At 62.5% G+C, this 56,219-nt stretch carries 53 protein-coding genes and 3 pseudogenes (1 of these 56 running past the window's edge); 30 read left to right on the forward strand and 26 right to left on the reverse strand.

All coding sequences use genetic code 11. The features are described from left to right. Positions 1-245: 245 nt before the first annotated feature. Positions 246-1,229, reverse strand: coding sequence for a LysR substrate-binding domain-containing protein (locus JMY28_RS34000; RefSeq protein ID WP_201700276.1), 984 nt, complete (start codon positions 1,227-1,229; stop codon positions 246-248). Between the two features lie 189 nt (positions 1,230-1,418). On the opposite strand from JMY28_RS34000, the gene JMY28_RS34005 reads away from it, so the two are divergent. After that, positions 1,419-2,750 (forward strand): MFS transporter, encoded by a 1,332-nt coding sequence (locus JMY28_RS34005; RefSeq protein WP_201700277.1) that lies wholly within the window; start codon positions 1,419-1,421, stop codon positions 2,748-2,750. A 33-nt stretch (positions 2,751-2,783) separates the two neighbouring features. Further along, entirely contained in the window at positions 2,784-4,349 is a 1,566-nt protein-coding gene (locus tag JMY28_RS34010; protein ID WP_201700278.1) for a sulfatase-like hydrolase/transferase, read from the forward strand. 195 nt (positions 4,350-4,544) lie between these two features. On the opposite strand, the gene JMY28_RS34015 is transcribed toward JMY28_RS34010, so the two are convergent. Then, a complete protein-coding gene (locus JMY28_RS34015; protein ID WP_201700279.1) occupies positions 4,545-4,700 on the reverse strand; it encodes a hypothetical protein in 156 nt (51 codons plus the stop codon). A 583-nt stretch (positions 4,701-5,283) separates the two neighbouring features. Between JMY28_RS34015 and JMY28_RS34020 the strand changes: the two are divergent. Then, positions 5,284-5,562: pseudogene (locus tag JMY28_RS34020) on the forward strand (HU family DNA-binding protein). Positions 5,563-5,830: 268 nt separating this feature from the next. Beyond that, positions 5,831-6,982, forward strand: a complete 1,152-nt coding sequence (locus JMY28_RS34025; protein ID WP_201700370.1) for a PDDEXK nuclease domain-containing protein — start codon at positions 5,831-5,833, stop codon at positions 6,980-6,982. Between the two features lie 293 nt (positions 6,983-7,275). Here the strand turns inward: JMY28_RS34025 and JMY28_RS34030 are convergent, their stop codons facing one another. Together JMY28_RS34030 and JMY28_RS39175 are read right to left on the reverse strand one after the other, a co-directional pair. Next, positions 7,276-7,866, reverse strand: coding sequence for a class I SAM-dependent methyltransferase (locus tag JMY28_RS34030; RefSeq protein ID WP_201700280.1), 591 nt, complete (start codon positions 7,864-7,866; stop codon positions 7,276-7,278). 15 nt (positions 7,867-7,881) lie between these two features. Beyond that, complete coding sequence (locus tag JMY28_RS39175) at positions 7,882-8,271, reverse strand: OsmC family protein (protein ID WP_201700281.1); 390 nt, start codon at positions 8,269-8,271, stop codon at positions 7,882-7,884. A 522-nt stretch (positions 8,272-8,793) separates the two neighbouring features. Here JMY28_RS39175 and JMY28_RS34040 point away from each other — a divergent pair. Together JMY28_RS34040 and JMY28_RS34045 are read left to right on the forward strand one after the other, a co-directional pair. Beyond that, positions 8,794-9,486, forward strand: a complete 693-nt coding sequence (locus tag JMY28_RS34040) for an alpha/beta hydrolase family protein (protein ID WP_201700282.1) — start codon at positions 8,794-8,796, stop codon at positions 9,484-9,486. A gap of 753 nt (positions 9,487-10,239) precedes the next feature. Further along, entirely contained in the window at positions 10,240-10,827 is a 588-nt protein-coding gene (locus JMY28_RS34045; RefSeq protein ID WP_201700283.1) for a winged helix DNA-binding protein, read from the forward strand. A 38-nt stretch (positions 10,828-10,865) separates the two neighbouring features. On the opposite strand, the gene JMY28_RS34050 is transcribed toward JMY28_RS34045, so the two are convergent. Genes JMY28_RS34050 through JMY28_RS34065 form a run of 4 tightly spaced genes read right to left on the reverse strand, consistent with a single transcriptional unit; the run spans position 10,866 to position 16,040 of the window. Next, positions 10,866-12,263, reverse strand: a complete 1,398-nt coding sequence (locus JMY28_RS34050; RefSeq protein ID WP_201700284.1) for an amidase — start codon at positions 12,261-12,263, stop codon at positions 10,866-10,868. 27 nt (positions 12,264-12,290) lie between these two features. Further along, complete coding sequence (locus JMY28_RS34055; RefSeq protein WP_201700285.1) at positions 12,291-13,616, reverse strand: M20 family metallopeptidase; 1,326 nt, start codon at positions 13,614-13,616, stop codon at positions 12,291-12,293. A gap of 27 nt (positions 13,617-13,643) precedes the next feature. Beyond that, positions 13,644-14,666, reverse strand: a complete 1,023-nt coding sequence (locus JMY28_RS34060) for an FAD-binding oxidoreductase (RefSeq protein ID WP_201700286.1) — start codon at positions 14,664-14,666, stop codon at positions 13,644-13,646. 24 nt (positions 14,667-14,690) lie between these two features. Next, positions 14,691-16,040, reverse strand: coding sequence for a Rieske 2Fe-2S domain-containing protein (locus JMY28_RS34065; protein ID WP_201700287.1), 1,350 nt, complete (start codon positions 16,038-16,040; stop codon positions 14,691-14,693). 379 nt (positions 16,041-16,419) lie between these two features. On the opposite strand from JMY28_RS34065, the gene JMY28_RS34070 reads away from it, so the two are divergent. The 6 genes from JMY28_RS34070 (at position 16,420) to JMY28_RS34095 (ending at position 22,216) form a co-directional block, all read left to right on the forward strand. Then, complete coding sequence (locus JMY28_RS34070) at positions 16,420-17,535, forward strand: alcohol dehydrogenase catalytic domain-containing protein (RefSeq protein WP_201700288.1); 1,116 nt, start codon at positions 16,420-16,422, stop codon at positions 17,533-17,535. Between the two features lie 29 nt (positions 17,536-17,564). After that, positions 17,565-18,101 (forward strand): cupin domain-containing protein, encoded by a 537-nt coding sequence (locus tag JMY28_RS34075; RefSeq protein WP_201700289.1) that lies wholly within the window; start codon positions 17,565-17,567, stop codon positions 18,099-18,101. Then, the gene (locus JMY28_RS34080; protein WP_236597173.1) at positions 18,092-18,649 is read left to right on the forward strand and encodes a bacteriohemerythrin; all 558 of its coding nucleotides are present in this window, start codon (positions 18,092-18,094) and stop codon (positions 18,647-18,649) included. Before JMY28_RS34075 ends, JMY28_RS34080 begins: the two co-directional genes overlap by 10 nt. Before the next feature lie 64 nt (positions 18,650-18,713). After that, entirely contained in the window at positions 18,714-19,799 is a 1,086-nt protein-coding gene (locus JMY28_RS34085) for a porin (protein ID WP_201700290.1), read from the forward strand. Positions 19,800-19,985: 186 nt separating this feature from the next. After that, positions 19,986-21,344: a purine-cytosine permease family protein gene (locus JMY28_RS34090; protein ID WP_201700291.1), complete on the forward strand. Its 1,359-nt coding sequence runs from the start codon at positions 19,986-19,988 to the stop codon at positions 21,342-21,344. A gap of 134 nt (positions 21,345-21,478) precedes the next feature. Further along, positions 21,479-22,216, forward strand: coding sequence for an SDR family NAD(P)-dependent oxidoreductase (locus JMY28_RS34095; protein ID WP_236597174.1), 738 nt, complete (start codon positions 21,479-21,481; stop codon positions 22,214-22,216). A 354-nt stretch (positions 22,217-22,570) separates the two neighbouring features. Here the strand turns inward: JMY28_RS34095 and metC are convergent, their stop codons facing one another. The 7 genes from metC to JMY28_RS34130 all read right to left on the reverse strand — a co-directional run bounded on the left by metC (position 22,571) and on the right by JMY28_RS34130 (position 29,389). Beyond that, entirely contained in the window at positions 22,571-23,764 is a 1,194-nt protein-coding gene (metC, locus tag JMY28_RS34100; RefSeq protein WP_201700293.1) for a cystathionine beta-lyase, read from the reverse strand. 84 nt (positions 23,765-23,848) lie between these two features. Beyond that, the gene (locus JMY28_RS34105; RefSeq protein ID WP_201700294.1) at positions 23,849-25,450 is read right to left on the reverse strand and encodes a rhodanese-like domain-containing protein; all 1,602 of its coding nucleotides are present in this window, start codon (positions 25,448-25,450) and stop codon (positions 23,849-23,851) included. A gap of 148 nt (positions 25,451-25,598) precedes the next feature. Further along, the gene (locus JMY28_RS34110; RefSeq protein WP_201700295.1) at positions 25,599-26,195 is read right to left on the reverse strand and encodes a cysteine dioxygenase family protein; all 597 of its coding nucleotides are present in this window, start codon (positions 26,193-26,195) and stop codon (positions 25,599-25,601) included. A 72-nt stretch (positions 26,196-26,267) separates the two neighbouring features. After that, on the reverse strand, positions 26,268-27,029 hold the full coding sequence (locus JMY28_RS34115; RefSeq protein ID WP_201700372.1) for an amino acid ABC transporter ATP-binding protein: 762 nt from the start codon (positions 27,027-27,029) through the stop codon (positions 26,268-26,270). A gap of 27 nt (positions 27,030-27,056) precedes the next feature. Then, positions 27,057-27,749, reverse strand: a complete 693-nt coding sequence (locus JMY28_RS34120; protein ID WP_201700296.1) for an amino acid ABC transporter permease — start codon at positions 27,747-27,749, stop codon at positions 27,057-27,059. Between the two features lie 4 nt (positions 27,750-27,753). Continuing rightward, the gene (locus tag JMY28_RS34125) at positions 27,754-28,446 is read right to left on the reverse strand and encodes an amino acid ABC transporter permease (protein WP_201700297.1); all 693 of its coding nucleotides are present in this window, start codon (positions 28,444-28,446) and stop codon (positions 27,754-27,756) included. A gap of 118 nt (positions 28,447-28,564) precedes the next feature. Next, positions 28,565-29,389 (reverse strand): transporter substrate-binding domain-containing protein, encoded by an 825-nt coding sequence (locus JMY28_RS34130; protein ID WP_201700298.1) that lies wholly within the window; start codon positions 29,387-29,389, stop codon positions 28,565-28,567. A gap of 217 nt (positions 29,390-29,606) precedes the next feature. Between JMY28_RS34130 and JMY28_RS34135 the strand changes: the two genes are divergently transcribed. Next, positions 29,607-30,476, forward strand: coding sequence for a LysR substrate-binding domain-containing protein (locus JMY28_RS34135; protein ID WP_201700373.1), 870 nt, complete (start codon positions 29,607-29,609; stop codon positions 30,474-30,476). Between the two features lie 151 nt (positions 30,477-30,627). Here the strand turns inward: JMY28_RS34135 and JMY28_RS39585 are convergent. Then, positions 30,628-30,759 (reverse strand): annotated as a pseudogene (locus JMY28_RS39585) (type IV toxin-antitoxin system AbiEi family antitoxin domain-containing protein); the annotation flags it as partial. A gap of 671 nt (positions 30,760-31,430) precedes the next feature. After that, positions 31,431-32,807, reverse strand: coding sequence for an MFS transporter (locus tag JMY28_RS34150; RefSeq protein ID WP_201700299.1), 1,377 nt, complete (start codon positions 32,805-32,807; stop codon positions 31,431-31,433). Positions 32,808-33,062: 255 nt separating this feature from the next. Here JMY28_RS34150 and JMY28_RS34155 point away from each other — a divergent pair, with 255 nt between their 5' ends. Further along, complete coding sequence (locus JMY28_RS34155; RefSeq protein WP_201700300.1) at positions 33,063-34,268, forward strand: FAD-dependent oxidoreductase; 1,206 nt, start codon at positions 33,063-33,065, stop codon at positions 34,266-34,268. 89 nt (positions 34,269-34,357) lie between these two features. Here JMY28_RS34155 and JMY28_RS34160 read toward each other — a convergent pair whose 3' ends face one another. Continuing rightward, positions 34,358-35,074, reverse strand: coding sequence for a TetR/AcrR family transcriptional regulator (locus tag JMY28_RS34160; protein ID WP_201700301.1), 717 nt, complete (start codon positions 35,072-35,074; stop codon positions 34,358-34,360). 245 nt (positions 35,075-35,319) lie between these two features. Between JMY28_RS34160 and JMY28_RS34165 the strand changes: the two genes are divergently transcribed. Further along, positions 35,320-36,177 carry a fumarylacetoacetate hydrolase family protein gene (locus JMY28_RS34165; protein ID WP_201700302.1) on the forward strand — a complete coding sequence of 286 codons (858 nt, stop codon included), beginning with the start codon at positions 35,320-35,322 and terminating at the stop codon, positions 36,175-36,177. A 67-nt stretch (positions 36,178-36,244) separates the two neighbouring features. Further along, positions 36,245-37,306 (forward strand): gentisate 1,2-dioxygenase, encoded by a 1,062-nt coding sequence (gene gtdA / locus JMY28_RS34170; RefSeq protein ID WP_236597175.1) that lies wholly within the window; start codon positions 36,245-36,247, stop codon positions 37,304-37,306. Positions 37,307-37,356: 50 nt separating this feature from the next. Here gtdA and JMY28_RS34175 read toward each other — a convergent pair whose 3' ends face one another. From JMY28_RS34175 to JMY28_RS34195, 5 genes are all read right to left on the reverse strand, one after another. Beyond that, positions 37,357-37,917 carry a MarR family winged helix-turn-helix transcriptional regulator gene (locus tag JMY28_RS34175; protein ID WP_201700303.1) on the reverse strand — a complete coding sequence of 187 codons (561 nt, stop codon included), beginning with the start codon at positions 37,915-37,917 and terminating at the stop codon, positions 37,357-37,359. Between the two features lie 88 nt (positions 37,918-38,005). After that, complete coding sequence (locus JMY28_RS34180; protein WP_201700304.1) at positions 38,006-38,899, reverse strand: LysR family transcriptional regulator; 894 nt, start codon at positions 38,897-38,899, stop codon at positions 38,006-38,008. Between the two features lie 75 nt (positions 38,900-38,974). Continuing rightward, positions 38,975-39,592, reverse strand: a complete 618-nt coding sequence (locus JMY28_RS34185; RefSeq protein ID WP_201700305.1) for an NADPH-dependent FMN reductase — start codon at positions 39,590-39,592, stop codon at positions 38,975-38,977. Between the two features lie 94 nt (positions 39,593-39,686). Beyond that, positions 39,687-40,865, reverse strand: a complete 1,179-nt coding sequence (locus tag JMY28_RS34190; protein WP_201700306.1) for an LLM class flavin-dependent oxidoreductase — start codon at positions 40,863-40,865, stop codon at positions 39,687-39,689. After that, positions 40,862-41,644, reverse strand: coding sequence for an alpha/beta fold hydrolase (locus JMY28_RS34195; RefSeq protein ID WP_236597176.1), 783 nt, complete (start codon positions 41,642-41,644; stop codon positions 40,862-40,864). Before JMY28_RS34195 ends, JMY28_RS34190 begins: the two co-directional genes overlap by 4 nt. Positions 41,645-42,015: 371 nt before the next feature. Between JMY28_RS34195 and JMY28_RS34200 the strand changes: the two genes are divergently transcribed. From JMY28_RS34200 to JMY28_RS34225, 6 genes and pseudogenes are all read left to right on the forward strand, one after another. Beyond that, positions 42,016-43,092, forward strand: coding sequence for a porin (locus JMY28_RS34200; RefSeq protein WP_201700307.1), 1,077 nt, complete (start codon positions 42,016-42,018; stop codon positions 43,090-43,092). A 130-nt stretch (positions 43,093-43,222) separates the two neighbouring features. Further along, positions 43,223-44,557 (forward strand): MFS transporter, encoded by a 1,335-nt coding sequence (locus JMY28_RS34205; protein WP_201700308.1) that lies wholly within the window; start codon positions 43,223-43,225, stop codon positions 44,555-44,557. Then, positions 44,554-45,354, forward strand: a complete 801-nt coding sequence (locus JMY28_RS34210; protein WP_201700309.1) for an SDR family NAD(P)-dependent oxidoreductase — start codon at positions 44,554-44,556, stop codon at positions 45,352-45,354. The genes JMY28_RS34205 and JMY28_RS34210 overlap by 4 nt, the downstream gene beginning before the upstream one ends. Before the next feature lie 28 nt (positions 45,355-45,382). Next, positions 45,383-46,222, forward strand: a complete 840-nt coding sequence (locus JMY28_RS34215; RefSeq protein ID WP_201700310.1) for an SDR family NAD(P)-dependent oxidoreductase — start codon at positions 45,383-45,385, stop codon at positions 46,220-46,222. Between the two features lie 73 nt (positions 46,223-46,295). Next, positions 46,296-46,802 carry a 6,7-dimethyl-8-ribityllumazine synthase gene (locus tag JMY28_RS34220; protein ID WP_201700311.1) on the forward strand — a complete coding sequence of 169 codons (507 nt, stop codon included), beginning with the start codon at positions 46,296-46,298 and terminating at the stop codon, positions 46,800-46,802. Positions 46,803-46,899: 97 nt separating this feature from the next. After that, a pseudogene (locus JMY28_RS34225) lies at positions 46,900-47,152 on the forward strand (IS6 family transposase); the annotation flags it as partial. A 94-nt stretch (positions 47,153-47,246) separates the two neighbouring features. On the opposite strand, the gene JMY28_RS34230 reads toward JMY28_RS34225, so the two are convergent. Genes JMY28_RS34230 through leuC form a run of 3 tightly spaced genes read right to left on the reverse strand, consistent with a single transcriptional unit; the run spans position 47,247 to position 50,708 of the window. Further along, complete coding sequence (locus JMY28_RS34230) at positions 47,247-48,590, reverse strand: MFS transporter (RefSeq protein ID WP_201700312.1); 1,344 nt, start codon at positions 48,588-48,590, stop codon at positions 47,247-47,249. A 44-nt stretch (positions 48,591-48,634) separates the two neighbouring features. Then, the gene (gene leuD / locus JMY28_RS34235) at positions 48,635-49,285 is read right to left on the reverse strand and encodes a 3-isopropylmalate dehydratase small subunit (protein WP_201700313.1); all 651 of its coding nucleotides are present in this window, start codon (positions 49,283-49,285) and stop codon (positions 48,635-48,637) included. 10 nt (positions 49,286-49,295) lie between these two features. Then, positions 49,296-50,708 (reverse strand): 3-isopropylmalate dehydratase large subunit, encoded by a 1,413-nt coding sequence (gene leuC / locus JMY28_RS34240; protein WP_201700314.1) that lies wholly within the window; start codon positions 50,706-50,708, stop codon positions 49,296-49,298. A 238-nt stretch (positions 50,709-50,946) separates the two neighbouring features. Here leuC and JMY28_RS34245 point away from each other — a divergent pair, with 238 nt between their 5' ends. The 8 genes from JMY28_RS34245 to JMY28_RS34280 form a co-directional block, all read left to right on the forward strand. Further along, complete coding sequence (locus JMY28_RS34245) at positions 50,947-51,858, forward strand: LysR family transcriptional regulator (protein ID WP_201700315.1); 912 nt, start codon at positions 50,947-50,949, stop codon at positions 51,856-51,858. A gap of 376 nt (positions 51,859-52,234) precedes the next feature. Further along, positions 52,235-52,711: a DUF1643 domain-containing protein gene (locus JMY28_RS34250; RefSeq protein WP_268960697.1), complete on the forward strand. Its 477-nt coding sequence runs from the start codon at positions 52,235-52,237 to the stop codon at positions 52,709-52,711. Positions 52,712-53,270: 559 nt separating this feature from the next. After that, complete coding sequence (locus JMY28_RS34255) at positions 53,271-53,960, forward strand: tyrosine-type recombinase/integrase (RefSeq protein WP_201700316.1); 690 nt, start codon at positions 53,271-53,273, stop codon at positions 53,958-53,960. Between the two features lie 152 nt (positions 53,961-54,112). Then, a complete protein-coding gene (locus JMY28_RS34260) occupies positions 54,113-54,466 on the forward strand; it encodes a type IV toxin-antitoxin system AbiEi family antitoxin domain-containing protein (protein WP_201700317.1) in 354 nt (117 codons plus the stop codon). A 52-nt stretch (positions 54,467-54,518) separates the two neighbouring features. Beyond that, the gene (locus JMY28_RS34265; protein WP_201700318.1) at positions 54,519-54,743 is read left to right on the forward strand and encodes a hypothetical protein; all 225 of its coding nucleotides are present in this window, start codon (positions 54,519-54,521) and stop codon (positions 54,741-54,743) included. Positions 54,744-54,818: 75 nt separating this feature from the next. Then, on the forward strand, positions 54,819-55,148 hold the full coding sequence (locus tag JMY28_RS34270; protein WP_201700319.1) for a hypothetical protein: 330 nt from the start codon (positions 54,819-54,821) through the stop codon (positions 55,146-55,148). A 61-nt stretch (positions 55,149-55,209) separates the two neighbouring features. Further along, positions 55,210-55,530, forward strand: a complete 321-nt coding sequence (locus JMY28_RS34275) for a cyclic-phosphate processing receiver domain-containing protein (RefSeq protein WP_201700377.1) — start codon at positions 55,210-55,212, stop codon at positions 55,528-55,530. Between the two features lie 31 nt (positions 55,531-55,561). Then, positions 55,562-56,219 carry the 5' portion of a hypothetical protein gene (locus JMY28_RS34280; RefSeq protein ID WP_201700320.1) on the forward strand. 104 nt of this gene lie beyond the right edge of the window, so 658 of the gene's 762 nt are visible here — the first part of the coding sequence; it begins with the start codon at positions 55,562-55,564; its stop codon lies beyond the right edge, outside the window.

Below are 56,219 nucleotides of genomic sequence, written 5' to 3' on the forward strand. Positions count from 1 at the left end.
GATGGGCTCGTTGAAGGACCATAACCGCCACATCGTGGAGCAAGCACGCCTGTGGCTGGTAGCGACCACTGACGACCAACTCGTCGCTGTGCAAAGCCGCTTCGCTGCGGCTGGGAGCACCACGCCGAACAATGCGAAGCCCTGACCGAAGTCGGCTGGGAAACTCGCAGTCGGCCGGGCGGGCGAACATCGCGGTACGCCTCGCCCCAAGCGCAATCAGGCCGCGTACGGGACGCGCGATTGCCTTAAATCCGCACTGTCTTTGCCGCTTCACTAAGGCAGGCGCGAAACAGTGCACTGGCCGGCGTGGCGTCGGCATCCGCGCGCCATGTGGTGCTGACCGGGCCGAGTGCGGCACCCAGGCTCAATGGCAGGATCTTCAGCGCGCCGCCCTCCTCGTGATGCCGCGCCAGCGAGCGCGGCAGCAGGCCCAGCACCGGATACGACTGCAGCATGCCCACGTTGGCGTCGATCACCACCGACTCGATAGTGTTGATCGGCGTATCCACACCGTGCGTCTCCAGCACCGACAGCAGATGCCGGTGCATCGGCGCGCCGGCGCTCGGCACGATCCACGCCAACCCGGCCAGGTCGGCCCACTTGATACGCTTACGCGACGCCAGCGGGTGCGTACGCGCCACGACGATGACCGTCGGGTCGTCGAACAACGGCTCGCTCGTGAATTCCGGCGCGGCCAGTCCCCGCGCGAGGCGCCCCACGATCATATCGAGCTGGCCCGCGCGCAGCGCCGGCACGAGTTGATCGAGCGTGCCTTCTTGCAGACACACCGTAGCCGTCGGCGAGCGCTGCTTGAACAGCGCGACGGCCGCCGGTATCAGGATCGGCGCGGCCACCGACAGCACGCCAACCTCGACGCGGCCGTCGATGCCGCTGGTCATCGCGTGCAGTTCCTCACTGGCGCGCTGTGCGTACAGCAATAGTTCGCGCGCATGGCGAATCAGGCACTCGCCGTAGGCTGTGGGCCGGATGCGCCGGCCATCGCGCTCGAACAGCGGCACGCCGATACCCTTTTCCATCTCGTTGAGCATCTTCGAGACGGCCGGCTGCGTCACGTGCAGCGCGTCAGCTACCTTGCCGACTGTCTGGCGATCGGCAAGCGCCACGAGCAACTGCAGGTGCCGCAGCTTCAACTGGCGGGAAAAATAGCTTTCGATTGCACTGCGTTCGAGCGAAACGCCGGGAGGTGCGCCCGAGGTTGCGGAAGCCATCGACTCATAACCTTTATTTTATGGTTTGAAGGCAATATCTCATTGGACGGTTACGATGTAAATCCACACAATCCTCTTCGCATGCCACCCGGACAGCCAGAAGCACCCGCATGGCAGCGACAACAACACAGACACGAGACATGGCAGCCGCCCGCCCAGGAGCCCGGCCGCCGCCAGGAGGATTCCGCCATGCCGACCATGCCCGCCGCCAACCGCCGTGCGATCGTCGCCGCCACCATCGGCAACGCATTCGAGTGGTATGACTTCATCGTCTTCGGCTTCCTGTCGGTGATCATCGCTCGACAGTTCTTCCCTTCGTCGAACCCGACGGTATCGATGCTGCTGACTACCGCGACATTCGGCAGTGCGTTCCTGATGCGACCGATCGGCGGCATCCTGCTGGGCGTCTACGCCGACCGTGTCGGGCGCAAAGCCGCGCTCTCGCTGGTAATCCTGCTGATGACGGTCTCCTCGGCAATGATGGCGCTCACGCCCGGATACGCGACCATCGGAATCGCCGCGCCGATCATCGTGGTACTGGCTCGACTGCTGCAGGGGCTGTCGGCCGGTGGCGAGTTCGGCAGTGCCACTTCGATGCTGATCGAATACGCGCCGCCTCACCGGCGCGGCTTTTACGGAAGCTGGCAGAACTTCGGCCAGTTCGTCGCTGCGGTGACGGCCGCGCTGATGGGCGCCCTGATCACGCGCGGGCTGAGCGCCAGCGCCCTGGATGCATGGGGTTGGCGTCTGCCGTTCCTGTTCGGCATGCTGATCGGTCCGGTGGGCTTCTATATCCGCACCCGGCTGCACGAGGTGGTGCCGGCCCACCAGGTCGCTGACGAAGACGCACACGCCGCCGCGCCTCGCAAGGCTGCCTCAACGCTCGCGACGGTCTGGCGCGAGCACCAGGCGGCGCTGTGGATTGCGTTCGGACTGGTTGTCGCGAGTTCTGTGGCCCAGTACGTACTCAATGTCTACCTGCCGGTGTATGCGGTGAGCGAGCTGAAGCTGCCGGTGTCAGCACCGTTCATCGTGTTGATGGTCACCGGCACGCTGCGCATGATCCTGATTCCGCTGTTCGGGCTGCTGTCTGATCACGTCGGGCGCAAACCGGTGATGGGCGCCTCGATGGCACTGTACGTGCTGACCATCTACCCCCTGTTCCTTTGGCTCGTCGCCGCGCCGAGCCTGCCGAGACTGCTCGGGGCAGAGGTCGTGTTCGCAGTGCTGATGGCCGCGGCGCTGGGCCCTGCGTCGACCGCGCTGGCCGAACTGTTCCCCGCGCAGGTGCGCGCTACAGGCCTGTCGATTTCCTACAACGTGGCCACCACACTGTTCGGCGGCTTCTCGCCGTTTCTCGTCACCTGGTTGATCAGCTCGACAGGCGACAAGATGATGCCGGCCTACTTCGTGACCGCCGCGATGCTCGTCGGTCTCGTCGCGTTGTGGCCAATGCCCGACCTGACGCGCCGCACGACCGGCGTACAGCTCGGCACCAGCAATGGTACGTCGTCGCGCTGAGCGGCATCTCTACATTCAATTCGGACACCTAAGATGCCGTCGATCCGCAATGTGCTTTTCGTGATGTGTGACCAGCTGCGGGCGGATCACCTGTCGTGCTATGGGCACCCCTATCTGGCCACGCCCAATATCGACGGTCTCGCCCGGCGTGGCGTGAAATTCGAGCGTGCGTTTGTACAGTCAGGTGTGTGCGGTCCGTCGCGAATGTCGTTCTACACAGGGCGCTACGTCGCCAGCCATGGCGCGACGTGGAACCGAGTGCCACTGTCGATCGACGAAATCACGCTAGGTGAATACCTTGCCGGGCGCGACATGAAGCTCGCGCTGGTTGGCAAGACGCACATGATGCCGGACAACCACAGCCTGAAGCGCCTGCACCTGGACGGCGGCAATGCACTTGGCGCATTGCTTCGCGAGGGCCATTTCGATCTGGTGGACCGCTACGATGGCCACCACGCCGAACCGGCCGGTGGCTACGCCGAATACCTTCGCCGGCACGGCTACGCTAGCGACGATCCATGGACAGACTTTGTGATTTCGGCCGAAGACGAACAGGGCGGCATAGTTAGCGGCTGGCACATGCGCAATGCACACCTGCCCGCGCGTGTGTGTGAAGCCGACTCCGAAACCGCCTATACCACCGACCAGGCGATACGTTTCATCGAACGCCAGGGCGATACGCCGTGGGCGATGCACCTTTCGTATGTCAAGCCACACTGGCCATACATGGCGCCCGCGCCGTACCACAACAAATACACACTCGATCAATGCCTGCCGGTGCGACGCGCTGCGAGTGAGCGCGAGGCGCCGCATCCTGTAACGAGCGCGTACTTCCAGCAGGAGGAATGCGCCAATTTCATGCGCGACGAGGTCATCGCCAAGGTGCGGCCCGCCTACCAGGGCCTGATAAGCCAACTCGACGATCATCTCGGACGACTGTGGGAAACGCTGGACAAGCTTGGACGGTGGAAGGACACGCTCATCGTCTTCACCGCCGACCATGGCGACTTCCTCGGCGATCACTGGCTTGGCGAGAAGGAATTGTTCTACGACACCGTGCAGCGCGTGCCGTACATCGTCTACGATCCGTCACCCGAAGCCGACGCCACGCGCGGCCACAGCGACGCACGCTTCGTCGAGGCCATCGACACCGTGCCGACCCTGCTGGACGCGCTGGGCATGAGGGTTCCCGATCACCGTATTGAAGGTCGCTCGCTGCTTGCGCTTACGCGCAACGCCGGAACGCAAGCGCCCTGGCGAGACGCGGTCTACTCCGAACTGGATTACGCCTATCGGCAGGCGCGCCAGATCCTCGGCCGCAGCCCCGACGCTTGCCGCGGCTGGATGGTGCGCACCGACGCGTGGAAATACATTCACTGGGACGGCTTCGCACCGCAGCTTTTTGATCTGGGCAACGATCCCGACGAATTTGTCGACCTCGGCACCGACCCTGCGTTCGACAACGTGCGGCAATCCATGCGCGAGCGCCTGCTGCACTGGTCCCTCGGCCTGCGCAATCGCACCACCGTAACGCATGACGACGTCGAACGCGGCACACATCAGTACAAGAATGCTGGGGTGTTCTACGGAGTGTGGTGAGAGGCCCTGGTCCACGCTCAGGGGAGAGAAATGCAGACGTTTATTCCGTGCAGCAATCCCGCGTGCGACGAGGGATTGGAAACGCTCAAACATGAGTTTGGCACTGCCTGCCAGCAGTGCGCGCGGTGCCGCGGGATGGGTGGCGACTGGCGCGAGAGCGCCGAGGACGACGACGCCTGTCTTTGACGGCGGGGATCAGCCGTTCAGTTGCGATTCGACGTTGAGGACGATCTGTGCAAGCGGGTTGTTGTCTACGGACTGGGGCGCGAACTTGATCTGGGCGAATGTGACAGCAGCGAAAGCGACAACGACGAGGGCAGCAGATGCGGCGATGCGGTGAATGTATTTCACAGGGACTTCCTTTCGAGGTGTAGGCAGAAACGGCGAAACTGACAGGGGGCCGAATCACTTCGGCGCCATGGCTGTCAGCAACCGGCAAGGCCGCACACGGGGTCCGATCGCGCCTGGCGATCTGGACCTCACTGCAAAAAGAGGGGCGACCCAAACCCAGGCACTATAAAGGGTTTTACCCGTGTGTGCAGTGCGACACCCGGTCGCCAGTGGGCGCTTAATTCTTGAGCAGCATTTCGTGATTTAAAGGTCTATGCAGGTCGTAACGAGCAGTGCGGCACTGTGCTTTAGACCGCCATCGGCAAGGCGTTACAATCCGGGTTATCAGGGTTGAAGAAGTTCGCAAACCTGTAAAATTGGAATGTCTCCGCTCACGCAAGTAAAGTTGGGCCTAAATTGCCACCAGAACCTTTCCCGGTGTGCCTGAGCGAGAAGTTTCGCGATGCGCCACGTTAGACCCAACTTTGCTTTTGTGAGCGGCCGCGCGTGTGTTGGGGCGGGACACCTCTGCGCGTGGCCGGGATTGCCAGCGGCGCCGTCGATGCGGTACGGTGCCGGTTTGATTCCGCAGCAGGGGCGCTCTGTGAACAGGCAGGAGCTCGTCGAGGCGGTGGCCGCGGGCAGCGGTGACAGCAAGGCTGCGGCCGGTGAGCTGGTCAACGCGGTGTTCGAGATCATCGCGGGCGCACTCACGCAGGGCGATTCGGTGTAGCTGGTCGGCTTCGGTTCGTTCTCGGCGGGCGAGCGGGCTGCGCGTACCGGCCGTAACCCGGCGACCGGCGCCGCAATCCAGATCCCGGCCGCGAAGACCGTGAAGTTCACCGTGGGCAAGGCGTTCAGGGACGCGGTGAACGGGGCGTGACGAAGACCCGGGTCGAAGCCGGCGCATCGTCCTGAAAGAGCCGCATCGACCAGCCGCGTGCGGTCCGCTCGCGCTCCCTGGCTGAACGGCGGTTTCCCGGCTTCTGGTCGTTGAGAGTCTTGAATGAATGCTGGCTGCGCTGGTAGCCCGGCGCGCCTGACAGATTGTCTCCGCAGCGCGGAGACAATCGTGACTGCAAACGGTGCTGCACTTCAGGATGAGATCGCGGCAACGCCCGGCTCCGCGTGTACTACCCAATGAGAGCATGATGACGGATGTGATTTCGCCTGACGGCAACTACAGCGCGACGCTCAGTGACGTGGTTGCGCTCCTCCAGGAAGCGCGACGGAGCGCCGCGCGCAGCGTCAATGCCCTGATGACGGCGACGTACTGGCTGATCGGTCGCCGGATTGTCGAGTCCGAGCAGGGCGGGGCAGAGCGGGCCGCGTACGGACAGGCGCTGCTTGAGCACCTGTCGGTCGACCTGACCCGGCAGTTTGGACGTGGCTTCGGGAAGGACAACCTGGAACTGATGCGGCTGTTCTACCAGACCTATCCGTCCGCGGAGATTGCCGAACCAGCGGTTCGGGAATCGGGGAGCCGGGTCTCGCGGACAAAAACCGAATCACCGATTCGGCATTTTTCGCTTGCCGGGCTGGCTACCCGCTTTCCCCTGTCCTGGACGCACTATGTTCGCCTGATGCGGCGGACACGCTCACCCGAAGAGCGGGAATTCTACGAAGCCGAAGCCTTGCGCGGTGGCTGGAGTGTGCGGCAGCTCAGCCGGCAGATGGACAGCCAGTTCTACACGCGTACGCTGCTGTCGAAGAACAAGCGTGCCATGCTTGAGAAAGGATCCGTCGCGACACCCGAGGACACGGTCACGCCCGAGGCGGCTCTCAAGGATCCTTACGTGCTCGAGTTCCTCGACCTGAAAGACGAGTACTCCGAAAGCGATCTCGAGGACGCGCTCATCCATCGGCTCGAGGATTTTCTGCTGGAGCTGGGCGGCGACTTTGCCTTTGTCGGGCGCCAGCGAAGACTGCGCATCGGCGACAGCTGGTTTCGGGTCGACCTGCTGTTTTTCCACCGGCGGTTGCGTTGCCTGGTGATCATCGATCTCAAACTGACCGAGCTGAACCACGCCGATGTGGGCCAGATGCACATGTATTGCAACTACGCGAAAGAGCACTGGACGCTACCCGATGAGAATCCACCGGTAGGCCTGGTCCTGTGCGCGCGGACCAACGCAGCAATTGCGCGCTACGCCCTCGATGGACTGCCGAACAAGATACTTGCGGCCGAATACCACACGGTGCTTCCGGATGAACAGCTGCTCGCCGAGGAGTTGTCGAGGACCCGCCGTGAATGGGAAGCACAACATGCTTCCCCTCAAGAGAAAGCGGAACCGGACGATTGAGCCACCGCAAGGTCAGTCGCACCCGATCTACATGCAGCCCGCGATCCTGCGACCGGAGTGCGCCGTAGCGAGACATTCGTCGACACAAGCGCAGTTTTGTTGAAAAAACGCAGCTGTATCGCTAATCCCTTAGCGACATAGCTGCGCTCCGCAGGCAAGTTCCAACGGATGACCGTTGACGAGCGAGGCGGCGGGCGCATGTCGACCCGTAAGCGACCTTCGGCGTAGGCCATCGGCGATGACCGCTCCCGGTTCGACTTCGGGTATTCAGCATGGATGCCGGGCAACATCAATTACCGGCGCCGTGCGATAAGTCGATGCACACGTCTGCCAGAAGACAGGTTGACCGCTTCGGCATCGAGCAAAAGATCTGCATCGCCAAGGCCTTCCCTGACCCGCGCGGCGTCGAACTCAGCGTAGAGTCGGCCAGCAGCATCGCGGGTGGAAACCGATTCTGCGACTCGCCAGCTCAGATATAGCGTCCCCGCCGGCCTGAGAATTTCGAACAGACGTGCACAGGCCTGGGTAACCTCATCCGGCGGCAAATGCATGACGACCGTTTCGCACAGCACGTTGTCGTACGTTTCTCTGCCGATAGAGTCCAGCTCGGGAAGCGCTGCGCGCCTGAAAACCAGTGACGGAAACTCGGTCGCAGCTTGCGCAAGTAATCCCTCGGCGGCGTCGTACCCAACGGCAGGAAAGCCATGATTGTTTAGCCACGCAACGTCGCGGCCAGCACCGGAACCGATGTCTGCAGTTTTGCCGCCTGGGGTGAAGTAGCGCTGCAACAGCGCGTACATGTCAGTCGGTGGCGGTTGGTCGTGCCACTCAGCCGCAAATCGGCCGGCGCCAGTCGAGTAGGCTTCGATGGTTTGTTCGTCCATAATAAATTCCCCCGATCAGGTGGTGACGATTGCGGCTGGACGAATCGCTATAGGCTTGCCCAGCGTCCGCGCAACGGGCGATGTTCGCACCGCCTCACGAGCCAGTGCCTCGTGTGCCGGGGACGGTGCTGTCGCGAAGTGCAGTGACACGTCAAATCCTGTTTCGTGATCTTGCCGGTCAATGGTCACTCGTACTGTGACGGCGGGAAGTGTGGCACCCGCGCGTTCGGTAGCCATGTCGATAGACATGCGTATGCACGCCGCAAGCGAGCTCTCCAGCAGTTCGTGCGGTCGCATGCCCGCGCTCCCACCTTTGCCGTCCTTTTGCGTATCCGAGAGCACAAGACTGCGCCCGTTACTCAGTTGGACACAATATGGCTCGCCCTGTCGCGTTGCCGTGATCATGATGGTCCCCGCCGCGTTGAGAATATTGGTAGTTTCTGCGTACGCTGCCTGGTGGGGAAGGCAAGTCGCTATCCCGGTATGGATCGTGACAGGCTTCGCGGCAATCGATGATTTGGGCTCACACTGAAGGGTGGGTTCCTGTAGTACAGCAGTCGGTCAGTAACTCCTGAATTTACGCGGGTGAGCGTCAGGTATTGGCCGAACCCATAACTTTCTGCAGCCGGACATGCTCTTCCAGAGAGGCAGCTAAATGAACTGCCCTTCGAGAACCTCCTTTGACGCCGATTGCAGTGTCGTAACAGCATCGCTGACAATGATGCAGGCGTGCAATTACGCCGTCGGGCTTGCGGTCGTCAACCGACACATCGCGGCTGCGGCGCCGTTCACGATGGGCGCGCGCTCCATGGATCGGCCGGCAAACTGCGCGTGCGCAATGCCTTGCCGGACGCCGCCACAAACGCTCCCAGATGCCTCATTGATGCAGAATCGGCGCAATGGCCACAACGACACGACCTGAATACGATGGACGACCCAGAATCGCTTTCCCTAGCACTGCCCGACGGCACTAAGGTCTCTGCGCTCCTCCGAGTGCCGGAGGACGCGCGAGCCCTGTATGTCTTCGCGCACGGTGCCGGGGCGGGCATGCAGCATGCCGGCATGTCGTCATTGGCCGACGCGCTTGCGGCGGCCAATGTCGCCACATTGCGCTACCAGTTTCCGTACATGGAGCGGGGCTCCAAGCGGGTGGACTCGCCGGCCGTGGCACATGCTGCCGTCCAGGCGGCCGTCGCAGAGGCCCGCCGGCGGCTGCCAGCCCTGCCACTCTTCGCGGGCGGCAGGTCGTTCGGCGGCCGCATGACCTCCCAGGCTCAAGCCATCTCCCCGCTCGACAGCGTGCGTGGCCTCGCTTTCGTCGCGTTCCCGCTGCACCCGGCGGGCGCGCCCGGCGTGGAGCGGGCACGGCACCTGGCGGACGTCACGGTGCCGATGCTCTTCCTGCAGGGCACACGCGACAAGCTGGCCGAGCTTCCCCTGCTGCGGTCGGTCGTCGAGACGCTGGGGCCACGCGCCACGCTGCATGTGGTGGACGACGCAGATCATTCGTTCCACGTGCGCGCGTCCTCCGGCCGGACCGACGCGGAGGTCGTGCTCGAACTGGCACGGACGATGTCGGAGTGGTTCTTCGCCGAAGGAGAGTTCGTGCCGGTTACCTGAGCAAGCGCAGGAATGCTTGTAGCAGAGTCGGGATGGCGAGCCGGCGAACTCGCCGTGCTGCACTCGCCCGCTGAATCCCTTCGCCATCCGCAGATGGTCGGTCGCATGGCCACGATAAGCGACGCCCGTCGCATCAGCGACGTTTTCCCAGTGCCGAGTGAGTGAATTTGTCAGATCCGCTCGCGGTGATCCGCCGCGGAAATCGCGGAGGGCGTCTGCTTTGATTTGGCCGACACACCTCCGATGTCGGCGCCGATCCGTGAGTGACCGCTCAGGGAAGCTGGCGGAACCAGACTGGCAGAGCGTCGAACGACGCGCATTGGCCGGTCACTGCCCGACGCGGTCGCCCGAAACCGACCCACAGCGGTCAAACGGAACTTCGTACTCGCACTGACCGGTCTCAGAGAGTGAAGCAGTCGCCGGTGCCTTGACACCTTCGTGCCCCCAACGAGGGAGGGCAAACACCATGGCTTCCAACCCCGCCATACCGGTGGCAACTCCCGCGCAGCGCCCCGCAAAACACCCACTCGGCTCGCGACGAATGAGCCCGGACCTGATGGGATACGCGATTGTTGCTGAAAGCGCCCCCGAGACCGAATGATTGATAAACTATCGATCGCAAATCAGTGGATGATCGATTTAATATCGCCGAACGGTTCCCGTTCTCCCAAACATTGCTGATGAGGTGAAAGCCATATCCAACGGATATTGGGGGGCGGAGCAGGTGGGGCGTGTCGTTATTCGGGTCGAGGAATGGAACCAAAATTCTATCGCGGGTGGCATCTCGCAAAGTCGGACATGGAGTACCAGGCAACCGAATTCGAATGGTCGCTGATACGCTTTTACGAGGCGTTTTCCCGCTTCGTGCTAACGACGGGCATGATCACGATCGCGGCAGACGTCGACATCAAGTATCAGGAGCACGTCATCCTGCACGTCATCCGCATGCAGGAGCGGCCCAAGAACAGTGCGACGATCGCGCGCCTGATGAACCGGGACGACATCCCCAACATCCAGTACAGCCTCAGAAAGCTGGAATCGGCTGGTCTGATCGAAAAGCACAAGGACAACAACGGCAAAACGTACTCGTACGTGGCGAGCGAACTGGGCGTGAAGCTGACCGACGAGTACTACAAGGTTCGCCAGGAGATCCTCGTCAAGCGCCTCGAGGAAATTGCCGATGTCGAGGAGAAGTTCGAAAAAGGCGCGCGCTTCATGTCGCTGCTCACGGGTATTTACGAAGAGGCGGCGCGCGATTCAGCAACCATCACGCCGCAGATCATCGAAACGGCACCCAAACCCAAACCTGCTCGCAAGACTCGCAAGGCAGCGGAGGACTGACGCGCGTTGTCTGCGGCACCGAGTCCTCCGGCTGTGGTTCAGATGCGCGGATGGGCGTTGTGCCACTGGGTGGCGCGCTGAAACGCCATGCCTGCGCGGCAGAGCGCGGCTTCGCCGCCGTGTTGCGCGATGAACTGGAAACCGATCGGCATGCCTGTGGAGGTCTGGCCGCACGGCAGCGCCATGCTCGGGTGTCCCGTCGAATTGAACGGCGCGGTGAACTGGATCAGGCGTGCATTGAGATCGGGGTCCTGCGCCAGCGCCCCTAGTCGCTCGTGCGTCGGCGCCGCAAACGGCTGCACGGGTGCGACCAGCAGATCGATCTCGCTCATCACCTTGTTGACCCTGCCGCGCAGCGCTGCACGATTCAACTGGACCTGCTGATAGCGCGCGGCGCTGGTCTCGTGTCCAATCTCGATCAGGCGGGTCAATGCCGGACCGTACTCTGAGGCCAGGCGCGGAAAGGTGTCGGCATGCGCGAGCGCGACCTGTACGCCGCAGTCTTCCTGCCATTCGTCGACCACCGTACGCACCGCCGGGAAGCGCACCTCGCGTATCGCGGCGCCGAGATCCTGAAGCACCTTGAGCACGCGCTCGAGCGCCTCGACGATTACTGCGTCGGTGCCATCGGTATTCCAGTTCGGATCGATGCCGATACGCAGGCCGTGTAGGTCCCCGGTGTGCTCGGACCACCCAAGGCGCTCTTGCGGCAACGAGGTCGGGTCGAGCGGATCGTAGCCCGCGATCACGCCGAGTATCAGCGCGGCATCGGCGGCATTGCGCGCTATGGGTCCGACGTGATCAAGGCTGGCACCCAGTTCGAAGGCGCCATGGCGGCTGACTCGTCCCCACGTCGGTTTGATGCCGGTCAGGCCGTTGGCGGCCGAGGGAAAACGGATCGAACCGCCGGTATCGGTGCCGAGCGCGCCGTAGCAGAGGCCGGCGGCCGTGGCCACGCCCGAGCCGCTCGACGAGGCGCCGGCCCAGTGGTTCGCCCCCCACGGGTTGACCGGTTCCGCGACGCTCGGGTGGTGCGTAGCAAAGGCACCCTCGGTCATCTGCAGTTTGCCCAGTACGACGGTGCCGGCTTCGCGCAGCCGCCGGACGACAGTCGCGTCCTCGGTCGGGACGAAGTCTTTATGAATGGTGGTGCCTGCTGCGGTGGGCGCGCCTGCCACCCAGAACAGATCCTTGATGCCAAGCGGTACGCCGTGCAGCGGGCCGACCGCGTGGCCCGCCAAGACTTTGCGCTCGGCTTCTCTGGCGTCGGCCAGCGCCTGTTCGCGCATCACGAACGCATAGCTGTGCAGCTTCTGGTCGAGACGCTCGATGCGTTCGAGCATGGTTCGTGTGACTTCGACGGGTGAAACGTCGCGCGTGCGAATCATCTGCGCGAGTGTGCCGATGTCCAGAAAAGGCAGATCAGAATTTGACATGAACACATGACACTCCGGACTGAAGGTTTAAAGGCCGAGTTCCGCGCGCGGACGGGTCAGCGTGTCGATCACCGCGTACATGATCTTCCGGGCACACGGCATCAGGTCGGGGATATAGGTCGCGCCCATACCGCCCAGGCCTTCGGCGAGCGGCTCGGGCGAACCTTCGGCGGGCCACGGCCAGCCGATCCGCGCGGTCGGGATGCCGAAGCGCCGCAGCGCCGCGCCGTCGGTCTGGCCGCCCAGATAGTCGGGCGTGGGATGCGTGCGCTGTTCGATGTGCTCCCAGCCGCGTCGCGCCGACTGGATGATCCAGTTGTCGGTCGAGGTGGTGCCGCCCGGTACCGAGCCGTACATTTCCCAGTCCAGATCGAAGTCGGGGTGGCGCGCCTGCAGTCCCCCCATGAACGCTGCGAACTGTGCCTTGACCTCACCCGGGCTCGTGCGCGGATTGATACGCACATCGAAGAAAATTTCCGTGACTGCAGACGGGAAGGCCGGCCGTTCGGGCCAGCCGCCCTGGACACCCGCGATCCAGCCATGTGGCTTGACTACGCCCGAGGTATTGCGTTCGGCGTACTCGATCAGCCACTGCTCAAGTTCAAGAACGACCTGCGCGGCCGGCACCACCGAGCTGCGAAAGCCCGGTGTGCCGCGCGGCACACCGGCATAGCCCAGCGTACCCTTGACCTTGACCTTGAACCAGCCCATGCCTGGCTCCTCGTGATAAACCCAGTTCCACGGCTTCATCACGATTGCGAAGTCCGGCGCCACACCGCGGCTCAGCAGATGCGTGACACCGGACGACATGCCCGCCTGGTCGCGCGCTGCCACGTCGACTGGCATTCCGCCGTCGGCCATCGCGACCAGCAGGTCGCCCGTCAGCGGCACATCGGCTTCGATCAGCGCGTTCGCCACCTCGGTCAGTGTGGCGATCATGCCCTTCGGATTCGACGCGCCAAGTCCGAACACCCAGTCGCCGTCCATGCGCGCACTTGGTTTCAGATCGACCGGGTCGGTTGGCCCGACCCAGGGACTATCGCTCTCGTCGCCTTCAAGGTGTGTATCGATCGGTGCATACAGCATCAGCGAGGCGCCGCCGCCGCTGCCACGCTTTTCGCCGACCACGTTGCCAGTGCGCTCGTTCATGCGGCGGTAGCTGGCGTTCATGCCGATATTGCCAAGATGGCGCGCCATGAATTCGCTGGCCTCGCGAGCCGCGCCGGTCGGACTGTGGATATTGGTCAGTTCATAGAGCAGCTGTTGCAGGCGACGCGGATCGAGCTTTGCGCAGGCACGCTCGTACCAGGTCTGCTGTTCGGCGGAGAAGGGTAATGGTGTCGTTGTCAGCACGGCTTGTCTCAGGAGTCGGGATCGCGGTCAGTTCGACGGCGAAAACTGTTCGGCGTAAATGTTTTCCGGTCGCAGGCCGAGCTCGGTGAGCCGGTGCGTGGCAGCTTCGATCATCCGCGGTGGCCCGCACAGATAGGCGACGGCATCGGCATGCAGCACGTCGTCGACGCGCAGCGCATCGACTGGATTGCCGATCAGGTATTCGTCGCCATCACCGCGGTCCACCGAAATGCGCGCATCGAGCTGGGGCAGCCAATGCTTGCGCAGCTCGATATCGTCGATGCCGAACAACTGGTCGGGTGTCGCACAACCAAAACTTAGGAGTACGGGTGGTTTGCGTCCAGGCTTGCGGCGGATCGTGTCGATCATCGAGAGGATCGGCGCGAGGCCGGTGCCGCCGGCCACCATGATGTGCGGCACCGGCACTTTTTCGCGCAGATAGAAGTTGCCGAACGGGCCTTCTATTTCGAGCAGGTCGTTGGGTTGTGCCTCGTTCTCGAGCCATGACGACATCACGCCGTCCTCGAGCAGGCGCACCATCAGTTCGATTTTCGGCATATCGGCCGAGGTGCTGGACGGCGAGTAGCTGCGTGTCACGTCGGTGCCCGGCACGCGAACCTGAATGAACTGGCCTGGACGGAAGTCGAGCCACGCGCCTTCGGCAAGTTCGAGGGTGACGCGCACGACATTGGTGGCGATCTTCTCGATGCTATCGACGAAGGCATGCGCCTTGACGGCGCCGGTCGCGCCGACATCGCTCTCGTAGTTGAGCGAGAACGTGCAGTCGGTTTGGGGTTCGGTCAGGCACAACAGGCGCTCGCCGGCGTCGAACTCGCTCTTCAGCAAGGTCGAGCTCGCACCGGCGCGCATGCCGGCCCGGCCCTCCAACAGGTGACCCGTGCAGCTCGAGCACGAGCCCGAACGACACTGGTGGAGGACCGGAGCTCCGGCGGCGAGCGCGGCATCGAGCACGCTCTCGCCCTGCTGCACGGCAACCGATGTCTCCTTTCCGTCGCGGAACTTCAGAGTGACATGATTAATGGATGACATACGGATACCTCAATACAAGCTGAATTAATTCTCTTCTTCGATCTTTTCGACGAAGTAGGCCGGCGCCTTGCCTTCGGCAGTGCGCTTCATGCGGATGCTGCCCGCCTTGATCGCGCCGTCGACACCACGGCCCGGCTTGGCGATGCCGCGGTTCCAGCGTGAGGCCACCTTGCGCCACGTGATCGGTGAAACATCAGTGGATACCAGCTGTTCGTTATCCCAACCCGTTCCGTCGGCGTAAAAGTCGTGCATGGCTTCGCGCGCATACAGGTCGCAGTCGTTGAAGCCGTGCAGGCACAGCGGCTTGAAAAAATGTTCGAAGCGGTAGTCGAACGCCTTGCGCTCCTTTTCGGTCGGGCACACGCGCACCAGCACTTCCCAGTATTCGTAGGTGTCGTCGGTGATCGGCACGTACCACTCGTACTGCACGACATGCTCTTCCGGCCAGTTCTCAACCATCAGCACGCCCGGCAGGAACACCGAGGTGCGGTACGGACGGGCCACCGGATTGTCGATCTCGAGGCCGACCTTCTCGTTCTTGAGTACGGGGCTCCACTTCTCGGTGAACAGCCACTGCACGAGACCCTTCGGTCCGTTCTCGTCCTCGACGGTGGCAATGCAATCGTCCGCGGTCGGCACGATGCCGAGCGGCAGCACCCAGTCCTTGGCGTGAATGATCGCGTTGTCCTTGTGGACGAGGATGTGGGCGTTGTCGAAGCCGTTCTCGCAAGCGATACGCCAGTTGGCGAAGCCGGTGCGGTGCATGCCGCGCACGACCACGTCCTTGTCGAGCAGACTCGGGGCCGACGGCCACAGTGGGTGCGGGAAGCGCTCGTCGTTGTCCGGAAAGCGGATCGGCAGGTCTTCGGAGAGCGGCGGCACATCTTCGAGCGGGAAGTCGTCTTCGCGCACGAACACGAAGATCATGCCGGCCACTTCTTCAATCGGGTAGGTCGTCACACCGGTGGTGCCGATCAGCTTGTCGTCGGGATTGCCAGCGATCGTCGTGAGCTTGCCTTCCTTGAGGTCGAACGTGAAGCCGTGATACCAGCAGCTGATGGTGTCCTTGGTCAGACACATCGGTTTGGCCGACATACGCACGCCGCGGTGCACGCACTGGTCCTTCAGTGCATAGATCTTGCCGTCGACACGGCGCAGAACGATGGGGATGCCGCAGATCTGGATGCCTTCGACGGCATCCTCGGCGAGTTCGTTGCTGAACAGTGCCGGATACCAGTGGTTGACGAAACCCCAGGCGGCGTCCTTGTAGGGCTGGTACTGACTTTGGACCTTCGCGTCGTTGACGCGTGAATCGCTGATGTCGTTCAGACGCGGGCCGCTGCTGCGACGGCGGACGATGGGCGTATCGCTCATGACGTGTTTCTCCTGACTTTTATCGATTGGGCGGCGCTTCGTAGCTGGCGATGAGCGCCTGTTTCCGGACAGCTGAACAAGTCCGCTGAGGCGGTTCATGTTCGAGGCTGTGGCGAAGACTACGAAAAAATTAATTGACAGTCAATTTGTGTTCAATCAATGTGCGAGGCATGTTCAATGAGAAATATATTGATAGTAGTCAGGCGGTACGCCGAAAAGCCTTGCTGGACGGCGTTGGTAGCGATGCGGAGAGGTTCTTTGGCAAGCGGGGGGCACAAGTGGCTTCGGGGTTTATCCCGAGGGCATGTGAAGACTTTGAGCGGGTCGGAGCCCCCTGCACCGATGAGGATTTACCCCAATCAACAACAGGAGACACCCGATGAGCACGACCCAATCCATGCGCGCCATGCGCGTTCATGACGCAAGCGGACGTTTTGTCCTTGACACGATTCCCCGCCCCACGCTGCTGCGCCCGACCGATGTGCTGGTTCAGGTGAAAGCGTCCGGGGTGGTGCCGAATCTGCGCAACGTGATGAGCCATTACGGCGACCGCGCCTATCTCACGGTGCCGGACCTGCCGGCAATCTATGGCCTGGACACTGCAGGTGTCGTGGCGGAGGTCGGCAGTGCTGTGACGGGACTGACGCCGGGCGACCGCGTCTATATCAATCCGGGACGTTCGTGCGGTTCGTGCCATGCATGCCGTGTTGGAGAGCCGACCAATTGCGAGGCGTATACGTTCCAGGGCTACTTCGGCTTTGGTCCGAAATCGAAAAAGATCTACGAGCAATATCCGTATGGTGGCTTTTGCGAGTACGCGACGGCGCCCGTCGATGGCTTGGTCAAGCTGCCCGAGGCTGTGAGCTTTGAGACGGCTGCGCGATTTGGTTACCTCGGCACAGCGTATGCCGGTTTGCGCAAGGGCGGTGTCCGTGCGGGAAGCACGGTGCTGATCGTCGGGGCAACCGGCACGCTGGGACTTGGCGCCACGCAGATTGCGCGTGCCATGGGGGCGACCCGCGTTCTGTGTGTGGCGCGCAACGAAGCGCTGCTGGCACGTCTTCAGGCGCTCGATCCCCGTCGCATCCGTACGTTCTCCTATGGAACAGGATCGATGGCCGAATGGGCTCACCGGGAAACGGACGGCATGGGTGTCGATGTCGTGATCGACGCCATCGGGCCGGGCTCGCCGCACCAGGTCACGCGCGACGCGATCGGCACGTTGCGTCGCGGCGGAAAACTGGTCGAGATCGGTTCGATGACGGATCCGTTGCCGATCAATATGCACGAGATGATGTGCTCGGCAATTAGCCTCATCGGCTCGGTTTGGTTCACGGTGGGGGAGGGGCAGGATCTCGCGAACATGATCGCGGCCGGCACGCTCGATCTCGAGATGTTTGAGCACCACCGCTACCCGCTTGATCAGGCCAATGAAGCATTGTCGGATGCGGAAAAGCGCGCTGGCGGTTTTGTCAATGTCGTGGTCTGCCAATAACCCATTCCGCGGAGATCAAGGAGAACAACATGGTGAGACGTATCGTGACCGGCGAGAAGGACGGTAAGTCAGTATTCCTCTCAGATGGTCAGGCGGAAATGCGGCATGCCTATGCAGCGGTCCCAGGTTTCGAGACCACGCAGGTGTGGGCGACCCTTCAGGGTGTCGCGTCGCTGCCGCCTGCCGGCGGCGATCCTGTGGTCAGCCTGGACTCAGTGATTCCCGACCCGCACGGCACGCGCTTCATGATCGTGCAATTTCCGCCCGACAGCGTGATTACCACGCCAGATTTCGATCCGGCTGCTGCGGGTGCCGAGTACGCGGCGAATCTGCCGGGGCTGGCTGAATGTTTCGAGCCCGATGGCTCGGGCTTCCATCGCACCACCTCGGTGGACTACGACATCATCCTGGCCGGCGAACTGACGCTCGAACTCGACGATGGGCAGATACGCCACCTGAAAGCGGGCGATATCGTGATCCAGAACGGTACCCGTCATGCGTGGCGAAATAGCAGCGGGCAGCCGGCCGTGATGGCCGCGATCCTGATTGGCGCTGAGTGCAAGTAGCGCTCGGCAGGAGGAATGAAGTGGGAACGCAAACGATGAGTCAACAGGCCGAACACCGTCCACACCATGCGCAGCATATGCCGCGCATCGCAGCCGACAAGCTTGAATGGAGCAGTGCGATGCTGCTCGGTCACGCGCCGATCGACGACGCTCATGAGGAATTCGTCGAAGTCGTCATGGCGTTGCGGGGATGCACCCAGCAGACTGCATTGGTCTGCCTGCAGGCTGTGCAGGCACATCTGCTGTCTCACTTCGCAACCGAGCACGAGTGGATGAAGAAGACCGACTTCCCGGCCATGGAGTGTCATCTCGACGAGCATCAAAAGGTGCTCGATGCGGTGCAGCAGGTGAATGCATTGGCGGCGGTCGGCGAAGTGGGATTATCGGACGTCAGGCGACTAGCTCAGGCGCTGATCGACTGGTTCCCGGGGCATGCGGACTATATGGACTCCGCATTATCGGCGTGGGTCAACAAGAAGTTGCATGGGGGTGCGCCTGTCGTGCTGCGTCGCGATCTACAGGTCGAAACGTCGGCCGCCACGCGCTAAAGGTGGGGCAGCCATACGCGCGCAGTTTTTAGATCTATATGAAACACGGAGACAAAGGTTGAATATGCAAAAGAAGCTTGTGAAAACAGCGCTGGCCGGTTCGGCCCTGTGCTTCGCCGTCGCGGCGCAAGCGCAGAGTAGTGTGACGCTGTACGGTATCGTGGACGCCGGCTTGCTGTATCTGAGCAAGACCCGGGATGCCACGGGCGGCAATGGCGGCAAATTCTTCGGTTTTACCGACAGTGGCCAGATGCCATCGCTATTTGGCCTGAAGGGCGATGAGGAGCTCGGCGGCGGTTTGCATGCCGAGTTCAAACTGGAAAGCGGCATCAACATCGCCAACGGTGGTTTCAACGATTCGAACGGCAACTTTTTCGGGCGTCAGGCTTGGGTCGGTCTGCGAGGCAACTTCGGTACCGTGCGAGCTGGTCTGCAGTATTCACCGTTCTTCGATGCGGTATACGCGCTCGATCCGCGCAATATGTCGCAACTGGGTAGCTCCCTCGTGCCGTTCATCAACAATACGGTCGTCACGGGCGTCTTCAGCGCCAATGCGGTGACCTACACGAGTCCGGTTCTGGCGGGATTTCAAGGCAGTCTGATGTATGCGCTGGGCGGGGTGGCGGGGGACTTCCAGGCGGGGCGCGTGTATTCGGCCAACCTTTCGTACCACTGGAGCGGCCTCGGTGTATTTGCAGCCTACTACAACGGGAATGAGGGGCCCTCGGTATCGCCGTTGCCCTCGACGCTGGGCATGATCGGCCGCACCCTCGGCGCCAGCTATACGTTTGGCTCGGCGACGGCCAAGGGCTCGTTTACGAACTACAAGATGGCTGGAAGCGGAATCAACAACGACGTGTGGAACGGTGGTCTCGACTATCAGGCTACCCCCATGATCGACCTGAATGGCGGCGTCTGGTACATGGTCAACCGCAACGATACGTCCAGCAAATCGCTGATGGGTGCGCTCGGGGTCAACTACAGCCTGTCGAAGGCCACTGGGCTGTATGCGCAGGTTGGCGTGGTCAACAACAAAGGCAGCCAGAACCTCGGCCTTGAGATCGGCGATGGCGGCAACACGCCGAGTTCGCTGTACGCGCCGCCCGGCACGACTGTCGGTGTCGACATCGGTATCCACCACGTGTTCTGATCAATCCGGCTGCGTAAGACCGGAACCCTTGGGCGACCTTGCGCCTTCCTTGGGATGCTGACGTGTTACCGCAGCCGCGTGAACTGAAACAGCAACAATATCGCACGGGCCCCTTGGGGTTGTATTCATTACATCAGTTCGTATGTCTAAATAATAGATCCATCAAAGACCGAATAGGAGATAGTGATGGCTGGAGCGATTGACCCGGTCGGCAATGCCGAACTGGATGTGTCGACTGTTCGCCTGCCAGAGCAGGCGCGTATGCCCAGGTTCGCGCTCACCATGGCGTGGTGGGCGCTGTGCAGCGCGATGGTGTACCTGATCATTGGTGCCACACTCGCGCTTTACTACGGTACCGCGAACGCCGCGATCGGCATGGCGCTTTCGGTGCTGATGTATTCCGCAGTGAACTACGTGCTCACTCGCTATGCGCTGCGGACCGGTTTGTCAGTATCCTTGTTTTCACGTCTGTTGTTCGGCAGTGCGGGGGCGGCTCTGGCAACACTGGTGTTTGCGGCGACGGTGATCTACTACGCGGTCTTCGAGAGTTCGGTGATTGCTGTGGCGCTGCACAGCCTGGTGCCCTCGATCTCGTATCCGCTTGCCTCGTTGCTCGTGGTGATCTATAGCGTGCCGCTCGTATTCGGTAGCGTGCAGAAGTGGCTCGACAAGCTGAACGGCGTGTTGCTTCCGTTTTACCTGGTCGGCATGATCGCGGCTATCGTGCTGGCTACCCGTACTTTCGGCTACAGCGACGCATGGCTCCACTTCGGGCCGCCACGGAGCGGCATTTCGGCGAGCGGCTGGTGGAACTGCTTTGTGTATTACATGGGCGTATGGGTGTTCATGATGGCCGCCTTCGACTTTGCGCGTTTCGGCGAGAAGCGGGATATTGAGTATCACAGCCGCTTCAACTTTGGTGCGCCTTTCTGGACAGTGATCTTCGGCATCAATGGTCTGGCGGGTGTCTACCTGGTCAGCACCATTCATGATGCGGGTACCTTGTCCGAAATCTCTGTCGTTCTGGCAATTCTGAAGTTGATGGGCTGGTGGGGATTCGCATTCCTGGTGGTCACCCAAACGCGTATCAATACCGCCAACTATTATTTGGCGACCGTCAATGTGCAGGCCCTGTTTGAAAAGGCCGCGGGCCTGAAACTACCGAAATTTGCGTGGACGATCCTGGTTGGCGCGGTGGTGTATGGGCTGATGCTGGCTGGCGTTTTCGAGAAGCTCTTGCAGGCATTGGCCTATCAGGGCGTATTCGTGGTGGCATGGGTAGCCGTCGCGCTCGCTCATATCTTGTCGGAGCGGTCCGAATCGTCCAGCGATAGCGAGATCGACGCCGCTCTCGAACGTGTGCCGGCCTTCAATGTCGGTGGTCTGGCTGCGTGGCTGGTCGGTGTGGCGGCCGGGATGTTCGTTATGAACCTGTCTACTCCATACAGTTCGTTCTCGTCGATCGTGACCTTTGTGGTCTCCGCGCTCACCTACTGTCTGTTTGCCCGGAGCCCGGGGCGCCTGTCTTCGGCTACCAGTGCCTGAGTGAGTTGAAACATGTGTCGCCCGCGCAGGCGTGGCCTGTCTGCGGGCGGCGTATTCGGGCCGTGCGTAGTTATCTGAAATGCAGGTGGAACGCGCAACCGTGAGCGAGTGATATTGCAAGGAAATCTATGTTGATGAAGGGGCAGGTCGGCCTGGTGACAGGCGGTGGTTCGGGAATGGGGCGCGCGGCCGCACTGGCGCTTGCCGAAGCAGGGGCGACCGTGGTGCTCGCCGGTCGTAGCGAAGACAAACTGATCGCCGTAAGGCGTGAGATCGCAGCAGTCGGTGGACGGGCCGAGTTCAAGGTCATGGATGCGGCGCGACGCGAGGATCAGCAGGCGCTCGTGGAGTTTGTCGAGAAGCGGTTCGACCGTCTCGATTTCGCATTCAACAACGCGGGAGGCCACGCCGATTTCAAGCCGATCGATGCAACACCGGTCGATGAGGCAGAGTGGGTCATCGATCTGAATTTCAAGGGCGTCTACTACGGCGTCAAGTATCAGGTCGAGGCCATGCTGCGCTCGGGTGGCGGTGCGATCGTGAACAACGCATCTATTTTCGGCTTACGCGGCATGAACGGGATCGCACACTATGTGGCGGCCAAGCACGCCGTGGTCGGTCTGACGCGTGCGGTCGCCAGGGAGTACGCGGACCGGAATATCCGCGTCAACGCAATCTGTCCGGGCGCTACGGAGACGCCCAACTATATGCGTGTGACGGGCGGTGACGTGCATCTGCTCGACGACATGATTCCGATGCGCAGGATCGGTCGGCCGGAGGAGATGGCCAAGGCAGTCGTTTATCTGTTATCGGGGAGTTCGGCCTACGTCACTGGCACCACGCTGTCCGTGGATGGAGGAATGACAGCCTGAGCCGGATGGGTCGCTCTGGGCACCATTTGATTGGCGATTGGTTCTGCCGACCGTCCACGCTCAAGCGGTCGCTGGAGACGTGGGCGCGCGCGGGTGCCGAGTACGCCCATTGAATGTCACGCGCTATGGCGGAGTATGTCTGGCATCTTTCGGATTGCGGATTCAACCCGTCGATGCAACGAATTGGTGGCATCGTCCTGCCTGTGTATCAAAGCCGGTATCCTTCCCAGCCGCTCGTTCGGGCGTTGCGCAAGGCAATGCACGAGCGCGTTCCAGCGTTGTCAATCCCGACCGCAGTTGGTCTTTCGATGTAACGACATGCCGAGGTGGTGAGTGTCGGGCCAGTTCCGCCTACTAACCGTTTCTTTCTATCGCGCCGAGGCTATGCGCGAGATCCTCGATGAGATCACGCGGGTCTTCGAGCCCCACATGCAGACGCACGATCGGCCCAGCGGTCCGCCAGTCCTCGCACGTCCTGGCGCTCGCGACGTTGACGACCGTCGCGAGGCTTTCGAACCCGCCCCATGACGCGCCGATCCCAAACAGAGAGAGCCCATCGACGAAGCGGTCGGCCGCTTCTGCCGACACTTGCGAAAGTTCGAATGAGATCAGTCCGTTGGTGCCGGTGCAGTCTCGCTGCCATAGCGCGTGGCCCGGATGTTCCGGCAGCGCAGGACAGAAGACGCGCGCTACGGCGGGCTGCGTAGTGAGCCAGTGTGCAACGTCGAGCGCATGCTGCTCGTGCAGCGCGAGCCGGGCACCTAGCGTGCGCGTGCCGCGCAGCACAAGGTACGCATCGTCGGCGCTGACGGCGACACCCTGCGCATCGCTCATTGTCGCGAGGGGCTGCCAGGCCGCCTCAGTCGTTGTGACGGTGCCCATCATCACATCCGAATGGCCGCTCAGGTATTTGGTCGCGGCCATGACGGAGATGTCGGCACCCAGCATGAGCGGCTGATATTGCACGCCCGAGCCCCATGTATTGTCCGCAGCCAGCAGCGCGCCGTGGCGATGCGCCAGTTCGGCGAGCGCGGGCAGATCGCACAGTTCGTAGAGCAGCGAGCCCGGACACTCGACGTAGACGAGCTTCGTGCGGGGCGTCATGCGGCTCGCGACATCCGAGCCGTCCGCCCGGACATACGTGATATCGATACCCCACGGCTCGAGGAACGTACGGGCGAAGTGGCGCAGCGGCTGATAGACACAATCGGAAATCAGCACGTGGTCGCCGGGACGAAGATAGGCGAGGAACACCATCGCTATCGCCGCGAGACCGGTGGGGAAGAGTCGCGTCCGATAGCCTCCTTCGAGTCCCGACACAACATCTTCGAGGGCGAAGCCGGTTGGATTGCCGCGAGCGCCGTACGTGAACAAGCGCTCGGTGCTACGCCGGCTACGCGCATCGTTCAGGTCGGCCATCGTCTCGAAGAGCGCTGTCGACGCCCGGACGACGGGCGGGTTGACTGCACGGCCACCGTCGACGACCGTGGACGTGCCGCCTTTGACGAGACGGGTGGCAAGGCGTGGAGCGTGCGAATCGTAGGGCATGTGAATAGGAGCCTTGAAGCAGGTGCCGTTCGCCGGCAGGTTCGTCGTTGCCTGATGTGCGGGTATCGCCCGCACACCCTGCGCTTACTTTTTCACGGCTGCTGCGCCGATTCGAAACGTGCCGTGCTCATCGGCGTCGAGCTGGGCGAGCAGGCCGGTTTCCCACGCGAGATACTGGCGCGCCGCTGCCTTGTTGCCGTCGTGACGATCATGCACGAAGAACAGGTAGTCGATGCAGGCTTCGTCGGACGGCGCGTCGGGCGTGCTGCTCACGCTGTGTCCGGCCGATGTCCATACGCCAAGCCCACCCGCGAGCAGCACGAAACGGCGTGTGTCCTGTGGCCAGCGTCGCCGCCAGTCTGCGACGAACAGCTCGGCGAGACCACGCTCATCCGCGATGAGAGCGATGTCCTGGCCCGCGGGCAGATCGGGCAGACGCGGGCGGATCGCCCATTGCGAGCCCGGCACATGGGCGCTGCGATAACTCATGCTCGGCCGCAGATCGACTACTCGCATGCGTTGCGTCGCCAGAGCTTCGGCAAGCTCCGCTGCGTCAATTTCGGTCAGCGTCGAGCGCACCGCCGCGGGCAGAACAGGCAGCGACACGCCGCTCGCGAACGCGTCGGACAGCACGTACGCGTCGTGGCCCAGCTGCCGCAGCCAGCTGGCGACGATCGGCGCGCGCACGCCGTCGCTGTCGAACAGCACGACGCGCGCATGACGGACGCCGACGTACTGATCCGTGGCTTGTACTAGCTGCCCGCCCGGCGTGTGCTGCGCGCCCGGCAACGAACCGGACGCGAATTCTTCCGGTGTGCGCACGTCGCACAGGTAGAGCGTGCGGGCCGCATCTTGCGCCCAATGCGCGAACGTGGCTGCGTCCACCAACGGGACCGCGAAGCGCTCGGCCAATGCCCGGCTGGATTCTCGCATCGGCGCGAGCGCGTCAGGAGGCATCGTTTCAGGATAGCGGCGCGCGCTGCCGTGCTCGAGCGGCAGGTCTTCGAGGTACCAGCCTTGCGTGCCGTTCGCGAGCGCCATCACAGGGTTAGCAATGCCGAGGTTGATGAGCGTTTGCGCGCCGATGATGCTGCGTGTGCGCCCCGCGCAGTTGATGACGATCGGCGTCGTCGCGTCGGGGACGAGCTCGCGGATGCGATAGCCAAGCTCGCCATTGGGGCAGCAGATCGACGACGGGATCGTCATCTTCTGGTATTCACCGAGCGTGCGGCCGTCGAGGATCACAACGGGCTCGCCGCGTTCGCGCTTTGCGGCAAGTTCGCGCGCCGTGATATGCGGGGTGTGATACGCGTGCTCGACCAACTCGCCGAACGTCTTCGACGGCACGTTCACGCCGGCGAACAGCGTATGGCCCGCACGTTGCCAGCCCTGGGTCCCGTCCTCGAGTACATGAAGGTCCATATAGCCGAGCTCGGCGAGCCGGGCCGCTGCATCGACCGCGATGGTCGCATCGGTGTCGTAGAGCACGATGCGCGCGCCGCGGCGGGGAACGAGCCGTCCGATCTCGAGTTCGAGCCGGCTATAGGGCAGCGGCACGCCGTGGAAGAGATGCGCCTCGCCATACTGGCCGTGCTCGCGCACGTCGATAAGCGCGATCTCGGCGCCGTCACGCAGCCAGCGCTTGAGCGCGACGGCGTCGATAAACGAAGGGAGCGATGAGGTCATGTCGAAAGCGTTGCCGTTTCGTAGGGTTGAGCGAATCCCCACCGATTGCTGGGCAAAACGGTGCCGCGGTCCCGGCCCCACGTGGGCGGACCTGTGCTGGACACGGCGTCGCAAAGGCGCCGTGCAGGATTCGGGAGTGGTTGTCGCGTTAGCGGCGCGTTTTCACGCCGATTTTCATCACCTGATACGTGCCGTTTTCCAGGTCGAACGTGATGCGCTCGGTCAGCGTTTCCAGCGCGCGGCCATACATGTGCAGGTGGCGGATCGGTGTCTCGCCCTTGATTTCGACGGCGTGAATGTCGTCCGAGGCGAGCGCGATGCCGTGACCGGGCTCGACGACGATGGTGTCCGTCACTTCGACCGCGCCTACGCCCGGGGTCTTGCCGTCGTCGGTGCGCCGATAAAGGAAATTGTGTTCGACGCCATCGACCGCCGCTATGCAGGCCCATGTCGTGTGGTTATGCGGGGTGATCTTCTTGCCGGGACGCATGACATTCAGATACAGCGCGTAGGTCTGGTCGGCGTCTTCGTGAATCAGGTAGCGCGCCTGAAGCTCGCCGTCGCTGGGCGGCGGGAAGTCCGCTTCCTGCCACAACTCGCGGTGCGCCGCGAGCGACTTGACCTGATCGAGCACCGCGGCGAGCGCCGGGCGCGTCTCGCCGGCGGGCGCGAGCTCGGCTTTCATTGCGGCAATTGCTTCGGCCACGGCAGTGTCACGTTGCGCGGACAGGGACGGGGTTGACATGATGAAGGGGTCTCCAGTTTGAATGGGTGAGGGTAAGAGGATGGTGCAATGCGATGTGTGGCTCGGTGCAGGTCAGGCGGCGCCATGCGCGGCAAGCTCGCGTAGAGAGGGACGCAGGACGTCGTGCAGGAAACGTTGCGCGCGATCGTGCGCCGGACGGCTAAAGAACCTGGCGGGCGGCGCGTCCTCGAGCAACTGGCCCTGGTCCATGAACCAGACACGGCTCGACACTTCGCGCGCGAAGCCCATTTCGTGGGTGACGATCATCATCGTCAGGCCTTCGTCGGCGAGGCTTCGCATGACCTGCAGCACCTCCTGCACCATTTCCGGATCGAGTGCGCTCGTCGGTTCGTCGAACAGCATAAGAGGCGGCTTCATCGCGAGCGCGCGCGCAATCGCCACGCGTTGCTGCTGTCCTCCGGACAGATTCGCGGGCATCGCGTCGATCTTGTGCGCGAGGCCGACCTTGGCCAGCAGCGTTTCGGCCTGAGAGACGGCTTCGTCGCGGGACATGCCGAGCACCTTCGTCGGACCCAGGATCAGGTTCTGCCTGACCGAGAGGTTCTGAAAAAGGTTGAAGCTCTGGAACACGAAGCCGATGCGGGCGCGCAGCCGGTTTAGCTTGATGTTGCGCGCATTCACGTCGCAGCCCTCGAACAGGATGCGTCCCTGGTCGATCGCTTCCAGCCGGGTGACGGTGCGGATCAGCGTCGACTTGCCGGAGCCGGACGGACCGCATACGACGACAACTTCGCCGCGTTCGATCACGGCGTCGATGCCCTTTAGCACATGGTGCTGACCGTAGTGCTTGTGCACGTTCTCGAAGGCGAGCATGGTCATGGTGGCGTTACTCCTGCGAAGTCAGGCGAGGCCCGCGCGCTGGCGAGCGATGCGGCGCTCCAGCCGCCCCGCGAAGCGCGAGATGGCGAAGCACAGGATGAAATAGAACGCGGCGAGCACGAGGAAGGTTTGCAGCGGTTTCGTCAGCGTGATTGTGTTGACCTGCGCCGCCGAATACGTGAGTTCGGGCACGCCGATCACGTAGGCGAGCGAGGTCGCCTTGATGATCGAGACGAACTGGTTGACTATCGACGGCAGCATGTTGGCGAGCGCCTGAGGCAACTGTACGTAGCGCATGCTCTGCAGCCACGAGAGGCCGTTCGAGCGCGCGGCTTCCATTTGGCCGCGCGGCAGCCCTTCGAGCCCGGCACGAACGATCTGCGCGAGGAACGCGCTTTCGTAGACGATGATCGCGCTAACGGCCGTCGTGACCGCCGACACCTCCGCGCCGACCAGTAGCGGCACGGCGAAATAGGCCCAGAAAATGAGCATCAGCAGCGGAATACCACGGATCAGGCGTGTCCAGATGCTGGCGGCGCGACGCAAACCGCGCAACGGCGAGACGAGGGCAAGGCCGATCGCGACGGCAATCGGGAACGACACTGCGAGACCTAGCGCCGAGATGACGAGTGTGATCGCCACGCCGCCGAGCGGCCCATGCGGCCAGTTGCCGACCAGAAACAGCGCAAGATAGTTATGCAGGATATCGAACATGGGCTCAGGTTCCGAGCGGAGTCGTACGACGCTTTGCGAAGTGGTCGGAGATTGCCATGATGGCGAGCGTGCCGATCAGGTAGAGGACCGTTGCGAGCAGGAATACGTCGAAGGTGCGAAACGTCAGGTTGTCGATCTGGCGGGTGTTGTACAGCAGTTCGTGCACGCCGATCGCCATGGCGAGTGAGCTGTCCTTGAAAAGCCGCAGTGCCTGGTTCAGCAGCCCCGGCAGTGCCACGCGCATGCCTTGCGGCAGTATCACGTAGCGGAACGCCTGCAGGTACGTGAGGCCGATCGAACATGCCGCCTCCTGCTGCGTGTACGGAATCGTGCGCAATCCGGAGCGTAGGTCTTCCGACATGAAAGCGCCATAGTTGAGCGCCAGCGCTATCGTCGCGAAAAAGAACTCCGTATTCCCCGCGTTGACCCAGTGATAGAGCGGCGAGGGCAGCAGTTGCGGGACGCCGAAATACCACACGAGGATCTGCACGAGCATCGGCACGTTTCGGTGATATTCGACCACGGCAACGACGAACGCCTTGCACGCCTTGACGGGCAGTGCACGCAGCGTCGCGAGCACGACGGCTACGGCGATCGCAAAGAGGCCTGAAACGACGAACAGCTGCAACGTGGTGAGCACACCGTTGCGCAGCAGAGGCAGATAGCCGTCGTCGAGCAGAAAGGAGAAGTCGAACATGCTGGGGCAGGTCGTCTGGAGTCGATGAAAAGGATCGCGGGGGCGGCGCGCGTTGCGTTCCGGCGCCGCCCCGGCAGCTTCTATGACGCTTCGTGCTTCACACGAAGCTCACGCGCGCTCACTGCGTCCTGATCGGCTCGACCTTGTAGTCGCGCGTGAACTTGTACGGCGAGTTCACGCCGAGCCACTTGTAGAAGCTCTGCTGCAAACCGTTCGACTTGTCGTAGTCGTGCAGGATCTTGTTGACCGCGGCCATCAGCGCCGGCTCATTCTTGTTCATCACGACGCCCCAGCGCTCCTCGTAGACGGGCGCGGCGAGCATGCGGTATTGCTGGCCGCCCTTTTGCGCCGATTCGTTCGCAAAGCGCGCGAGGATGTTCTGGCCGGCGACGAGACCATCTACCTTGCCCTGCTGAAGCGCGAGGAAGGCCGATGGAATATCGTGAAACGTCAGCAGGTTTGAGTTCGGCAGACGGCTGACCGAGACCGCAGCCGAACTCGACCCTTCCGAAGCTGCGATCTTTTTGCCGCCAAGCTGATCGAGATTCTGGATCGGAGAATCGGCGCGCACCAACACGCGGATCGGCGCTACGTAGTACTGATCGCTATAGTTGACCTGCGCGGCGCGGGCCGGCAACCACGCCATTGCCGCCGCGAGCACGTCGACGCGGTGCGTCTTCAGTTCGGGAATGCGCGCATCGGTCGACAACGTGCGATGGTCGAGCTTGACGCCAAGCCCTTGGGCAAGTGCACGACAGACGTCGACGTCGAAGCCCACGATCTGGCGCGTGGTGGCATCGGGAAAGGCATACGGTTCGCTGGCGTTTTGCGTGCCACACACGAGGGTGCCGCGGGTCTTGATGTCGGCCAGCTCGTCCGCATTCGCTCTGCCTAGAGTGGCGAGGAGGGTGATCGTCAGGACGGCCAGTTTTCGTTGCCACATAAAGCGGGGTCTCCTCCAGAAAGGAAGTCTCTGCGATGACGGGCGCTGCGCTCGAGCGTGCCCGGCTGTGCGCCGCGGGCCTGCGCCGACGCCCTCACATGCCTCCGGTTGCATAAATTGTGCTTGAGTGTTGACAAGCTTATCGGTCAAAATTTTGGCAAACAATTTAATTCTTTGTCAGAAAGCATTAGCACAATTGAACTATCGGATACCTGGAATGCGAAACCTCGATATCGATCTCCTGCGCACGTTCGTCGCCATAGCGCAACGCGAAACGTTCGCTGCAGCGGCCGAACAGGTCGGCCGAACCCAGTCAGCGATCACACAGCAGATGCAGCGGCTCGAACAGGAAGTGGGCTGCTCGCTGTTCGAGAAGCGGGGTCGGCAAAAGATGATGACGACGGATGGCTCGAGGCTGCTCGCCTACGCGCACAAGATCCTCGCGCTGAACGACCAGGCGGTGCAGCTGGCGCATTCGCGAGGCCCAGGCGAGAAAGTTCGCATAGGATCGCCGCACGACGTGGCAGATTCGATCCTGCCGAACATGCTGCGGCGTTTATCGAAGCTGTCGACTGAACTGCAGATGGAAATCAATGTCGGACGTAGCCCGTTCCTGATGGATGCGTTGCGCGACGGAGAACTCGATCTCGTGATCTCGACGCGCTACGACGATGCGTTCCCGGGGGTTACGCTGCGTACGTCGCCGATGGTATGGATCTGCGCTGAGGATTTCACGTTCAATCCGGGGGAGCCAGTGCCGCTCGTGATGGCTGACGAGCTGAGCCTGTTTCGCAAGCTGTCGATTGCTGAACTCGACGCAAACGACATCCCCTGGCGGACGAGTTTCATGTCTCCAACGCTAACAGGCATCAAGGCCGCGATCAGTGCGGGCCTCGGCGTCACCGCGCGGACCACGGAACTGCTCGACGCGAATATGCGCGTACTGACCGAAGGCGATGGTTTGCCGCGCCTGCCGGAGGTTGCGTTCTATCTGTATGTGCAGCCGACTTGTACGAGCCCCGTGCTGCGCGAATTGTTCGAGTCGACAGAGCGCATCGCGACACGCTTCGGGCCTTCGTTCGGATAGCGGTAGCGCTCGAGTCTGGCATTTTCGTTCCCCGGCGACGGACGCCGCCATCCGTTAAGGCCGCGCATGGGTGACATGCTTGAGCGGGTAATCCTCCAGCGCCGCGAGCGTTGTCGCGCGCCGCTCGCGTTGCTTGTAGCTGCCGCCGTGCTCACCACGCAAACTTGTCGACGTGACGCTGCAGATCCTTGCCCCAGGCAAAACCGCTTCCATCTCCAAGATCGCGCACCAGCTTGACGACCTTCACCCTCGTGCAATGGGAGAGGAGGGTGTCTAGCACCTTCGGTCACAGGGTACGCAACGAGGATGCGAGATTAATGCGTGAACCAGCTGAAGCCCGCGTCAGGTGCCCGGTTGCAAAGGGCGATGGACGATCGGAACTAACAATCCACGGCGTCCTGAACGACTCGCACCTCGGGGGCAGGAACCGCCCGGCAACAAAGATCTGCAGACGGGTTGCCTGATTGCATGCGTCCATATGGACGGGCTAGGGCGGCGCTAAATGCGCTGGGCTTGCCCGTTCCCCGATTGAGGGTAGTTCCTAGTAATCCTGCTTCGGGGAGGGGCGTGTGATGGTTCACATGCGCCAGTCTACGTGGCAGAAGCAGCTGGCGCTTACGCTGCCTCGATCGTTCCTCCGCCGGTGCTCTTGACGAGCGATCTGTAATGTGAAATCGAGTAAAACTCCATCGACTGTCTGCCCGAAACTACATGGGTATGCGCTGCTACGCACCGCACACCGCGGGTAGCACTTCGGCTCGCAACATGATGAACTTAATCATTTCGTGTTCAACACGACGTGAGGTTGCATTTGGGGCTTTGTCCCGATACCGCGTTGTGGGCACAAGTTCCTAAAAACAACAGGATTCCTTATTTGACAAGCGAGTAGAATTGTCTTGCTTCGACAGAAACGTTTTGACGGCGTTACGCCGGGCACACGTCCCGGCGCAACGTTCAGTGCGAGTTGAGCGCGTCTTCGGCGATCGGCTGCTGCACGTCCGCGACGCGCGGCGCGTGCCGGCCTTTCGTAATCATTGCGACGATTGCGACGCAGCCCGTCAGCATCGGCACCGCGCCATACAGAAACAGCGTCTGCTGCGGCAGCGCGAGCGAAATCAGGATGCCGCCGATCACCGGCCCAATGATCGCGCCGAGCCGCCCGATCCCCATTGCCCATCCGGTGCCGGTCGAGCGGATGAAGGTCGGATACGCGCTGCTTGCGAGCGCATTGAGGCCGAATTGCCCGCCGACAACGAAGAGCCCGGCCGCGAACACGACGCAGTCGAGCAGCAACGGGTTGTTGCCGATGCTGCCGATCAGCGCGATCGACAGCGCAGCGCCACCGAAGAAGGCCGCGAGCGGCCGGATCGTGCCACGGTCCAGCAGCCGGCTGATGACCACGCCGCCGACGATGCCGCCGACCTGGAAGAAGGAGCTGACGATAACGGCGCGCGTGAGCGGAATGCCGGCGTTCGCGATCACGGTCGGCAGCCAGGTCATCACAAACGTCAGCGTCATCAGGTTTGCGACGAACGTGATCCACAGCAGCAACGTGAACGACGCGCGGCCTTCGGTGAACAGGTGGCACACCGGCTGGCCCTTCCGGACTTCCTCGCGGGCGACGAGCCGCGTGTCGGGGCCGATCCGAAGGTCCGGGACGATGCGCACGAGCTTCTCGCGCACGGCGGCGACGTCGCCGTGGCGCAGCAACTGGAAGCGGATCGATTCGGGTAGCACGAAGAAGGCCGCCGGCAGCAGCGCGAGCGGCAGCACACCGCCAACGACGAACATCGCCGGCCAGCCGAAGCGCGGAATCAACGCCGCGGCAGCCCAGCCGCCGGCCGCGCCGCCGATCGTGTAGCCGAGGAACATGATCGTGATTAGCGTTGCCCGCTGGCGCTTCGGCGCGTATTCGGCGGTCAGCGCTAGCGCGTTCGGCACCGCGAAGCCGACGCCGATGCCCGCAAGCAGGCGCAGTATCGACAGCGACGCGATCGTCGTCGCCCACGCGGCAGCGAGTGTGAACAGGCCGAACACCGCCATGCCGGCGATCATCATCGTGCGCCGGCCGTAGCGGTCGGCCGCGCTGCCGCCGAGCGTCGCGCCGAGCATCATGCCGACCATGCTGGTCGTGAACACCGGCACGAACGCCGGGCTGGCGATGTGCCACGCGCGGATCACCGACGGCGCGACGTAACCGATCATCTGCTGGTCGAAGCCGTCGAACACCATGATCACCATCGACCAGAACACCAGCTGGAAATGGAAACGGCGCAGCCGTCCTCCCTCGATTGCCGCGCCGACATCGACGCTGGCGGTGCCTTCCTTCATGTTCTGTCTCCGACCCCGGTTCCAGTTTGAACCGCGTGTGATGAGTGACTACGATCAAAATTGACTATGATCAAATTTAACGGGTGAGCGGGGGCGAATGCATCGGGGGAAACCCTTGGCCGCCGCGAGCCCGAGCCGCGCTTGACAGCGTAAATTCCCGGCCCATAAAATTGAATCACGCTCAAAAATGAGTGAGATCAAATATTGGGCCGTGATCGGGCCGGCAACGAATACTTTCAGTGACAAGGAATGAACATGAAGCGTGACCCCATCGTGATTTCCGGCGGCGGCCCGGTCGGTCTCGTCGCGGCGCTGGCGCTCGCGAAGCGCGGCCTCGACGTGTGCGTGCTCGAAATCGAGTCGCAGATCCCGACCGACCTGCGCGCGGGCACGTTCCATCCGCCGACGGTGGAGATGCTCGCCGAACTGGGCGTCGGCGCGGAACTGGTTGCAGCCGGCATCCCGGTGCCGGAATGGCAGATTCGCGATCGCCGCGCGGGCGTGATCGCGCGGTTCGATCTCGCGGCGATCGCGGATCTGACGCCTTACCCGTTCCGCCTGCACTGCGAGCAGCACAAGCTGTCGAGCATCCTGTACCGGATCCTCGGCGCGATGCCGAACGTCACGCTGCTGTTCGGCCATCGCTGCACGGCGGTCGAGCAGGACGACGACGGCGTGACCGTGCGCTTTCAGGCGCCGGACGGCGACGGCGCCATTCGCGCGAGCTACGTGATCGGCGCGGACGGCGCGCACAGCGCGGTGCGCAAGTCGCTCGGCGTCGAATTCGAAGGCTTCACGTGGCCGGAGCGCTTCCTCGTGTTCGCGACCGACTACGATCTGCGCGAGCAGGGCTTCACGGGCAATGCGTACATCGCGGATCCGGACGAATGGGTCGCGATCTTCATCCAGCCGCACGACGGCCCGCCGGGGATCTGGCGCATGGCATTCCCGATTCCGCCCGAACTCGACGACGCGGACGTGCTCGCGGACGACTACGTGCAAAGCCGCATCAAGGGTTTTCTGTCGTCGGACCAGGACTATCCGATCCTGTACCGCAGCGTGTACCGGGTGCACCAGCGCGTCGCCAGCCGCTTCCGGGTCGGCCGGGCGATGCTGGTTGGCGACGCCGCGCACATCAACAATCCGCTCGGCGGGATGGGGCTGAACAGCGGTATTCATGACGCGATCAACCTCACCGGCAAGCTATGTGATGTGATGCTGAACGGCGCGCCCGACAGCCTGCTCGATCTCTACGACCGGCAGCGCCGCCAGACCAACATCGAGTACGTTCAGGCGATCACGATCCGCAACAAGCGGCTGCTCGAAGAAAAGGATCCGGCCGTACGCACGGAGCGGCTGGACGAGATGCGCACCATCGCGGCCGATCCAGTCAGCGCGCGGCAATACCTGATGAATTCGTCGATGATCGCGAGCATCCGCCGCGCCGCCGAAATCGTCTGATTCAAGAGATCCGTCAAACGCGGCGCCCAGGCGGGGCGCCGCGTTTGACGGCGCGAACTGTTGCGCACCGCCGGCCGGCGATGCGACGTTCAGGATGCGCGTACGCTTTTCTTCGCGCTGCCTTTCGTCGCTGGCGCTGACGGATAAACGCCCTTCATGGCAAGCCGCAAGACGTCGCGCAGCCTGGCGATACCGGACTCGACCTGCGGCTTCGGCGAAGCGAGCCAGCGCCGCACCTCGGTCATGTAGATCGTCATCATCAGCGACGCGATTGCTTCGGGCTTTTCATCGGGCACGATCTCGCCCAGCGCCTGCTTGTCGGCGATCATCTGCGTGAGCACATCGAGCGTGCGCGTGCGCCTCGCATAGAAACGCGCGATCTCGCCTTCATCGGCTTCTTCGCCGACCAGATACGCGTGGGTTTCGCGCACCGCGGGTCGGGAAAGGGCGGGTTCGTTGGCCCAGATCTCATAGCGGATCTTGAAGAAAGCGGTGACCTGATCGACCAGCGAGGTCTTTTTCTTGAATGCGCCTGAGGCGCGTTCGGTCGCTTCCTCCAGTTCGTCGTTGACGATCAGAAGCAGCAGGTCGCGCTTGTCCTTCGCGTAGACGAACAGCGTGCCGATCGCGACGTCCGCGCGCATCGCGATCTCGCGGGTGGTGGCCGCGTCGTAGCCCTTCTCGACGAAGGTCGCGCGCGCGGCCGCCTTGATGCGCTGGCGCTTGTCGAGCTTGTTGCGCTCGCGCAGGCCCAGTGTCCGGTCGGGCACGGCGTTGCTCGCGGCGGGAGTTTTTCGGGTGGCCATCGGAATACGCTCAATTTTGAACAGGTTTCGAATTTTTCAGACTTTATAGTCTTCCGTATTCGTCTGCAAGGCCGGACCGGTCTGCGTTTCAATAATTTTGATAATACCTATCACCCTGCAGATCTCGACGGCATATGTCCAGAGCGAATAACGTAGGGTCTGGGGCCGGCGGCACGCAAACCTCGCTGGCGAAATGTCCGTTGCCGAAGCGGCGCGGACGGAAGAACACTCAGGAGACGCAGTCCATGAAATTCTGTCGATTCGACGCCAATCGTCTTGGCATTATCGAAGGAGAACTGATTTACGACGTGACGCCGGCACTCGATGTGCTGCCTTCGTTGCGCTATCCGCTGCCGAACGGCGATTTGCTGATCGAGCATCTCGACGCCGTGCGCGAGCGCGCTGGCCAGTTGATGCGCGAAGCGCCGGTCGTCGCTGTGCGCGACGTGCGGCTTCTGAGCCCGGTCGCGAATCCGGGGAAGATCATCGCGGCGCCGGTGAACTATACGAAGCACTTGATGGAAGTGCTCGCCGACAAGGGTTTGCATCACGGCAACCTGATCAATCACATCCAGAAGGCGGGGCTGTTCCTGAAGGCGGGCAGCTCGCTCGTCGGCGCGGGCGAGGGCGTGCGGCTCGTGCACACGGATCGGCGCAACGACCACGAGGTCGAGCTGGCGGTCGTGATCGGCAAGCGCGGCAGCAATATCAAGCGCGAGAACGCGCTCGATTACGTCGCCGGATACTGTATCGGCCTCGACATGACGATTCGTGGGCCGGAGGAACGCAGCCTGCGCAAGTCGCCGGACAGCTACACCGTGCTCGGTCCGTGGCTCGTGACGCGCGACGAACTCGGCGACCCGGGCTCGCTCGACCTGTCGATCGCGGTGAGCGGTGAGGTACGGCAGCAGGCGAACACGCGCGACCTGATCCTCGGCGTGCCGGAGCTGATCGAATTCGCGTCGTCGTTCTACACGCTGAACCCGGGCGACGTGATCATCACCGGTACACCGGAAGGCGTGTCGCCGGTGGTGCCGGGTGACACGATGGTCGCATCGATCGAGCGCATCGGCAACATGACAGTACAGGTGAGCGCTGCGTGAGCGCAGCCGCCGACCTCGAAGCGATCGGCCTGGGCACCCGGGCCGCGCGATTCACGGAGACTCCGAATTGAACACCTCACCGATACACGAAAAACCGGCGACGACGCCGGAGCGGCTCGACTTCTATCGACGCCTCGATGAAAAGGATCTGGCGCCACTGTGGGAGACGCTCGCGACACTCGTCACGCCGCAGCCGCGGACGGCTTGCGTACCGGCCCACTGGCAATATGACCGTCTGCGCGGCCTGCTGATGGAAGCGGGCGAACTGATTACCGCGCACGAAGCCGAGCGCCGCGTGCTGGTGCTCGAAAACCCCGGCATTCGCGGACGCTCGCAGATCACGAACAGCCTGTATGCGGGGCTTCAACTGATTCTGCCGGGCGAGATCGCGGCGAGCCATCGGCATGCGGCGTGCGCGCTGCGCTTCATCATCGAGGGGAACGGCGCGTATACGGCCGTGGATGGCGAGCGCGTGTCGATGCATCCCGGCGACTTCATCATCACGCCGTCGTGGACGTTCCACGATCACGGCAACACCGGCGACGAACCGGTGGTGTGGCTCGACGGTCTCGACGTGCCGATCGTCAATCTGTTCGATACCAGCTTCGCCGAGAAATACGCGGACGAGGTTCAGCCGGTCGTGCGCGCGGAAGACGACGCCACCGCGCTTTATGGCACCAACATGCTGCCGTTCGGGTACGAGGTGCGCGGCCATAACAGCCCGCTTTTCGCGTACCGTTACGAGCCGTCGCGGGCGGCGCTCGCGCACCTCGCGCAGCGCGGCGCTCCGCATCCGGTGCACGCGTTCAAGCTGCAGTATGCGAATCCGGCCACGGGTGGCTATCCGATGCCGACGATCGGTGCGTATCTGCAGCTGCTGCCGGCCGGCTTCGACGGCGCGAGCTATCGCAGCACCGACGCGACCGTGTTCGCGGTCGCCGAGGGCAGCGGCTATAGCGTGATCGACGGCCGCCGTTTCGACTGGACGCATCGCGATGCGTTCGTCGTGCCGTCGTGGGTGTCGGTATCGCATCATGCCCCGCAGGGCGAGGCCGTGCTGTTCAGCTTCTCGGATCGGCCGGCGCAACAGGCGCTCGGCCTGTGGCGCGAGCAGGGCCGCGCCGCCTGAGCCATGCGTCGGGACGAATGGGCGGACGGGTGCCGCCCATTCGTTGTGCCTCAGCGCGGTCGCTTGATCACGCGCGTCGCCACCGGCGGCAGATCCTGCGCGACCCGCGCGTGATCGCCGTTCACACGCACGAGCTTTTGGAGCGTTTCGAAGAACGCGGCGCGCTCCGCGTTCGTCAGGCACGCGAAAAACTTTTCCTGGGCCGCCCATACGCCGGGCTCCGAACGATCGAGCAACTTTTCGCCGGCCCGGGTCAACTCCAGCACCTTGTAGCGGCGATCGCCGGGCTTCGGCTTGCGCACGAGCACGCCGCGCTGTTCCAGCCGCTCGGCGACGTTGCCGATCGTCGACTGGTCGATCGCGATGATTTCCGCGAGCCGCTTCTGGTCGCTGCCCGGAAATTCGCGTACCGACATCATCACGGCGACCTGGACCGGCGTGACTTCGCAGTCGTCGGTTTCCTCGAACACCATCGCGGTCAGGATCTGCTGGATGCGGCGGATCAGGAAGCCGGGAATCCGGTTCAGCCTGAATTCGTCGTTGCCGCCGGCACCGGCGCCGGCGTCAGGCGGCGGCGCCTTCTGGCGCGTGCTGGAAGTGCTGTTTGTCAAAACGACCTCGATCGAAGAAGCCCGGTGATGAACGGTGGCGCGCAACGCGACGCGGCGCGCAAGACGGGTTACCCGTAAAGGCTGCCGATCAGTTCACGCAGCTGCTGATCAGTTCACGCAGCCATTGCAGCCCGGGGTCGCGCATATAGCGTTCGTGCCAGTGTGCCATCACCATGTATTCGGATACCGCGAACGGCAACGGGAGCGAGCGGATGCCCATGCCGCGCGCGCGCCAGTGGGCGGCGAGCCGCGCCGGCACGATCGCCAGATAGTCGGTGGCCTCGATCACCGCGGACACGCCGAGGAAATTCGGAATCTCGATGCCGCGCCGGCGCTCGATCCGGTGCGAGCGCATCGCGCGTTCGAGCAGCGTGTGGCCGGTGCCGCTCGGGCTGATCACCGCATGGGATTCGGCGAGGAACGCGTCGAGCGTCAATTCATCCGCAATGCGCGGATGATCGTCGCGCAGCACGCACGTGAAGTGCTCGTAGAACAGCCGTTGCCGGAAAAAGCCCGCGTCGAGCGGCGGCAGGAAGCCGATCGCCAGATCGACTTTGCCCGACTCGAGGAACGACGGCGTGTGCTCGGAGATCAGCGACACTTCAAGCATAACGCCGGGCGCCTCCTCGCCGAGGCGCTGCAGCAGCGCGGGCAGCGTCACCATCTGGCCGATGTCGGTCATCGCGATCCGGAACGTGCGCGCGGCCGAGCCGGCGGCGAACGTCGCGTGATAGCCGAGCATCGCCTGCAGCAGGCCCAGCGCTTCGGACGAGCGCGCGATCAGCTCGTCGGCGAGCGGCGTCGGTTCCATGCCCGCCGAGGTCCGCACGAACAGCGTGTCGTTGAAGTGCTTGCGCAGCCGCGCGAGGGTCATGCTGATCGCCGACTGCGTCGCGTGCAGGTTCGCCGCGGTCGCCGACACGCTACGCGTTCTGTGCAGCTCGCTGAGAATCTGCAGTGTCTTGAGATCGATGTTGTCCATGTGACATGGTGTACGGACGCCGGCCCGCGCCGGCGCGAAGCGGGATCATGATTGTCGCAGAGCCGGGTTCATCCGTCACCGAGTGGCCGCGGCGCGTGCCAGCGGCGGCGCGTATTCCGCATCGAGCGAACGAAGGCGCGCGAATTCGACGACCTGTTTCGCGACGAGCCGCAACTGTCCGGCAACGGCCGGGTCGAGGCAGTCGCCGTTTTCGTCGAACGCGCGCGTGCTCGTATTGATGCCGACGCCGACCGGCGTCGGCCAGCCGCGCAGCGCGTGGATGATCGAGCGCAGCGCAGTCAGCGTCGTGCCGACCGCCTGCCAGCCCGCCGCGCAGACGATGCTGCCGACCGCGCGGCCTTCGAAGTACGGACGCTCGTCGGTGCGCATGTCCTCGGTGTAGTCGAGAGCGTTTTTCACGAGCCCGGACAGCGAGCCGTGATAGCCGGGCGACGCGACGATCACGCCGTCGGCCTCCCGCAGCAGTTCGACGAGCCGCTGCGAGCGCGGGTCTTCGCGACGGTTTTCCGGCGCATACATCGGCAGCACGAGGTCTTCGCCGGCGATCAGCCTGGTGAGTGCGCCTTCTTCCTCAGCGGCTTTCAGCGAGAAGCGCAGCGCGAGCTCGGACGACGAGCCCGCGCGCACGGTGCCGCCGATGCCGACGATGCGTGGGGTAGTACGACGGGACATGACGGGTCCTCCTATGGAGAGGCCGGCGGCGCGGGCCGCCCGGCGGATGGGGCAGAGCCGGCGCACAAGGCCGCGCCGGCCGTGGACGTCGGCGTCAGGCGGCGGCGGTTTCGGCCGCGGGCTCGCCGACGTCGCGCAACGCTGGGATCACATGCTGCGCGAACGTGCGGGTGCTCTTCAGCGTGAGCTCGTGCGGCAGCGTGCCGAACTGCATCAGGCTGATGAACGTGCCGAAGCCGATTTCCTTCTGGTAGTGAAGGATCTGGTCACGCACGGTCGCGGCGCTGCCGCACAGGAAGATGCCGCTCTTGATCAGCTCGTCGATCGTCTTGCCGCCCGACGTGCTGGCAACGGCCTTCTTCGCGAGCAACATGCCCTTCATCGACTCGACCGACGAGTAGCCCGGCGGCAGCAGCATTTCCGGCCGCATCCGCAGGAACTTGTTGACCATCGTTTCGATGTGCGGCTTCGCTTCGCGGTAAGCCTGCTCGTCGGTCTCGGCGACATAGGTCGGCACGGACCAGCCAAGCTGCTGCGGCGTCGCGGTGTAGCCGTTCCTTTCCGCCTGCTCCTTGTACATTTCCATGTACTTCTTCAACGCCGCGACCGGGCTGAACGTCTGCAGGTACGTGTAGCGGCGCGACGCATCGGACGCCCACTCGATCGTTTCGCGGCTGCCTTGCGAAGGAATCCAGATCGGCGGATGCGGTTGCTGGTAGACCCTCGGCCAGACGTTCACGTAGTTGAAGTGATAGTGCTTGCCCTCGAACGGGAACGGACCGGTCTCTGTCCAGCTGCGCAGGATCAGGTCATGCGCTTCGTGGAAGCGTTCGTGCGAGATGGCCGGATTCGAGCCCCAGCTGTGATATTCGGCGCCGATACCGCGCACGAAGCCCGCGATCAGCCGGCCGCCGGTGATGTTGTCGAGCATCGCGTACTCTTCCGCGACGGTTAGCGGATTGTTCAGGAGCGGCAGCGCACGGCCGAGCACGGCGATCTTCGCGCGTTTCGTGCGGCGGGCGAGCGCGCCTGCGATCACGCCCGGAATCGGCATCAGGCCGTATGCGTTCGAGTGGTGCTCGTTCACGCAGACGCCGTCGAAGCCGACTTCGTCCGCGTATTCGAGTTCGTCGAGATAGCGGTTATAGAGCGCGGCGCCTTTCTTCGGGTCGTAATAGCTGTTCGGCAGCGTGACCCACGCGGAGTCATATTTTTCCGAGTAGGTGAGATCGAGATCCGCGTACGGCATCAGATGCATGAAAAAGAACTTCATTGCGTTACCTCCTCGAAATCGGCGATCGTGTCGAGCACCTCGTCCGCTTTCTCGATGTGCGGAAGATGTCCGCAGTTCGTGATGACCTTCACGCGCGATTCCGGAATCAGCGCCTGGAATGCGGCCGCGTAGTCGGCCGGAATCACCTTGTCGTGGTCGCCCCAGATCACCTGCACCGGCACGTCGATGCGGTGCATCCACTTGTACAGATCCGGGTTGTACAGACGCGGCTGCCACGTCAGCTTGGCCGTCATCAGGTTGTTCTTCAGCATCGTGTCGATTTCGGCTTCGGTTGGCTCGACGGCGAGTGCTGCCTTCGCGAGCTCGGGGTTGTAGAACAGGTTGTACGCGGTCTCTTCGCGGTTCCACATAAAAATGTCGCCCTTTTGCACGCCCTTCACGTGGATGCCGGCCGGGGCGATCAGGACAACCGAACGAATCGCGCCGGTGTTGCGCACCGCCATCTCGGACGCGATCCAGCCGCCGAGAGAATTGCCGACGACGCGCACGGAATCGAGGCCGAAATGCTTCAGGAAGTCGAGGTAGAAGTAGGCGAGGTCGGATACGTTGTCGAGCCACGCGGGCGTGTCGGATCCGCCGAATCCCGGATGCTCTGGCACGATCACGTCATAGCGCTCGGCGAGCTTCTGCATGAACGGCACCCAGTGTGTCGCCCCGCGCGCGCCATGAAGGAACAGCAGCGGCTCGCCCTTGCCGCCACGCATCACCCGAACCCTGCACCCGTTGATTTCATGAAAACTTTCGGTTGCGTCTGTCATTGAGATCTCCTCTCGTGTCGAGATAATAAGTGTACTTATCGTTTCGTCGGTGATTCAGGCATGGAAAACCCTGAGCGGGTGTGCGCGCGTTGCAACGAATGTTGCCGGCGGCCCGGAAACACAAGGGTTCCGCGCGATCGCGGCAACGACGTCAACAAAATTGATAGTGACTATCGCGTGAAGTGGGTCGACACGCCGCGACTGCGCCCATAGAGTTAGTCCCGCCAGAACTGGCAGGTGACCCTTGCGGTGCAAGTCGGATACCGGTGTGCCCGTGGCACTCACATTCCTGTCGGGCAAGGCACGGCTGTCGCCAGATGCAGATGGACTGCGGTCGCCGAATACAAATAAAGAGTTCCCGGAGACGAACAATGAAAAAGCAATGGATGCTGGCGATCGCCGCATCGACCTGCTGCGTTCCGTACGCGATGGCACAGAGCAGTGTCACGCTGTACGGCAGCCTCGGAAACAGTATTGCGTACGTGAGTAATCAGCATGGCGGCAAAACCGTGTTCATGGGCGGCGGCACGACACCCGAATGGATCGGCTTTACCGGCGCCGAAGATCTCGGCGGAGGTCTGAAGGCGATCTTCAAGCTCGAGAACGGCATCAACACGGCGAATGGCGCCGGTCTGATCGCCGGCGACATGTTCAGCCGGCAGGCGTGGGTCGGCCTGCAGTCCACCGCCTACGGGAAGCTCACGCTGGGGCGGCAGTTCGATGTGACCAACGAGATGATCATGCCGTTGACGAACGGCTACCAGACCAGCATCTATCAGCTGTATCACCCGGCGAATCTCGACAGCTTCGGCAGTACGTTCTACAACAACGCGGTCAAATACACGTCCCCGCTATGGTACGGCCTGACCGTCGAGGGCATGTACGGCTTCGACGACACGACCACGCAGCCCGGCCGTTATGCAGGCGGGGGCGTCAGCTACTCTAACGGGCCGCTGCGGGCCGCGGTCGTCTACAGTTCCCAGCACGACCGCACGCTCGCGCTCGGCACCCAGCTTGGGTTCACGGAATTCGCGGGCAGGCCGGTGCCGCCGTCAGGGGCGATCGTGGCGCGCTCGGTGCAGATCCTTGCGGGCAACGTGCTGTACGACCTGAACAATGCGTGGCAGGTGCGGGGCGGTTATTCGCAGGTGTGGGTCGAGGCGCAGAACGGCGTCACCGAAAAGATGCGTACCGGCGAGGCCGGCGCGAGTCTGCGCACGAGCCCGGCGAACCTGATTTCGACTGGCGCTTATTACTCCACGTTCGCCAGCGCGCACTATGTGACGGCCGGCCTTTCCGACGTCTATTCGCTCTCGAAACGGACCTCAGTGTTCGCGTCGGTCGTGTATCAGCACGCCAGCGGATCGGTGGCCGCGATGGCACTCCTGGCGCCGTCGTCCACGACTTCGCAACTGGCCGCGTACATGGGCCTGCAGCTCTTTTTCTGATCTGATGCGTCCGACGTCCGACGTCCGACGTCCGACGTCCGGCGCTCCGGACGGACCCAGCTTGACCGATCTACCCGCCCATCGTGTGAAACAGGCACGCCCCGCACGGGCACATAAAGGAGGAGACGAAGTGTCATCGATATTCGACGTCGACGATCTGATCGACGGGCAGAAGCTGGGCTGGTTCAACATCCGGCTGCTCGTATATCTCTTTGTCGTGATGCTACTGGATGGCTACGACATCATCGCGGTCGGCTTCGCGGGACCGCATCTGGTGAAGGAATGGCACGTGCCGCCCGCATCGCTCGGGCCGGTGTTCAGCGCGAGCCTGATCGGCATCCTGCTCGGTTCGCTGTTCTTCGGCTTCATCGGCGACCGGCTTGGGCGCAAGTTCGCGTTGATCGCATCGTGCATCTCGTTCGGTATCCTTACCGTATTCGCGACGACCGCGACGTCGGTGCCGGAACTGATTGGCCTGCGGTTTCTCGCGGGCGTCGGAATCGGCGGCGTGCTGCCGAACGCGATCGCGCTGACGAGCGAGTATTCGCCGAAGCGCTATCGCGCGACGATGGTGATCCTGATGTTCTCCGGCAACACGTTCGGGGCGTCGCTGCCCGGCCTCGTGTCGGTGATGTTGGTGCCGCGTTTCGGCTGGCAGGTGCTGTTCTGGGTCGGCGGCATCCTGCCGTTGGCGATCGCGTTGCTGCTCGTGCTCGCGCTGCCTGAGTCGATCCGTTTCCTCGCGCTGGACGAGCGGCGTCGCGCCCGCGCGATCGCGACGCTGCGGCGGCTCATGCCGCACGTCGCGGTGCCCGCCGACGCGCAGCTCGTTACTCGCCTGAACGATGCGGGCACGACCGGCACGACGCGCGCGTTCCGTTTCCGCCAGCTGTTCGAAGGCCGCCTCGCGAAGGTGACGCCGCTGTTGTGGCTCACGTTCGCGCTGAACCTGATGGTGTTTTATTTCATCAATAGCTGGACGCCGACGCTCGCGATGGCGGCGGGCGTGACGCCAGGCACCGCGGCGTTCGGCCTGTCGATGTTCCAGGTGGGCGGCACGCTGGGCGGCTTTGCGCTGTGCCGGTTCGTGGACCGCAGCGGTCTGAAGCCGCTGAGCGCGCTGTTCTTTCTGTGCATTCCGGTGGTCGGGCTGGCTGGCTTCACGGTGGTGTCGTCCACGTTCTTCGTCGCCGGGCTGTTCGTGGTTGGCTTCTGCGTGCTCGGCCTGCAGGCGGGGCTCAACGCGATGGCCGGCATTCTGTATCCGACTTCGTGCCGCGCCAACGGCGTGGGCCATGCGTTCGGTCTTGGCCGTATCGGCGCGGTGGTGGGGCCGCTCGCGGGTGGCGCGCTGATCGGCATGCACGTGTCGATGCAGACGATGTTCATGCTGGCCGCGATTCCGGTCTGTCTCGGCGCGATCGCGTGTTTCGCGCTCAACCGCACCGCGGGAGAGATCGCGTGAACGTCACCGAACTGCTCGACATGAACGGACGTGTGGGCTGCGTGACCGGCGCGGCCAGCGGACTCGGCTTCGCGATGGCCGAGGCGCTCGCGGAGGCGGGCGCGCACGTGGTGATGACGGACGTCGACGCGCCGGGACTTGACGCAGCGGCGGCCCGGTTGCGCGCCGCGGGCCTGAGCGTGGACACGGAAGTGCTCGACGTGTCGCATCTCGACGCGCTGGAGCGGGTCGTCGACGGGATCGTCGCGCGTCATGGTCGGCTCGATGCGATGTTCGCGAACGCGGGCATCAGCGCGGGGCCCGGCTTTGCGTTCGGCGACGCCGGCCGCATCGGGCAGATCGATCTTGACCACTGGCGGCACGTCCTCGACGTGAATCTGACCGCAGCAACGTGGTCGATCAAGGCGGCCGCGAAACACATGATTGCGCAGCAGGGCGGCCGCATTGTGGTGACCGCGTCGATCGGCGGGATTCGCGCGGAGCCATTCGTCGGCTACGCGTACGCGGCGACGAAGTCCGCGATGCTCAACGTGGTGCGCCAGGCGGCGGTGGATCTCGCGCCGCATAACGTGCTCGTGAACGCAATCGCGCCGGGACCGTTCCTGACCAACATCGCCGGCGGACGGCTGCATCGGGAGCCGCTGATCGCCGCGCAGTTTGCGTCAGCCGTGCCGCTTCGGCGCCTCGCGTCGCCGGACGAGATCAAGGGGCTCGCGCTGCTACTCGCATCGCCGGCCGGCAGCTTCATCACCGGCACTGTGATACCAGTGGACGGCGGCGCGACGGCGGCAGTCTGACTGCAACCACTTCGACGGAGACTCACTCATGGACCTTGAAGGAAAAGTCGCGATCGTGACCGGCGCCGGGTCGGGCATCGGCTCGGGAGTCGCCACTGCGTTCGCGCGCGCCGGCATGTCGGTAGCGGTGGCCGACATTCGCCGCGATGCGCTCGATGGCGTCGTCGCCGCGATCGAGGCGGAAGGCGCGAAGGCGCTCCCGCTGCAAGTCGACGTATCGGATCTCGCGTCGGTGCAGGCCGCCGCGGACGCGGTCGAGCGGCGCTTCGGCAAGCTGCACGTCGCGGTCAACAACGCGGGCGTCGCGATGCACGGCGTGCCGGTCGAGCAACTCGAATCCGCCGATTGGGATTGGGTGATCGGCGTGAACGTGTACGGCGTGCTGCATGGGATGAAGGTGTTCCTGCCGCGCATCCGCGCGCATGGCGAGGGCGGCCACCTCGTCAACACCGCATCGATCGGCGGGTTCCAGGTCAGGCCGGGCTGGAACACCGGCGCGTACTCGATGACGAAGTACGCCGTGGTCGCGATCTCCGAGGCGCTCGAACAGGATCTCGAAGGCAGCGGCATCGGCGTGTCGGTGTTGTGTCCGGCCGCGGTGCGCACGAACCTCGACCAGTCGGCATCGGCGCGGCCTGACCGCTTCGGCGGCGCGTTCGAGCGCCCGCAGAATCACTTCCTGCGCGACCTCGTGAAGGATGGTCTTACGCCTGAACAGGTCGGCGAGCGCGTGCTGCTCGCAATCCGGCAGCGCGAGTTCTACGTGTTCACGCACAGCGCGCCGCGCCAGTGGATCGACGAGCGTCATGCCCGGCTGATGCAGGCCTTCGACAGGGCCGAGCAGTGGGAACGCTCGCGGCAGGCCTGAGCGGCGCTCGCGGTGGCGCGCGCCGATGCGCCGCCGCCTCAGCGCCAGTTTCGTCTTCTAACTTTTGATCGTAATGTCCTCGACCGTCAACGCTAGTTCCCAATTTTCCCGCAACGTCGTTGAACGCGACGCGCGTCCCCGTCTCGCCTTCGTGCAGGCCGGCTGGCACGCCGATATCGTCGACCGGTGCCGCGTCGCGTTTCTCGACGCGATCCAGTCGCATGGTTTCAGCCGCGCAGACGTCGATCTCCATGAAGTCGCCGGTGCGTTCGAGATTCCGCTGCTCGCGAAGCAGCTAGCCACCAGCGGCGATTACGCCGCGATCGTCACGGCGGGGCTCGTGGTTGACGGCGGCATCTACCGGCATGAATTCGTCGCGCAGGCGGTCATCAACGGGCTCATGCAGGTGCAGCTCGAAACAGGCGTGCCGGTACTGTCCGGCGTGCTCACGCCGCATCGTTACCACGAGACCGACGAGCACAATCGGTTCTTCCGCGAGCACTTCGAGATCAAGGGCGGGGAACTCGCGCGCGCGTGCGCATCGACGGTGCTGGGGATCGCGGCGCGCGCGCTGGTCTGATCGCGCTTATCGGTAATTCGGCGGGTCGGTGACGATCGACCGGAGGGCAGGCACCGGCTCGCGCAAGCGATCGAAGGTCCGGCAGCGGCCGGCGCATGCCGTCGACAAGGCGGCCCGCACGGTGGATTTCCTGCTCCGCGCCCATCGTGACAAGGCCGCTGCTCGCCGCTACTTAGAGAAAAGGCGATTGACCAGAACGGCGAGAGCCGATGACGGGGTTCAAGGATTTCCGCTGTCCGCGCATCATCCTGTCCGGCATCGAAGTCATGCACACGAGCCACAAGGGGCAGATGTGTGATGGTGGCGTTTCTTCGATCGCAGCTGAGCAATTCCATTTTCTATCGATGTAAGCAGTCCTATTCATGCAAGTACGTTCTCACCTCATCGTCGTTAACGCGACACAACCGGTTTGTCAGCCTCATTGTGCGTCGGCGAGGATAAGCGTCAGTCTGGGAGATCCTGGTCCTTCGTCTCGGGCAGGAACCAGGGTAGTATCATGCCCAAGGCGTATACCGAGCCAAATACCAATGCAGCATGTGACACGCCGCCGAGGGACTTGATCAGCGACCCCGAAAGAATGGGAAACACCCACGCGATAAGACGGGCAGAGTTGAAAACGAAGCTAACCGATGTCGAGCGAACCGATGACGTGAAGAGCTCGGCCGGGTAAATGGCGAGCCATGCGAAAGCGCAGCCCAGCGTAAAGAACCCGTTAATAGGCGAGAGGATCAGCATGCCCTGGACGGTCTCTACGCAAGCATAGACCAGTACTGTCGTAACCAGTGAACCGGCAAACGTCAGAAACAGGAACCAGCGGCGGCCCACTGCGTCGATAATAAAGCCGGACGCCATGTAAGCGACGATGGCGCCGATCGTATAGAGGATATTGACAGAGGAAATCCACGTTCCCGGATTGGCTACGTGGCCGGCAGCAGCCAACGCACCCGTATATACGGGCAGCCAGCTCGAAACGGCCCACCAGCCGACAATGGTTACGATTGACAGCAACGTGGTGAGAGCGATGCGACGGACAGCTTCGCGTTCCGTGAAGATCTGCTTTAGCGTGAAGGGGCGCTTACCGGAGGCAGTATGAGCTATCGCACCTTCGGTTGCGCTCCAGCGTTTGCTGCGGACAGCTTCGATCCACTTCTCGGATTCGTCTACCCCGCGACGAAAGTAAAGGACGAAGAAAGCAGGTAGGGCGCCGATCAAGAACATGATGCGCCAATTCTCGACGCCGAGCGGGCTATATTCATTCAGCACGAACCAGACCACTGCCGCAATCAACGTACCCCAGCCAAAACCTGATTGCAGGAACCCCGCCCCTTTTGACCGCGCTTCTTTTGGCCAGGTTTCGGCCACGAGGGCGATACCCGTGCTCCATTCGCTGCCCATCGCAAGCCCCGTGAGGAACCGCATGGCGCTAAGTTGCCACACGTCCTGTACCAAAGCGGTAAAACCCGTGAGGACCGCGTATAGAAACACGGACCACATCATCATCCTCTTACGGCCCACATAGTCGGCCATGGTACCGCCCACCAACCCTCCAATGCCCCATCCCAGTAATGTGATGCCAATGACGAGCCCGCTGAACACGGGGCGCGACGCTGCCTGCTCAGGTGTCAACACCGATTGCATGAGCGAAGGCAGGATGACGATCAAGGCGAGCGCCTCATAACCGTCGAATATCCAACCGAGGAATGCGCCATTTAACGTGCGCCAATGCTTTGCCGTCAGATTCTCATGCCACGGCGTGCGCGACGCGGTGAGCGTGTTCTCGGTCTCCATCAATATCTCCAGTTAAATTTCTTGGTTCTGCAAGAGTGGTACAGTCATTCGGCACCAGTGCTTGCCAGCCATGGTTCCTGCGCCAGACGTTGGCGCTCGAACGAATCTATCTCTTGTGTATGGCGTAGCGTCGCACCTATCGCATCCAGGCCGTCAAGCAGCATGGCCTTGTTATACGGGTCTATGTTGAAGGCGTGCTCGTTGCCGTCTGGCATGAGCACTGTTTGCGCTACGAGGTCAATAGCGAGACGGTACCCCTCGTCTGCCCTCACCACATCAAACAGTGTGTTCACCACAAACTCAGGTAACACAACGGGCAGCAGTCCGTTCTTCAGGCAGTTGTCGCGAAAGATTTCAGCGAAGCTCGGCGCAACCAACGCGCGGATTCCCCACTCTGACAGCGCCCAGACCGCATGCTCGCGGCTTGACCCACAACCGAAATTTGCGCGACCGAGCAAGATGCCGGCACCTTGATAGCGAGGCAAGTTAAGCGCAAAAGTATGGTTCTGGCGGCGACCCGTACAATCATCGCCTGGCTCGCCGGCATCCAGATAGCGCCACTCGTCAAAAAGGTAGGGCCCAAAGCCGGTTCGACCCGTGATCTTCATATACTGTTTCGGCAAAATCGCGTCGGTGTCGACGTTGGGTCGATCGACCGGAACGACAACCCGGTCGATGGTAGTAAATGGCTGCATGGGCTCGTGTTTAGAGGAGGGCGGAAACGTCGACGAAATGACCCGCGACGGCCGCAGCTGCGGCCATTGCGGGGCTGACCAGATGGGTGCGGCCGCCACGTCCTTGCCGGCCCTCGAAGTTGCGATTGGAGGTCGACGCACAGCGCTCGCCAGCATTGAGGCGGTCATCGTTCATGCCAAGGCACATCGAGCAGCCGGGTTCGCGCCACTCAAAACCGGCTTCCATGAAAACGCGGTCGAGTCCTTCCTGCTCTGCCTGGCGCTTGACCAGGCCCGAGCCCGGAACTACCAGTGCCTGGACGATATTGCGCGCCACACGGTGGCCGCGCACGACACTCGCTGCCTGCCGCAGGTCCTCAATCCGCGCATTGGTGCATGAGCCAATGAAAATCTTGTCCAGCACGATGTCCCGGATGCGGGTCCCGGGCACGAGATCCATATAAGTTAGCGCGTTGCGCAACCCTTCACGTTTGACGAGATCCTGTTCCAGCTCCGGATCGGGCACTGCGTCGTCAACGGCGCATGTCATGCCGGGCGTGGTGCCCCATGTCACCTGAGGGCGAATAGTACCTGCGTCGAGTTCCAGTTCAAGGTCGAAGACGGCACCCGGCTCGCTGACGAGCGTCCGCCAGTATGCTTGGGCCGCGTCCCACTGATCACCCTGCGGAGCGAGCGGGCGTTCGCGGAGGTAGTGCAACGTCGTATCGTCAACAGCCACCATTCCACAACGTGCTCCGGCCTCAATCGAGAGATTGCACAGTGTCATACGCGACTCCATGCTCATAGCCTGCACTGTACTGCCGGCAAACTCGATTGCGTATCCGGTTCCGAAAGCCGTGCCAAAACGCCCGAGCATTGCGAGAGCGGCGTCCTTTGCAGTTACGCCGGGGGCAAGCCCGCCGTCGATCGTCATGCGCAGCGTCTTCATGCGCTCCAGCCTGAGGCACTGGGTGGCCATGACATGCTCAATATCTGACGTACCAACACCAAAAGCGATTACCGCGAACGCTCCGTGCGTGCTCGTGTGGGAGTCGCCGCAGATCAAGGTGGTGCCTGGTAATGTCAATCCCTGTTCAGGCGCAACGACATGAAGAATCCCTTGACGTGCGTCGTTGAGTGGGAACTCCTTGACGCCGAAGTCACGACAATTGGATTCCAGCGCCAGAACTTGTGCGCGGGCTATTGGGTCGATGATGGCGCGCACGCCTTGAGCACGATCGGTGGTCGGCACGTTATGGTCCGCCATCGCCAGAACTGACTCCGGACGGTGCGGCACGCGGCCAGCGAGCCGGAGGCCATCGAAGGCCTGCGGGCTGGTGACTTCGTTTACCAGGTGTCGGTCGATGTAGAGCAGCGTGGAGCCGTCCTCGTTTTCACGAACGGCATGGCGGCGCCAGATCTTTTCGAATAGAGTTTGAGGCATCGCGAATCGACAAATGTGGGGGCCGGTGTCTTAGGCCGCCTCATACGCTATGATCGTGGCCGTGATCGGCAGCGGGGCGGCCGGAATAGCGCCGGCCGGCTGGTTTGAAGGATTGGGGAGATCATGCTAGCCGTCGGCTCGCTCGCGCGCTAGTGATTTTGTAGCAGCGGAGCCATGCCGGATCGAGATGGCGAATCGGCGGACAAGTTAGTCGTTGTCGGAGAAGTGGGGCAGATCAATGCGGTTCGATCTTGAGTCTTTAAGGGTTTTCGCTGCCGTGGTGGAAGAGGGCAGTATTGCCGCTGCAGCAGAAGCCACGCACATTGTGGCGTCGGCAGTCAGCCGACGCATCACAGAACTCGAGCGCGACGCGGGCACCTCGCTCTTCGAACGTCACAGTCGCGGAGTCCATGCGACCGCGGCTGGCCAGACGCTCTACCGGCACACGCAACGTATCTTCGAGCAGTTACGGCAGACCGAGGGAGAGCTGAGCGAATACACGAACGGTGTAAGAGGACACGTACGGCTGTCGGTCAATTTCACTGCCATGGCCCATTATCTACCCGAGGTACTGAACCGGTTCTTGGCGGCCAACTCCGCCATAAAGATCGACCTTATGGAGAAAACCAGCGATGTCGTGTTACGTATGGTTGAAAGCGGCCAGGTCGATTTCGGCATCTGTGCAGTAACAGATCCGCAGGAGCGACTGGTCTGTGTTCCGTACCGTGTCGACCGCCTTTTCCTGGTCGTGCCGGTCCACCACCGCTTTGCGATGCGCACCAGCCTGACTTTTACCGATGTGCTGGAGGAGGATTTCGTCGGGATGCAGGACGGAGCCTCAATCTATACGCTGATCCAACGAGCCGCGGCTGCTTATGGCCGCCGTCTGAAGCTGCGCATCCAGGTGACGAGTTTCGAAGCCGTAAGAAACATGGTCGCGGCGGGGCTGGGCGTTGGCCTGTTGCCGGAAGTCGGCATCCCAGACGGGGCGCCCAACGTAGTAAAAATAGCACTGGATGAACCCTGGGCCGAACGCTCGTTACAGATCGTCTATCGGGATCTCGATGGGTTATCTGCGGCGTCGAAGCTGCTGATCGAACACCTGGCCTCTGCCTCGAACCCTGCCGTTCCTCCGACTCCGACGCGCTGAGGCGAGGTCCTCCGGTGCGTAAGGAAAGCCACGCGCGGTAAGGCGACTGCATTCGCCAAGAAGATACTGGACGTCCCAGGAGACAGGTCGACCGCTCGCCGGTCACGTCACCGATGACTTTTCCCTCAAGCTACCGATCCCGATCGTAGTTGATTTTTCTGTTTCCCTCTTCGTCTGGCGTCGGTTCGGGCGATCTCCGGCTGGCACCTGAGGGGGCAATGAATACGCGCCGCCGTTCCTTCGACGGCTCTCGCGACGGGGACAACCCAATGGATCTACGGAACCGACTCTTCTACCCTGCGAATGTGCATGAACACCCCACACATCACTTGCGCGGCGCATCAACGGAGGACCTTAATGGATTGCGATCGATCTGATCGCCGCGCGGCGGACCGTCTTCTCCCCGTGCCGCACGTGGCGCTATGCACTCTGGCGGACCATTGGTGGACTGCTTGACGATGGGTCCTATGTGCTCTTCATCGGACTGAACCCGAGCACGGCCGATGAGCAGCAGGATGACCCGACCATTCGCACCTGCGTTTCGTTTGCCAGGGCCTGGGGAATGAGCGCACTGTGCATGGCCAATCTCTTTGCCTTTTGCGCGACCGACCCAAGCGACATGCTGGCAGCCGAGGATCCCGTCGGCCCCGAAAACGATCAATACCTCACCGGGCTCGCCCGTAGCGCGACACTTGTTGTCGCCGCATGGGGCAATTTGGGCAGTCACCTCGGGCGCGACAGGGCGGTGCGTGCGAGGATCCCCAATCTCCACTGCCTGAAGATCACGGGCGCCGGGCAGCCGCATCATCCGCTCCATCTGCCCGGCACCCTCAGACCCATCCCCTTCGTTTGACTCGGGCGACATACGGGCGGGTGAGTTTTCCGCGACACGCTCTTCACGTAGCGAACCGCCAGCCGATAGGCGTTAGGACCCGCGGCCTTGCCTCAAACGCGAGGCAACAGCCAGCCCTTTCTCCATGAGCATGATTCATGAAACGCGCCAGCGCATTGGCCGTTGCCACTTCCATGACGTGACGGCACATCGCCCCGGGGACACCGCGCTGTGCCAGAGTCCGGCTCCGCTGGCAAGCCCTCGATCCCGATCGCGTGCATTGCCGTCGCCCTTGGTCACACCGACAGGTTGTTGCGCAGGCAACCGAAGATGTGACTTCCTTTTCACCACGCAACTAACCGTCCCCATCGCCTGTTCGCCGCAAGCGCCGGTCAGCAGGGATGACGGCGCGCCCGTTTGCCCGACCCGTTCCGGATGTCGCCCGTATCGTAGTTCGTCGCGCATCCGGCATTTTTCCGAGGCGGCGAGGCTTCATGCGGGTTACGCTGGAAAGGAGTAACCCGTTCTTTTTCTCTTGTAACGGAGCACGAAAACGAGCGTATTACGAGGAAGGAAGAGCATGCAACCCACACGCGCGAAAGTCCTCACCCCAGCCAAATTCCGTCACCTCCTTCGCGTTACCGAAGCTACCAGTCGCTTCCCTGCGCGCGACACTTTGGTCCTGTTACTCGGCGTCACATGCGGCATGCGCGTAACTGAGATTGCGCGCCTCGAAGTGCAACAAATGCTGACAAAATCGGGAACACGGCGCGAGGAGATCCACCTTCCCGGCAGCATCACAAAGGGTTGTCGGGCGCGCTGCGTCTTCGTCGCGCACCCGCGAGCAATCGAGGCGTTTGATCGCTATGTGGATTGGCGCTATGCGCGCGGGGCAGGCACAGGTTTAGACCGGCGAGAATGCCGAGGCCTCCTGCCTCGGACCCGTCTCATCCTCACGCAGAAAGGCGGCCCGTTCGAACTGAGCGTAAAGCGTCACATTAGCTTTGATGGCGAACCCGTGGAATATTGGGCTGCCGATAGCCTGCAGAGCTACGTCACCGGGTTGTACCGCGCAGCGGGCCTCGGTGTGGGCTACAGCAGTCACTCGGGACGCAGGACGTTTGCAACGCGCTTGATCGCAAACGGACATTCCCTCGAAACGGTCGAGACTCTCCTGGGTCACGCGCATATCGACCATGTTGCGCCGTATCTGGAGGTATCGCAGCGAGAGTTCCGTGAAGCCTTCGCAGCAGTCAACCTATTCGATTGAATGCATTTTGCACAAGTTTTAGTCAGATTCGTCGTTTGGATATACAGATTTGGGTGCAGATGCCGATAAGGAAGGGTTAGGCAAGAGACGCCAGCGACGTTCGGAGCTTGGCCAGAGGCACTTCTTAGAGTCACCAACAGCGGAACATACCGATGAACGTACACCATAACGCCGAAAAGCTTTGCGCATGGATACGTCAGCATGGTGCGGCGACAGTCAAGCAAATCGCGGCAAGCGGGACGTCGAATTCGCGCGCAGCGTTTGATGCAGTTCAGTACGCGGTTCGTCACGGCGTGCTCGAGCGCGTTAAGCGGCCTGGAGCCACCCCCAGTGAGCGTGTCCAGTACACATTGACACGACGTGAGCTGCCGGTACTGAAATCCGGCCCGCCCGCGCCTTCGTTCGACGCGTTATTGTGTGCATGGGGCATTCCTCAAAAACCGCCGATCGTCCGCGCGAGGTTGTCGTACAGGTTTGAACTCGCCGACTGCAATTTGGACAACTAGGAAACGCAAAAGATACGCCCACGCGGGCGAGTACGAACGAAGGAACAAAAGAATGAAGAAAGCATTTTGTATGGCAGTAGCCTTGCTATCCGTTGCAGCCGGCAACGCTCAAGCGGCAGGCTGTTTAAAAGGTGCGGCCGTGGGCGCCGTAGCAGGGCACGTGGCAGGGCATCATGCGGTTGCCGGCGCAATCGTCGGATGCGCGGTCGGCCATCACCTGGCGAAAGAGCAGAAGCGGAAGGACGCGGAGGAACGTGCCGCGGCTCAGGTGCGTTAAACAACGGCGCGGAAAACAACGCAGGAAAGCGGCAGTGCCATCGAGCGGCCGCGTTCGAAGAACGTGAAAAATGGGTTGAAGACCATTGCCGTAGTGGCACTCCTAGCCATCAGCGCATCATCGCTTTTGGTTGCCTGCGGCAAAAGGACTGGGGACGAGTTCGTTGGATCGTGGAAAGTTAAAGACGATATCGACTCGACAATTATCGCTCGCAGCGGCTACGATTTTGTTGTCACGAATACCGGCGACACGTCGAGCAGGATGTTTTTCCGCTGCGAGCACGGAATTCTCGTTATGAGAGGTTCTGCCGGAATGCTGGAGATACGTTACGACAGGGTCCACGATGCGATCGTCGCGTTCACCCCCGGGTTTCCGGTGGAAATCGTACTGCCCCGGGTTAAGTAGGCGGGCGAACGTCGTCATTGTGTGCGCGAAAGAAGGGAAAACGGGGGGAAGAGGCAGAATGATGAAGCTGTTTCTTGCTGACGAACGCGCGACGCCAGAGGGATGGCATCGAGTGTATTGGCCTTCCGAGGCGATCCGGCTCCTCGACGCAGGAGGCGTCACAGAACTCAGTTTGGATCATGACTTGGGGGATGATATTCGCGGTACGGGGTACGACGTCATCGTCTGGATCGAAGAGGCCGTCGCTCTTCGAGGATTCGTGCCGCCAGTGATCAGGATTCACTCTGCAAACCCTTCTGCCGTGGAGAGGATGCAAGCCGGCGTGCAAGCGATTGAAAAGCTCGTACGCGAACGGTCCCTTCAGCGCGACATCCGATCTTGAGTGGCTCGAAACGAACAAGCAAACAATCAACATGGGCGAGACTTCCACAACGAGTGAGACCGACAGCCACGCACTCGCGCTGGCACATAGCTATCTTGACATCCTCGCGACCACGGACCTTGGTGCCGTCTTCGGAGACACACAGCAGCTTTCGGGCCTGTTCCTTCCCGCTGTTCCAGCGAACTTCGGCGACGCAAAACATCGTGTACTTGTTGTGGGGATGGAAACGAAATCCTGGCGAAACAACGAATGCAGGTTTAAGCAGGGAGAGGCGCCCGGAATTGACTATGTTGTCGAGTCGATGCGGTCGCACGCTCGTTGGCTAGAGCGTCCACCCGAACGCCATAAATTCCTGCAGTTCCTGCGCCAAGTGAAGCGGTCGATGCACGCCCAACTTCCGGATGCTGAAATCGCTGTCGGTTGGGCGAATCTGTTCTGCGTGAGTCATGCCGGGAGCTCGCCGACAGTAGCCGAGTCGTTCGATCGTATCCAGGCTCTGTCGCAGGATTTGCTACGCGCTCACATCACCGTGACGGATCCGGATGTGATCCTCTTCACGACAGGGACGGCGTATGATCGATACTTACGCGACTATTTCCCTGATCGCACCGATAGCGCGGCGATTGAGCCGCGTTGCCTGTGGCAGTTCCGAGTCGGCCGCGCACTCTGCTACAGGACAAGTCATCCAC

The organism is Paraburkholderia hiiakae (genome assembly GCF_904848665.1).
GTDB lineage: Bacteria > Pseudomonadota > Gammaproteobacteria > Burkholderiales > Burkholderiaceae > Paraburkholderia > Paraburkholderia hiiakae.

Coding starts and splice junctions, on each gene's coding strand:
- JMY28_RS34000 (WP_201700276.1), bottom strand. CDS start 1,229: ATGGCTTCCGCAACCTCGGGCGCACCTCCCGGCGTTTCGCTCGAACGC.
- JMY28_RS34005 (WP_201700277.1), top strand. CDS start 1,419: ATGCCGACCATGCCCGCCGCCAACCGCCGTGCGATCGTCGCCGCCACC.
- JMY28_RS34010 (WP_201700278.1), top strand. CDS start 2,784: ATGCCGTCGATCCGCAATGTGCTTTTCGTGATGTGTGACCAGCTGCGG.
- JMY28_RS34025 (WP_201700370.1), top strand. CDS start 5,831: ATGACGGATGTGATTTCGCCTGACGGCAACTACAGCGCGACGCTCAGT.
- JMY28_RS34030 (WP_201700280.1), bottom strand. CDS start 7,866: ATGGACGAACAAACCATCGAAGCCTACTCGACTGGCGCCGGCCGATTT.
- JMY28_RS39175 (WP_201700281.1), bottom strand. CDS start 8,271: ATGATCACGGCAACGCGACAGGGCGAGCCATATTGTGTCCAACTGAGT.
- JMY28_RS34040 (WP_201700282.1), top strand. CDS start 8,794: ATGGACGACCCAGAATCGCTTTCCCTAGCACTGCCCGACGGCACTAAG.
- JMY28_RS34045 (WP_201700283.1), top strand. CDS start 10,240: ATGGAACCAAAATTCTATCGCGGGTGGCATCTCGCAAAGTCGGACATG.
- JMY28_RS34050 (WP_201700284.1), bottom strand. CDS start 12,263: ATGTCAAATTCTGATCTGCCTTTTCTGGACATCGGCACACTCGCGCAG.
- JMY28_RS34060 (WP_201700286.1), bottom strand. CDS start 14,666: ATGTCATCCATTAATCATGTCACTCTGAAGTTCCGCGACGGAAAGGAG.
- JMY28_RS34065 (WP_201700287.1), bottom strand. CDS start 16,040: ATGAGCGATACGCCCATCGTCCGCCGTCGCAGCAGCGGCCCGCGTCTG.
- JMY28_RS34070 (WP_201700288.1), top strand. CDS start 16,420: ATGAGCACGACCCAATCCATGCGCGCCATGCGCGTTCATGACGCAAGC.
- JMY28_RS34075 (WP_201700289.1), top strand. CDS start 17,565: ATGGTGAGACGTATCGTGACCGGCGAGAAGGACGGTAAGTCAGTATTC.
- JMY28_RS34085 (WP_201700290.1), top strand. CDS start 18,714: ATGCAAAAGAAGCTTGTGAAAACAGCGCTGGCCGGTTCGGCCCTGTGC.
- JMY28_RS34090 (WP_201700291.1), top strand. CDS start 19,986: ATGGCTGGAGCGATTGACCCGGTCGGCAATGCCGAACTGGATGTGTCG.
- JMY28_RS34095 (WP_236597174.1), top strand. CDS start 21,479: ATGAAGGGGCAGGTCGGCCTGGTGACAGGCGGTGGTTCGGGAATGGGG.
- metC (WP_201700293.1), bottom strand. CDS start 23,764: ATGCCCTACGATTCGCACGCTCCACGCCTTGCCACCCGTCTCGTCAAA.
- JMY28_RS34105 (WP_201700294.1), bottom strand. CDS start 25,450: ATGACCTCATCGCTCCCTTCGTTTATCGACGCCGTCGCGCTCAAGCGC.
- JMY28_RS34110 (WP_201700295.1), bottom strand. CDS start 26,195: ATGTCAACCCCGTCCCTGTCCGCGCAACGTGACACTGCCGTGGCCGAA.
- JMY28_RS34115 (WP_201700372.1), bottom strand. CDS start 27,029: ATGCTCGCCTTCGAGAACGTGCACAAGCACTACGGTCAGCACCATGTG.
- JMY28_RS34120 (WP_201700296.1), bottom strand. CDS start 27,749: ATGTTCGATATCCTGCATAACTATCTTGCGCTGTTTCTGGTCGGCAAC.
- JMY28_RS34125 (WP_201700297.1), bottom strand. CDS start 28,446: ATGTTCGACTTCTCCTTTCTGCTCGACGACGGCTATCTGCCTCTGCTG.
- JMY28_RS34130 (WP_201700298.1), bottom strand. CDS start 29,389: ATGTGGCAACGAAAACTGGCCGTCCTGACGATCACCCTCCTCGCCACT.
- JMY28_RS34135 (WP_201700373.1), top strand. CDS start 29,607: ATGCGAAACCTCGATATCGATCTCCTGCGCACGTTCGTCGCCATAGCG.
- JMY28_RS34150 (WP_201700299.1), bottom strand. CDS start 32,807: ATGAAGGAAGGCACCGCCAGCGTCGATGTCGGCGCGGCAATCGAGGGA.
- JMY28_RS34155 (WP_201700300.1), top strand. CDS start 33,063: ATGAAGCGTGACCCCATCGTGATTTCCGGCGGCGGCCCGGTCGGTCTC.
- JMY28_RS34160 (WP_201700301.1), bottom strand. CDS start 35,074: ATGGCCACCCGAAAAACTCCCGCCGCGAGCAACGCCGTGCCCGACCGG.
- JMY28_RS34165 (WP_201700302.1), top strand. CDS start 35,320: ATGAAATTCTGTCGATTCGACGCCAATCGTCTTGGCATTATCGAAGGA.
- JMY28_RS34180 (WP_201700304.1), bottom strand. CDS start 38,899: ATGGACAACATCGATCTCAAGACACTGCAGATTCTCAGCGAGCTGCAC.
- JMY28_RS34185 (WP_201700305.1), bottom strand. CDS start 39,592: ATGTCCCGTCGTACTACCCCACGCATCGTCGGCATCGGCGGCACCGTG.
- JMY28_RS34190 (WP_201700306.1), bottom strand. CDS start 40,865: ATGAAGTTCTTTTTCATGCATCTGATGCCGTACGCGGATCTCGATCTC.
- JMY28_RS34195 (WP_236597176.1), bottom strand. CDS start 41,644: ATGACAGACGCAACCGAAAGTTTTCATGAAATCAACGGGTGCAGGGTT.
- JMY28_RS34200 (WP_201700307.1), top strand. CDS start 42,016: ATGAAAAAGCAATGGATGCTGGCGATCGCCGCATCGACCTGCTGCGTT.
- JMY28_RS34215 (WP_201700310.1), top strand. CDS start 45,383: ATGGACCTTGAAGGAAAAGTCGCGATCGTGACCGGCGCCGGGTCGGGC.
- JMY28_RS34220 (WP_201700311.1), top strand. CDS start 46,296: ATGTCCTCGACCGTCAACGCTAGTTCCCAATTTTCCCGCAACGTCGTT.
- JMY28_RS34230 (WP_201700312.1), bottom strand. CDS start 48,590: ATGGAGACCGAGAACACGCTCACCGCGTCGCGCACGCCGTGGCATGAG.
- leuD (WP_201700313.1), bottom strand. CDS start 49,285: ATGCAGCCATTTACTACCATCGACCGGGTTGTCGTTCCGGTCGATCGA.
- leuC (WP_201700314.1), bottom strand. CDS start 50,708: ATGCCTCAAACTCTATTCGAAAAGATCTGGCGCCGCCATGCCGTTCGT.
- JMY28_RS34245 (WP_201700315.1), top strand. CDS start 50,947: ATGCGGTTCGATCTTGAGTCTTTAAGGGTTTTCGCTGCCGTGGTGGAA.
- JMY28_RS34255 (WP_201700316.1), top strand. CDS start 53,271: ATGCAACCCACACGCGCGAAAGTCCTCACCCCAGCCAAATTCCGTCAC.
- JMY28_RS34260 (WP_201700317.1), top strand. CDS start 54,113: ATGAACGTACACCATAACGCCGAAAAGCTTTGCGCATGGATACGTCAG.
- JMY28_RS34265 (WP_201700318.1), top strand. CDS start 54,519: ATGAAGAAAGCATTTTGTATGGCAGTAGCCTTGCTATCCGTTGCAGCC.
- JMY28_RS34275 (WP_201700377.1), top strand. CDS start 55,210: ATGAAGCTGTTTCTTGCTGACGAACGCGCGACGCCAGAGGGATGGCAT.